At 62.9% G+C, this 56943-nt stretch carries 50 protein-coding genes; 22 read left to right on the top strand and 28 right to left on the bottom strand.

Annotation, left to right across the window (positions count from 1 at the left end):
- Window positions 1-57: 57 nt before the first annotated feature.
- The 3 genes from IF103_RS12735 to IF103_RS12725 all read right to left on the bottom strand — a co-directional run bounded on the left by IF103_RS12735 (window position 58) and on the right by IF103_RS12725 (window position 5283).
- On the bottom strand, window positions 58-1662 hold the full coding sequence (locus tag IF103_RS12735; protein WP_023380724.1) for a hypothetical protein: 1605 nt from the start codon (window positions 1660-1662) through the stop codon (window positions 58-60).
- Window positions 1663-1723: 61 nt separating this feature from the next.
- A complete protein-coding gene (locus IF103_RS12730) occupies window positions 1724-3460 on the bottom strand; it encodes a DUF8225 domain-containing protein (protein WP_023380723.1) in 1737 nt (578 codons plus the stop codon).
- Entirely contained in the window at window positions 3457-5283 is a 1827-nt protein-coding gene (locus IF103_RS12725) for a tyrosinase family protein (RefSeq protein ID WP_023380722.1), read from the bottom strand. Before IF103_RS12725 ends, IF103_RS12730 begins: the two co-directional genes overlap by 4 nt.
- Before the next feature lie 160 nt (window positions 5284-5443).
- On the opposite strand from IF103_RS12725, the gene IF103_RS12720 reads away from it, so the two are divergent.
- From IF103_RS12720 to IF103_RS12705, 4 genes are all read left to right on the top strand, one after another.
- Complete coding sequence (locus IF103_RS12720; RefSeq protein ID WP_027907360.1) at window positions 5444-5923, top strand: Lrp/AsnC family transcriptional regulator; 480 nt, start codon at window positions 5444-5446, stop codon at window positions 5921-5923.
- A 318-nt stretch (window positions 5924-6241) separates the two neighbouring features.
- The gene (locus tag IF103_RS12715; protein ID WP_202675372.1) at window positions 6242-6769 is read left to right on the top strand and encodes a DUF3455 domain-containing protein; all 528 of its coding nucleotides are present in this window, start codon (window positions 6242-6244) and stop codon (window positions 6767-6769) included.
- 130 nt (window positions 6770-6899) lie between these two features.
- Window positions 6900-7448: a sigma-70 family RNA polymerase sigma factor gene (locus IF103_RS12710; RefSeq protein WP_027907362.1), complete on the top strand. Its 549-nt coding sequence runs from the start codon at window positions 6900-6902 to the stop codon at window positions 7446-7448.
- The gene (locus tag IF103_RS12705; RefSeq protein WP_023380718.1) at window positions 7445-8152 is read left to right on the top strand and encodes an anti-sigma factor; all 708 of its coding nucleotides are present in this window, start codon (window positions 7445-7447) and stop codon (window positions 8150-8152) included. The genes IF103_RS12710 and IF103_RS12705 overlap by 4 nt, the downstream gene beginning before the upstream one ends.
- Window positions 8153-8254: 102 nt before the next feature.
- Here the strand turns inward: IF103_RS12705 and IF103_RS12700 are convergent, their stop codons facing one another.
- From IF103_RS12700 to IF103_RS12685, 4 genes are all read right to left on the bottom strand, one after another.
- Complete coding sequence (locus IF103_RS12700; RefSeq protein WP_202675371.1) at window positions 8255-8860, bottom strand: START domain-containing protein; 606 nt, start codon at window positions 8858-8860, stop codon at window positions 8255-8257.
- Between the two features lie 168 nt (window positions 8861-9028).
- The gene (locus tag IF103_RS12695; RefSeq protein WP_023380716.1) at window positions 9029-9865 is read right to left on the bottom strand and encodes a bifunctional allantoicase/(S)-ureidoglycine aminohydrolase; all 837 of its coding nucleotides are present in this window, start codon (window positions 9863-9865) and stop codon (window positions 9029-9031) included.
- Window positions 9866-9971: 106 nt separating this feature from the next.
- The gene (locus IF103_RS12690; protein WP_202675370.1) at window positions 9972-11363 is read right to left on the bottom strand and encodes an LLM class flavin-dependent oxidoreductase; all 1392 of its coding nucleotides are present in this window, start codon (window positions 11361-11363) and stop codon (window positions 9972-9974) included.
- A 16-nt stretch (window positions 11364-11379) separates the two neighbouring features.
- Window positions 11380-12360 carry an aliphatic sulfonate ABC transporter substrate-binding protein gene (locus IF103_RS12685; protein ID WP_202675369.1) on the bottom strand — a complete coding sequence of 327 codons (981 nt, stop codon included), beginning with the start codon at window positions 12358-12360 and terminating at the stop codon, window positions 11380-11382.
- Between the two features lie 205 nt (window positions 12361-12565).
- Here IF103_RS12685 and IF103_RS12680 point away from each other — a divergent pair, with 205 nt between their 5' ends.
- The gene (locus IF103_RS12680; RefSeq protein WP_023380713.1) at window positions 12566-13447 is read left to right on the top strand and encodes an NHL repeat-containing protein; all 882 of its coding nucleotides are present in this window, start codon (window positions 12566-12568) and stop codon (window positions 13445-13447) included.
- A gap of 66 nt (window positions 13448-13513) precedes the next feature.
- On the opposite strand, the gene IF103_RS12675 is transcribed toward IF103_RS12680, so the two are convergent.
- Entirely contained in the window at window positions 13514-14182 is a 669-nt protein-coding gene (locus IF103_RS12675) for a class I SAM-dependent methyltransferase (protein ID WP_023380712.1), read from the bottom strand.
- A 93-nt stretch (window positions 14183-14275) separates the two neighbouring features.
- Here IF103_RS12675 and IF103_RS12670 point away from each other — a divergent pair, with 93 nt between their 5' ends.
- Window positions 14276-14767: a GNAT family N-acetyltransferase gene (locus IF103_RS12670; protein ID WP_023380711.1), complete on the top strand. Its 492-nt coding sequence runs from the start codon at window positions 14276-14278 to the stop codon at window positions 14765-14767.
- A gap of 50 nt (window positions 14768-14817) precedes the next feature.
- On the opposite strand, the gene IF103_RS12665 is transcribed toward IF103_RS12670, so the two are convergent.
- The 6 genes from IF103_RS12665 to IF103_RS12640 form a co-directional block, all read right to left on the bottom strand.
- Entirely contained in the window at window positions 14818-19500 is a 4683-nt protein-coding gene (locus tag IF103_RS12665; RefSeq protein ID WP_202675368.1) for a putative Ig domain-containing protein, read from the bottom strand.
- 149 nt (window positions 19501-19649) lie between these two features.
- Entirely contained in the window at window positions 19650-20189 is a 540-nt protein-coding gene (locus IF103_RS12660; protein ID WP_202675367.1) for a GNAT family N-acetyltransferase, read from the bottom strand.
- Window positions 20156-20695 carry a phage tail protein gene (locus tag IF103_RS12655; RefSeq protein WP_023380708.1) on the bottom strand — a complete coding sequence of 180 codons (540 nt, stop codon included), beginning with the start codon at window positions 20693-20695 and terminating at the stop codon, window positions 20156-20158. Before IF103_RS12655 ends, IF103_RS12660 begins: the two co-directional genes overlap by 34 nt.
- 38 nt (window positions 20696-20733) lie before the next feature.
- On the bottom strand, window positions 20734-21291 hold the full coding sequence (locus IF103_RS12650) for a phage tail protein (RefSeq protein WP_202675366.1): 558 nt from the start codon (window positions 21289-21291) through the stop codon (window positions 20734-20736).
- 34 nt (window positions 21292-21325) lie between these two features.
- The gene (locus IF103_RS12645) at window positions 21326-21874 is read right to left on the bottom strand and encodes a phage tail protein (protein ID WP_023380706.1); all 549 of its coding nucleotides are present in this window, start codon (window positions 21872-21874) and stop codon (window positions 21326-21328) included.
- A gap of 302 nt (window positions 21875-22176) precedes the next feature.
- Window positions 22177-22608 (bottom strand): anti-virulence regulator CigR family protein, encoded by a 432-nt coding sequence (locus IF103_RS12640; RefSeq protein WP_027907367.1) that lies wholly within the window; start codon window positions 22606-22608, stop codon window positions 22177-22179.
- Between the two features lie 175 nt (window positions 22609-22783).
- Between IF103_RS12640 and IF103_RS12635 the strand changes: the two genes are divergently transcribed.
- Entirely contained in the window at window positions 22784-23230 is a 447-nt protein-coding gene (locus tag IF103_RS12635) for a hypothetical protein (RefSeq protein ID WP_023380704.1), read from the top strand.
- Between the two features lie 314 nt (window positions 23231-23544).
- Here IF103_RS12635 and IF103_RS12630 read toward each other — a convergent pair whose 3' ends face one another.
- Window positions 23545-24498, bottom strand: a complete 954-nt coding sequence (locus IF103_RS12630; RefSeq protein WP_027907368.1) for a LysR family transcriptional regulator — start codon at window positions 24496-24498, stop codon at window positions 23545-23547.
- A gap of 149 nt (window positions 24499-24647) precedes the next feature.
- Between IF103_RS12630 and IF103_RS12625 the strand changes: the two genes are divergently transcribed.
- Window positions 24648-25475, top strand: coding sequence for an amidohydrolase family protein (locus tag IF103_RS12625; protein ID WP_027907369.1), 828 nt, complete (start codon window positions 24648-24650; stop codon window positions 25473-25475).
- A gap of 89 nt (window positions 25476-25564) precedes the next feature.
- Here the strand turns inward: IF103_RS12625 and IF103_RS12620 are convergent, their stop codons facing one another.
- A complete protein-coding gene (locus IF103_RS12620) occupies window positions 25565-26239 on the bottom strand; it encodes a DUF3313 domain-containing protein (protein WP_027907370.1) in 675 nt (224 codons plus the stop codon).
- 331 nt (window positions 26240-26570) lie between these two features.
- Between IF103_RS12620 and IF103_RS12615 the strand changes: the two genes are divergently transcribed.
- The 4 genes from IF103_RS12615 to IF103_RS12600 are packed head-to-tail and all read left to right on the top strand — an operon-like array spanning window position 26571 to window position 29998.
- Entirely contained in the window at window positions 26571-27167 is a 597-nt protein-coding gene (locus IF103_RS12615) for a paraquat-inducible protein A (protein ID WP_202675365.1), read from the top strand.
- Window positions 27164-27808, top strand: coding sequence for a paraquat-inducible protein A (locus IF103_RS12610; RefSeq protein WP_202675364.1), 645 nt, complete (start codon window positions 27164-27166; stop codon window positions 27806-27808). The genes IF103_RS12615 and IF103_RS12610 overlap by 4 nt, the downstream gene beginning before the upstream one ends.
- Window positions 27792-29432 (top strand): PqiB family protein, encoded by a 1641-nt coding sequence (locus tag IF103_RS12605; RefSeq protein WP_023380697.1) that lies wholly within the window; start codon window positions 27792-27794, stop codon window positions 29430-29432. Before IF103_RS12610 ends, IF103_RS12605 begins: the two co-directional genes overlap by 17 nt.
- Window positions 29433-29461: 29 nt before the next feature.
- A complete protein-coding gene (locus IF103_RS12600) occupies window positions 29462-29998 on the top strand; it encodes a PqiC family protein (protein ID WP_027907371.1) in 537 nt (178 codons plus the stop codon).
- A gap of 152 nt (window positions 29999-30150) precedes the next feature.
- Here IF103_RS12600 and IF103_RS12595 read toward each other — a convergent pair whose 3' ends face one another.
- Window positions 30151-30621 carry a YMGG-like glycine zipper-containing protein gene (locus tag IF103_RS12595; protein WP_023380695.1) on the bottom strand — a complete coding sequence of 157 codons (471 nt, stop codon included), beginning with the start codon at window positions 30619-30621 and terminating at the stop codon, window positions 30151-30153.
- Window positions 30622-30908: 287 nt separating this feature from the next.
- Here IF103_RS12595 and IF103_RS24900 point away from each other — a divergent pair, with 287 nt between their 5' ends.
- The 4 genes from IF103_RS24900 to IF103_RS12575 all read left to right on the top strand — a co-directional run bounded on the left by IF103_RS24900 (window position 30909) and on the right by IF103_RS12575 (window position 35041).
- Entirely contained in the window at window positions 30909-31538 is a 630-nt protein-coding gene (locus IF103_RS24900) for a hypothetical protein (protein ID WP_252189401.1), read from the top strand.
- 198 nt (window positions 31539-31736) lie between these two features.
- Window positions 31737-32579, top strand: coding sequence for a DUF6502 family protein (locus IF103_RS12585; RefSeq protein ID WP_027907373.1), 843 nt, complete (start codon window positions 31737-31739; stop codon window positions 32577-32579).
- Window positions 32576-34216 carry a DUF5666 domain-containing protein gene (locus IF103_RS12580; protein ID WP_104881725.1) on the top strand — a complete coding sequence of 547 codons (1641 nt, stop codon included), beginning with the start codon at window positions 32576-32578 and terminating at the stop codon, window positions 34214-34216. Before IF103_RS12585 ends, IF103_RS12580 begins: the two co-directional genes overlap by 4 nt.
- 75 nt (window positions 34217-34291) lie before the next feature.
- The gene (locus tag IF103_RS12575; protein WP_202675362.1) at window positions 34292-35041 is read left to right on the top strand and encodes a hypothetical protein; all 750 of its coding nucleotides are present in this window, start codon (window positions 34292-34294) and stop codon (window positions 35039-35041) included.
- Window positions 35042-35074: 33 nt separating this feature from the next.
- On the opposite strand, the gene IF103_RS12570 is transcribed toward IF103_RS12575, so the two are convergent.
- Window positions 35075-36787 carry an FAD-dependent oxidoreductase gene (locus tag IF103_RS12570; RefSeq protein ID WP_027907376.1) on the bottom strand — a complete coding sequence of 571 codons (1713 nt, stop codon included), beginning with the start codon at window positions 36785-36787 and terminating at the stop codon, window positions 35075-35077.
- A 187-nt stretch (window positions 36788-36974) separates the two neighbouring features.
- On the opposite strand from IF103_RS12570, the gene IF103_RS12565 reads away from it, so the two are divergent.
- From IF103_RS12565 to IF103_RS12555, 3 genes are all read left to right on the top strand, one after another.
- Complete coding sequence (locus IF103_RS12565) at window positions 36975-37754, top strand: IclR family transcriptional regulator (protein WP_023380688.1); 780 nt, start codon at window positions 36975-36977, stop codon at window positions 37752-37754.
- Window positions 37755-37901: 147 nt separating this feature from the next.
- A complete protein-coding gene (locus IF103_RS12560) occupies window positions 37902-38951 on the top strand; it encodes a Gfo/Idh/MocA family protein (RefSeq protein ID WP_202675361.1) in 1050 nt (349 codons plus the stop codon).
- An 80-nt stretch (window positions 38952-39031) separates the two neighbouring features.
- A complete protein-coding gene (locus tag IF103_RS12555) occupies window positions 39032-39847 on the top strand; it encodes a sugar phosphate isomerase/epimerase family protein (RefSeq protein ID WP_027907378.1) in 816 nt (271 codons plus the stop codon).
- Between the two features lie 89 nt (window positions 39848-39936).
- Here the strand turns inward: IF103_RS12555 and IF103_RS12550 are convergent, their stop codons facing one another.
- From IF103_RS12550 to IF103_RS12530, 5 genes are all read right to left on the bottom strand, one after another.
- Window positions 39937-41262 carry an MFS transporter gene (locus tag IF103_RS12550; protein ID WP_202675360.1) on the bottom strand — a complete coding sequence of 442 codons (1326 nt, stop codon included), beginning with the start codon at window positions 41260-41262 and terminating at the stop codon, window positions 39937-39939.
- 130 nt (window positions 41263-41392) lie between these two features.
- The gene (locus tag IF103_RS12545) at window positions 41393-43105 is read right to left on the bottom strand and encodes an FAD-dependent oxidoreductase (RefSeq protein WP_202676167.1); all 1713 of its coding nucleotides are present in this window, start codon (window positions 43103-43105) and stop codon (window positions 41393-41395) included.
- Between the two features lie 119 nt (window positions 43106-43224).
- Window positions 43225-43545 carry an NIPSNAP family protein gene (locus tag IF103_RS12540; RefSeq protein ID WP_023380681.1) on the bottom strand — a complete coding sequence of 107 codons (321 nt, stop codon included), beginning with the start codon at window positions 43543-43545 and terminating at the stop codon, window positions 43225-43227.
- On the bottom strand, window positions 43530-45263 hold the full coding sequence (locus IF103_RS12535) for an FAD-dependent oxidoreductase (RefSeq protein WP_202675359.1): 1734 nt from the start codon (window positions 45261-45263) through the stop codon (window positions 43530-43532). Before IF103_RS12535 ends, IF103_RS12540 begins: the two co-directional genes overlap by 16 nt.
- Window positions 45264-45267: 4 nt before the next feature.
- Window positions 45268-46077, bottom strand: a complete 810-nt coding sequence (locus IF103_RS12530) for a shikimate dehydrogenase family protein (protein ID WP_104883872.1) — start codon at window positions 46075-46077, stop codon at window positions 45268-45270.
- A 221-nt stretch (window positions 46078-46298) separates the two neighbouring features.
- Here IF103_RS12530 and IF103_RS12525 point away from each other — a divergent pair, with 221 nt between their 5' ends.
- Entirely contained in the window at window positions 46299-47069 is a 771-nt protein-coding gene (locus tag IF103_RS12525) for an IclR family transcriptional regulator domain-containing protein (protein ID WP_202675358.1), read from the top strand.
- Window positions 47070-47072: 3 nt separating this feature from the next.
- Here IF103_RS12525 and IF103_RS12520 read toward each other — a convergent pair whose 3' ends face one another.
- The 5 genes from IF103_RS12520 to IF103_RS12500 all read right to left on the bottom strand — a co-directional run bounded on the left by IF103_RS12520 (window position 47073) and on the right by IF103_RS12500 (window position 51153).
- Window positions 47073-47726: a tetratricopeptide repeat protein gene (locus IF103_RS12520; RefSeq protein WP_023380677.1), complete on the bottom strand. Its 654-nt coding sequence runs from the start codon at window positions 47724-47726 to the stop codon at window positions 47073-47075.
- A gap of 165 nt (window positions 47727-47891) precedes the next feature.
- The gene (locus IF103_RS12515; protein ID WP_104881731.1) at window positions 47892-48512 is read right to left on the bottom strand and encodes a LysE family translocator; all 621 of its coding nucleotides are present in this window, start codon (window positions 48510-48512) and stop codon (window positions 47892-47894) included.
- 359 nt (window positions 48513-48871) lie between these two features.
- Window positions 48872-50113, bottom strand: coding sequence for an MFS transporter (locus tag IF103_RS12510; RefSeq protein WP_027907384.1), 1242 nt, complete (start codon window positions 50111-50113; stop codon window positions 48872-48874).
- A gap of 200 nt (window positions 50114-50313) precedes the next feature.
- On the bottom strand, window positions 50314-50652 hold the full coding sequence (locus tag IF103_RS12505; RefSeq protein WP_023380674.1) for a hypothetical protein: 339 nt from the start codon (window positions 50650-50652) through the stop codon (window positions 50314-50316).
- Window positions 50653-50754: 102 nt separating this feature from the next.
- Window positions 50755-51153: a hypothetical protein gene (locus IF103_RS12500; RefSeq protein WP_186598603.1), complete on the bottom strand. Its 399-nt coding sequence runs from the start codon at window positions 51151-51153 to the stop codon at window positions 50755-50757.
- Between the two features lie 197 nt (window positions 51154-51350).
- On the opposite strand from IF103_RS12500, the gene IF103_RS12495 reads away from it, so the two are divergent.
- Both IF103_RS12495 and IF103_RS12490 read left to right on the top strand, forming a co-directional pair.
- Window positions 51351-51827: an isochorismatase family protein gene (locus IF103_RS12495; RefSeq protein ID WP_252189400.1), complete on the top strand. Its 477-nt coding sequence runs from the start codon at window positions 51351-51353 to the stop codon at window positions 51825-51827.
- 229 nt (window positions 51828-52056) lie between these two features.
- Complete coding sequence (locus tag IF103_RS12490; protein WP_202675357.1) at window positions 52057-56808, top strand: RHS repeat-associated core domain-containing protein; 4752 nt, start codon at window positions 52057-52059, stop codon at window positions 56806-56808.
- Window positions 56809-56943 lie beyond the last annotated feature (135 nt).

Below are 56943 nucleotides of genomic sequence, written 5' to 3'. Positions count from 1 at the left end.
TGCGTCACCGGCTCCGGGGCCCAGTTCGGTGCGAACAGCGATCACCTCATTTGCGCGTCAGGGGCGGTCCTTGAGCGTTTCGAAGGCTTTGACGCGCTTGATCAGGCTTTTATGGCCGGCGGAACTCGCGCTGTTGAACAGGAAGGAGAAGTCCGAGGCCAAGGAGGGGCTGCCGGCAATCGTCGCGTACTGATGGCATTTGTTGCAGTCATCGCCCTGTACGTAAGTCTCCATGGTGGTGTTGGCCACCGGCACGTTGCCCTGACTGATGAACGGCCCGTATGACAGCGGCACCTGGGCATTGGCGCCCGGCTCCGGGCTGGGAGGATTGGGCGCGAGGGTCCACAGTACGTTGATCAGCTTGTAGTACTGGAACACCGACTGGCCGTGGGTCTGCTGTGCAAAGTTGGATTGCACCGCGCTGTTCAGGGCTTGCAGGTCGCTGGGGACGGGGTGCTCACGGGTGGTCTGTACCGGCTGGTCGCGTGGAAAGAGATCGGTGCAGTCCTTGTCGGGGTGGTATTGCTTGCACTGAATACGAGCCACATTGGGTTCACACGCAGGGCCGCTCCCACAGTCGGGGTTGTTGAAAGAGAAACCGTTCGGCGGGGTTCCTTGCGGCGGGGCCTGGTCCGGTTCGGGCACGTTGTCCACCTGCTCGAAGGTGGTCCAGATGAAATTGGGCGACGCCTGGGTCTTGTTGATGATATGCAGGCCCACCAGCCCCACCACTTCCTGGGTGCACTCCAGTGTGTCGGGGCGTTTGAGCCAGGCGACAGTGGTCAGGTAGCGCCCGAACAGCTCGGGTTTGCCGGTCAGCACACGCCACGCGGCCTTGAGCTCAAGCGCGCCCAGCTGCTCCTGTGGCACAGGGGTCGGCGGCAGCGAACGCATTGGCTCGCCGAGGGGCAGCGACAGGCCTTCCGGTGTATTGCCATCGAGGTTTTGCGCGACCTTCAACTGATTGGCGGCATCATAGAGCCCCTTCTCGACGATGTAGTCGAACTCGGCCTTGCCCACTTTGCGTTCAAAGAACACCAAGTTGCCAGACTGGTCCGTCAGCCAGCCGCCGGACGCTTCCATGACGGGGTCGGGAATAGAAGCGACCGTCCCGGTCGAGAGGTGGAAACCATGCAAGGCGTTGATCGCGCCTTCTGAGGTGGCATTCATGAACTTGCGTGCACCTACCTTCAGGGCCTTCAGACTGCCCTGGGTGCTGCAACCGGACGGTACCATGGTTTGCACGCCCCAACCGGTGGGCGTGGGCGCGCCGGGCAGGAAGATGTCGTTGGCATCTTTGTAGCTGGCCCACACGGGCGCCACGCTCATGGGTTGCCCCGGGGAAGAGGGCACTCCGAATTGCGCCAGGGTGCTGTTCATGTCGGGTTCACCCGCCAGGCTGGCGGTGGCAGGCCAGCCGGGATTGACCGGCCAGTTCAGGGCGATGAACAACTGCCAGGCAAAACAGTTCATGAACGCCTGGTTGGTGGCATTGAAGTTGTTGACCGGCAGGAACCCTCCACTGGCCGGATTGAACACCAATTGCTGCTGCACACAGCTGTCGGCATCCGACATCGTGGCTGCCGCAGCGGGAGGCAGGGCCGACAGATACAGCAACATGCCGCTCAACAGCGAGATGAGACTCAAGCGTGACCTGGACATCATTGCGCTCCTTGCAAGCTGTGAAGCCGCACCCGAAGGTGCGGCACGAGAGGGGCGTGGTTCAGGCGCCGGGCACCAGCGCCAGGCCGGCCTCCCAAGGGTGATCGGCCGCGCTCACGTTCGCGTCTTCGCCCGGATTGAGCGCGCGCACCATGACCAGACCGGGTGCTGCCGTCGGGCTCACCGTGATGGTGAGGATGTAGGCCTGGGTACCGCCGGAGTTGGTCTGTCCGGGAATGGCGGATGCGTCTGGCAGGTAGTGGGTGACCTGCGCCGTGATGCCGGGGTTGGAGAATTGCACCCGTGCATTCTGCGTCGTGGTGCTCGGGTCGGCGCCCTGCACCACCAGTACGAACGAGTTGCTGCTGCCCGGTGCAAGCCAGGCGGGCAGGTCGGTGGGTGATTGTCCGTAGAACAGGTCTACTGGCAGCAGTTGAACCGGCCAGGGTTGCAGCCCCTCAACCCGCGCCTGTACGCAAGGGAACGACGGGGGTGTGACGGTGATCGGCTTGGCGGTGACGCTCAGGCCCACCAGCAGTTGTTGGGCGATGACCCACACATAGTCGACCCGTTGGCCATTGATGGTGATGTCATTGATCGAGAAGCCTGCGCTTTGCGGAACCTCGAACACCGCCTGCAGGATCTGGTCGGAGCCGTTGGCCGCCGACTTGGCCGTGCCGCGCGTGATGCGCCAATACTGGCTCACGTCCTGGCCCTGCGGGCCTTTCCAGGCGCTGAAATCGGTGGGCTGTTGCAGGTACAGGCCAATGGGGTTGGTCAGCGACAGCCGATTGTTCACCGCCTTGGTATTGGCCATGAAGCCGATGTGCGGGTCGGAGTTGCGATAGTTCTGTCCGTACTGCGCGCAGCAGATCAGCGACTGGGCGTTCTGGCTGCTGCTCACCGGTCGCAGGAGGGTGGCGGCGGCAGCCAGGTACACCTCGGCACTGAGGGTGTTGGGGCCGGACGTCAAGTGCATCGCGCCGCCGTACTGGCCGGGTACACAGGCCGTACCGGCGTTCCATTTGTTGACCGTGTCATAGGCCGGCTGGCCGGTGGTGGGGTCGATCACTGGATCTCCGGCCTTGCCGGTCGGGCAATCGACGGCATAGCGCAGGTACAGGTCTTCGAGTTGCACGTTCGGGTCGATGTAGTCCCGGTACAGGCCCAGTACCGCGTTCGGATCGATGCGCCACATGGCCAGGAAATAGGCGGGGTTTTCGCAGGTGAATGTGATCTTGCGCATGTTGCCGTCGGTATCGCGCACGATGGACCACTCGCAGTACTCGTCGAGCCAGCCCCGTGGGCCGGAGGGCGAGAACGCCGTGTACTGGCCTTTCCAGTCGATGCTGGGGCAGCGCTTGGCCGGCAGTTGCAGCAAGGTCCCTTGGTTGTCGGGATCGTAGAGTTTGTAGAGGGTGTTGTTGAGGGTGATCTGGCCGTGATCGGCCAATTCCATCACCTGCTCCAGAGTCATGGCGTTGCCGCCCAGTTGGGGAACGATCGCCGCACCGTTGTTGTAGAAAAACGTCCAGAGCCGGTTGGGGAAGGGCGCCCAGGTGATCGCGGGGACAGTCACGTCACCGAAGCCTTCGACGAGCGGATTGTAGTAACCCGAGCGGGGGGCGTCGTTCAGGTTGGACCAGGGGTTGCCGATGATGGACGATTGGGTCCAGCCGGTGAGGTTGTTGTTCCAGTCGGTTTCAAACTGCGGCAACTGGTCTTCCAGGCCCAGCTTGTTGTAGTCCTTGGGGGCTTGGCCGGCGGGCGAGGTGAACTGTGTGAAGGACGTGCTCATGTCGGTTCTCCTGGTAGGCGTGAGGTGGAAGCAGAACAACAGCCGGTCACCGGGGGCGGACCGGCAGGGGTTTGGCGCGGGTCATCCCACACCAGTCGGGCGATGAATCCAGGCAGGGTCGTGTATTGGTCGGGTGTCAGCACGCGGCCGCTGTCCACATGTGTGACCACCAGCGATAACGGCGTCGTAGCGTCGGGCGAGAGACCCAGCGCGCTGGCATTGCGGGCCGCATTCAGTGCGCGGGACACGCCGTGGGTGATGCAGCGGCCCTTGTCGTCCACCAACCCCATGCCGATACGGCTGAAGCGCCCCACGTAATGAGGGTTGTCGGCGCTTACGTGTTGCGCACTGGCGTCGGGCTGGTCGAGGAATACGTCGATCAGGTAGGTGTCATGGGTGCAACGAACATGGTCGAACACCACCCACGGCCCGGGCCCTGCAGCGGTATCCGCAGTCGAGGCGGATGTTGCGCTGTGCTTGCAGCAGGCACTGTTGGCTGCCTTGGGTGCGCCAAACTGCGGGGCTACCGGCACGCCGTAGTCGTAACCGATGTGTCGGCTGTCCTGGGCCATGTCACCCAGGGTGGTGTAGCGCCAAGGGTCGGCAGTGGTGAAGTTGAGTTGCGTGGCGTCACGCCCAACGAACGGCTGGAGCAGGCACTGCGTGGTGAATTGCGCCCCGGGGTGGGCCCTGATCCAGACTTCGAGCATGCGGTCGATGTTGGCGTGGTAGGAGCAAAACACCGGATCGAACGCGGTGTAGGCGTTATCGGCCATGTCGCCGCCGATCCAACCGTGGTAGTTGTCATGAGGTTGCTCGTACAGGCCATCGAAGTTGAGGCTGCGATTGGGGTACAGGCGGTCTTCCTGGGGTGGATCGAACACTGGAATGTTGGCCCATGGATAGCCGGGCACGCCCTGTGGCTGGCTGAAGGTGGCGAACTTCAGGGCATCGACCACCTGCTGCTGGAAGATCCGGCTCATGCCGAACAAGCGCGTGCGAGCGAAGCGCGACTCGTCGCCATGGGTGTAGAACAATGGATCGCGCTGCACGTACCGGCAATCCACCCCGTCGCCCGCGCCGCTGGCGCAGACCTTGGAACAGCCATCCTTGGCAGCCGCATAGCGCAAGGGGTTGGGCCGGGTCTGGCCGGTGTGCGGGTGCACATAGGTTTCATCGAGGAAGGCCTGGGGCAGGCCGGCTTGCGCGCTGCCATCGACGCTGGCGTCTTCGGCCATCCAGTCCCAGTAAGGGATTGCGCAGTCGATCAGTTCTTCGAGGTACAACAGGTAGGCCCGATGCCAGAGCGCAAAGGCCTCCTGATAATGCAGGCACCAATTGGTGTGGATATAGGCGTAACGTTGCCAGGGCGAGCCGCTGTCAGGGTCGCCCACGTGCATCACGTCGTCCAAGCGCGCGCGGTACAGGTTCAGCTCCTCCAGGCTCAGGGCGCGGATGTCCTGCCTCACCCGCTTGACCGGCTGCGGCAGGTCCGGCGGTGGGATGCGCTCGGCCAGGTCGAAGGGAGAACTGTCGTCCAGGCGCCAGCCCTGGTTGACCCACAACCTGAAGGTTTCCAGCGCATCGATTGGCCAGAACTGCTGCTGGTCCAGCGTCAGCGGCATGTTGCGCGAGGCGAGGTGCTGGTAAATGGTTTCTGACCAGGCCTTTACCGACCCAGGGTCGTCCAGATACACGAAATAGGCATTCATGCACCCGATCCAAGAGGCGGCCACGTCCGCTCGCTGCGCGGCGGGAATCCAGTACGGGGCGGTGAAAAGGCCGTGGATGTCCGCGGCCCATGTGGGTTTGGCAATGATCATGAGGTCCCTCTCATGCGGCCCTGCGGGCCAGATTTGGCCGGGCTGCTAAGCTCAGTTGATGGTAAAGAGCCAGCCCGCAGGGAATCGTGCAAATTGGCGCGTCCTCGTGGCGGATTCATTGCAGTTTTTCAAGGAAGACACGGGAAAAATGACAGACGCCATGGATCTGAAGATTCTTGGAAAGCTGCAAAAGGATTGCAGCCAGAATCTGGAATTGCTCAGCGACAGCGTCGGGCTGTCTTCCACCAGTTGCTACCGGCGGATCAGGCGATTGGAGAGCGCGGGCATCATCAAGGCCAAGGTCGCCATACTGGACGAGCGCAAACTGGGAATTCAGGTGACCGCGTTCTTTCTGGTCAAGCTCGATCGCGACAGCAACGACATCGACCGCAAGATGCAGCACATCCTCGCCAGCCACCCGGAGATCCAGGATTGCTACCTGATGACCGGCGAGTTCGATTTCGTGATGGTTGCCAAGTTTCGCGACGCCACCGAGTACACCGACTACATCTACCGGTTTCTCGATACGTACCGGGATATTCCGATTCGCACTTACTCTTCCACCCTGGTGGTGCGTACGGTGAAGAAATCCTACGAGCTACCGCTGGAAGGTGGGTTACACCGGGCCGTCGATGTCTGACGTTGTGTCAGCTGAATGAAGGGCAACCATCGCAGATTCGCACGGTGGGTCTCTCTTTCCATTTCCCAGCCCCATCCACTGACGCGTGATGAGCTGCTCGACATCAGCGGGATGAGCAGTTGCAGGAACACACCCTGCTGCTTCCTCGCGTAAACCAAAAGACCTTTCTGCGCAGTCGCCATTGGCCCTTATCCATTCGAGGTCTTTTCCGGCCCCCTCTATTTTTTCGCGGCAGTGCATCCATATCGGCAGTTGGCGGGTAGTGATTATCAGGCAGTCGCTCATCGCGCTGCCGATACCCTCTTCAGGAGCTTCCTTATGAGCACCAAGCCCGTAACCGCAATGCTCGCGATTTGTCTTGCACTCGGGGTTACCCCCGTCCATGCCCAGTCTGGCATTCCGGCTGCCGTCAAGGTACCCGACGGCCACAAAGTCATGCTGGAAACCGTGGGGGTGGGGGAAATTACCTACGAGTGCAGAGACAAGGCCAATGCGCCAGGTCAAACAGAATGGTTCTTCATTGGCCCCAAAGCCGTTCTGAATGACCGCGCTGGTAAGCCAGTGGGTGACTATTTCGGTCCGCCCGCCACCTGGCAAGCCAAGGATGGCTCGAAAGTGACTGGCACCCAGCTCGCCATTGCGCCTGCGGCCAAAGGCGACCTGCCTTATCAACTGGTCAAAGCTAACCCGGCAGACGGTGCGGGCGCCATGCAAGGCGTCAGCTACATACAGCGCCTCGCCACCCGTGGCGGTGTGGCACCGGCGGTGAGTTGCACGGAGCAAAACAAAGGGGCGCAGCAGATCGTCAAGTACCAGGCGGACTACGTGTTCTGGTCAGCCAAGTGACGATCCACCCGACGGCCTGGGTAACCAGGGCTTGAAGCGCTGTCTCCATTGCTCAGCTACGCTGCTGGACGAGCCCCTGGCGGGTTGCCAGGGGCATCGTCGTGAGCATGATGAAAGGAGCGTCCCACCTTTGAACGCGCCCGCTGTTGCTTTTGACTACGAGGGCTGCCTCGCTGCCTGCGCCCAGGGAGACCGCCGCGCCTTACAGGCGCTGTACGAGCATGAGGGGGCCCGCTTGCTCGGGGTCGTTCAACGCATCGCGCGGGACCCGGCGGCAGCGCAAGACATCGTTCACGATGCCTTCTTGCGCATCTGGACGCGCGCCGCCAGTTACGATTCGACGCGAGGTTCAGCGCGCGGCTGGGTTTACAGCGTCACGCGTCACCTGGCCTTGAACTACGTGCGCGACAGTCGTTGCCAAACCGACCTGGACGAAACCTCCATGGTGGCCGCGCTGACGCTGCCGGCCGACGGTGGCGACATGCAGTTATGGTCAGGGTCGACGAAGATCTACCGCTGCCTTGAGCGACTGCAGCCCGCCGCGCAGCGCTGCATCTTGCACGCTTATGTCGATGGCTGTAGCAACGCTGAAATCGCGATTCTGCTCGGCGCCCCCTTGGGCACTGTGAAGGCATGGATCAAGCGCAGCCTGAAGGCCTTACGGGAGTGCATGACATGAAAGGTACCCCAGTGGATGCAGGTGATCAGGAGCTGGACGATCTGGCAGCCGAGTACGTCCTGGGAACCCTGGATGCAGAGCAGCGTGCCGCCTTGCACGCGCGGCTTTCAGCAGAGCCCGCCGCACGCGCCGCGGTCGAGTCTTGGGAGGCCCGACTGCTCGCATTGACCCAGCTGGCCGAGCCCCTCGAGCCCCCGCGTCGCCTATGGTGGCGGATTGAGCGCAGCCTTGACGAGTCCCAATCTCCAGGTCCGCGCTCTGCCAGTCGGTGGCGCCGCGTCGGCCTGTGGCAAGGCTTGAGTGCTGCCGGGCTGGCTGCAAGCTTGCTTCTGGCCCTGGCGCTGTGGACCCGCACACCACCGGAGACCACCTATGTAGTCGTGCTCGTGGCGCCGTCGGGCCAAGCCCCTGGCTGGGTAGTGCACGCCAATGATGCGCGGATGATCGAACTGATACCCCTTGGCCGCGATACTGTGCCCGATGGCATGACCTTGCAGTTCTGGACCAAAGGTGAACAGTGGCGCGCACCTGTTTCGCTGGGGTTGGTCAAGCCGGGCGAGCCCTACCGTGTGCCTGTGAAGCGCCTGCCGGCGCTCGAGCCGAACCAGTTGTTCGAGTTGACGCTTGAAAAAGCGGGAGGGTCTCCTACCGGTGCCCCCACGGGCCCGGTAAAGTTCATCGGCCGTGCAGTCAAGGTGATCTGATCCGGGCGGGCCGGGCGTGGGCTTGCCCGCGAAACCCAGGTGCAGGCCCTCGCTGGCGGCGCTTGCTGGCACCGCGTAGCAACCACATGCGCGGGCCTGGCCTCAACGCTGGCGCTCAGCCACGGCGCGTAACGTGCGCAGGGTGACCACTGGCGCATCCACCACGAAACGGTTGGCCAGCCAACCGGGTACATCCCCGGCGGGATCTGCCTGTAGGGCATAGGTCACTTCGGTATCGCGCTCACCCAACGGCTTCATGATCCATTGTCCACTGAGCCGTCGTACGCGAATGAGTCCCGGCGCCTCGGGCAGCTTGTCCGGGTCGGCGCTCAGATGACGGAACAGGGTGCCGTCTTCCAGGCGCTCGGTAGTCACCTTCACCACGATGTCACGCGGCATGGTGGGCCAGGGCAGGTTGGTAGTGAGGTAGACCCAGGTGCTGTCGCCTGCGACCTCCAGCAGACGCATTTGGGCGCAGGCGTAGAGCCATTTGCAGGCGACACGCAGGTTTTCCTGCAGGTCGGTGAGGGTGCGCACGCTGGCTTTCATCCGGCTGACGCCGCGAAACTGCTGGTAGGGTGAGTCGGTGACAGCGCTCAGGTACACCTTGATGCCTTCGCGGTCATAGGCCAGGTTCCAGTCTCCAGCGGCCAGCGGGCCGATGGGCGAGAGAGAAAGCAGGGCAGCGAACAGGCGGTAGCGGAGCATGATGGACACCGCGCAAGGGGGGAGTAGCAGTATGCGCGGCAAAGAAAAAGCGCGCCACAAGCGCCAGTGGCATGGGGCTGCGAGGTAGCGCTGCGCCGGCGAACCGACTGCTACAGGACCTGCTCGTTCCTGTGGCAGTCGGCGTGATCGATGGCCGTCAGCCTGGGCTCAACGCTGTGGGTTGAGGGTCAGGTGCACGTGGCGGTTGACGTCCTTGTACAGCAGGTAGCTGAACTTGCCTGGGCCACCGGCATAGCAGGCTTGCGGGCAGAAGGCGCGCAGCCACATGAAGTCGCCGGCTTCCACTTCGACCCAATCCTGGTTCAAGCGGTACACCGCCTTGCCTTCCAGCACGTACAGGCCATGCTCCATGACGTGGGTTTCAGCGAACGGGATCACGCCGCCCGGTTGGAAGGTCACGATGTTGACGTGCATGTCATGGCGCATGTCGGCCATGTCGACGAAGCGGGTGGTAACCCAACGGCCTTCGGTGCCCGGCATTTCAATGACGGTGGCGTTGTCGCGGTGGGTCACGAAGGATTCCGGCACGTCCAGGCCTTCGACTTTCTGGTAGTGCTTGCGCAGCCAGTGGAAGGTGCAGTTGGCCTTGCTGTTGTTGCGCAGGCTCCACTCGGCGCCAGGGGCGAGGAAGGCATAGCCACCTTGGCCCAGGGTGTGGTGCTTGCCCTCGACGGTGATGTCGATTTCGCCTTCGACGACGAATACCACGGCTTCGGCGTTAGGGTCCAGTTCCGGGCGCTCGCTGCCGCCTTCCGGGGCCACTTCGACGATGTACTGCGAGAAGGTCTCGGCAAAGCCAGTCAGCGGGCGGGCGATGACCCACATGCGCATCTTGTCCCAGAACGGCAGGTGGCTGGTGACGATGTCACGCATCACGCCTTTAGGGATGACGGCATAGGCTTCGGTGAACATGGCACGGTCAGTCAACAGCTCGGTCTGAGCCGGGTGCCCACCGTGGGGGGCGAAGTACGAATGATTCGACATGGACAATCTCGACTTGTTGTTCTCTCCCCGTGCCGTGAACCGCACCGGCCGGTGCGGCGCAGGGGATGCACGGACAGCATAGGGGCGAGCCTGTATCATCCACAAATTAAATGTTGGAATACCCGGTATTTGCCGGCTGAATGCGGACCTGACGCCCAGCGTGCGCCCCGGGCAGGTGCGCGCCTTGACCGAACAATTTGTGCCGCAAGGTGCCCTCCGTATAGGCCGTGGGGTAGCGGCCACGGTGTTGGAGCTCCGGCACCAGCAGCTCCACCACGTTGGTCAGGTCGTCCGGTTGCACCGCGTAGGTCAGGTTGAATCCGTCGATACCGGTTTGGTCGAGCCAGGTTTCCAGTTGGTCGGCAACTTCGCCGGGCGAGCCGATCAGCACCGGACCACGCCCGCCCAAGCCGATGAACTCGGCGGCTTCGCGTACGGTCCAGCGGCGGTTCGGGTCGGCGGCGGTGAACGCGGCCAGCGCGGCGCGGCCGGCGTCGTTCTCGACGTACTCGATGGGCGCGTCCGGGTCCAGGCCTGCGAAGTCGATACCGGTCCAGCCCGATAGCAGGGCCAGGGCGGCATCCAGGTCGACATAGCGTCTGTATTGGGCAAAACGTGCCTCGGCCTCTTGCCGCGTTGGCGCCACGATCAACAGTGCCTGGGCGTAGATCAACACCTCATCACGCCCGCGACCCTGTGCGTCACTGGCCTGACGGATGCCTTCGGCATAGCGGCGCAACACCGTGGGCGTCGGCCCACTGATGAACACACATTCGGCGTGGCGCGCGGCGAACAGCTGGCCGCGCGCCGAGGCGCCAGCCTGGAACAGTACCGGGGTGCGCTGCGGCGACGGTTGGCTCAGGTGCATGCCTGGGACCTGGAAGTGCTCGCCCAGATGGCCGATGGCGTGCACTTTGGACGGCTCGACGTAGCGGCCCGTCTCGCGCTCCAGCACCACGGCGTCCTCGTCCCAGCTTTTTTCCCAGAGCTTGTACAACACCTCCAGGTACTCCTCGGCCAGGTCGTAGCGCTGGTCATGACCCAATTGCCGGGCAAGGCCCAGGTTGCGCGCGGCACTGTCCAGATACCCGGTGACGATGTTCCAGCCCACCCGGCCGTTGCTCAGGTGGTCGAGCGTCGACATGCGCCGGGCGAACGGGTAGGGGTGCTCGTACGTCAGCGAGAAAGTCACGCCAAAACCCAGGTGCTCGGTCACCCCGGCCATGGCCGGCACCAGCAGCAACGGGTCGTTGACCGGCACCTGTACACCACCGCGCAGGGCTGCCTGTGGCCCGCCCTGGTACACGTCGTAGATCCCCAGTACATCGGCGATGAACAAGGCGTCGAACAGTCCGCGCTCCAGCAGGCGGGCCAGGTCGGTCCAGTAGTCGAGGCGATTGAACGCCACGCTGGTGTTGCGCGGGTGTCGCCACAGGCCGGGGGACTGATGGCTGGCAGCGTTCATGCTGAAGGCGTTGAAGCGGATCGGGCGTGGCATGGTAGGCAAGCTCCGCTCAGGGCAGCACGGAGGCTGGGTAGACCGCGTCGGCCACGTGCAGCTTGTGCGGAATCAGGCCCAGGCCCTGGAAGGTGTCGGCCAGTTTCTGCTGCTCGGCGACGATCTGCGCAGTGATGGCCACGGCGTTGTAGTTGCGCCGCTCGCTGGCCACTTCCAGCACCTTGGCGTCGATACCCAATTGCGGTGCCAGCAAGGCTGCAACTTCCCCCGGTTTGGCGTTGGCCCACTGGCTGACTTTGCCCAACTCGGTGAAGAAGGTCTTGAGCAGGTCACGGTGCTGGTCGGCGAATGCTGCGGTGGACAGGTAGAAGGTGCGGTTGTTGGAGAGGCCGCTGCCATCGCGCAGGTTCTTGAGGCCGGGCTGGCTTTCGGCTGCAGCGAGGAACGGGTCCCAAAGGGTGACGGCCTGGACGCTGCCCGACTGCAGGGCTGCCACCGCATCGGCGGCATTGTTGACATAGGCCGGGGTGATGTCCCTGTAACTCAGGCCAGCCTGCTCCAGGGCCACCGCCAGCAGGTACTGGGCGTTCCAGCCACGGCCAGTGGCCACGCGCTTGCCCTTGAGGTCTTGTACCGAGCCGAGGTTGTCCTGCTCGCGCACCACCACACCGATGCCCCGTGGGTAGGGTTGCTCAGCGGCCAGGTACACCACAGGCTTGCCAGCGGCCTGGGCGAACACCGACGGGGCATCGGCGGCGTGGCCGAGGTCGATGGCGCCGGTACTCAGGGCTTCGAGCAATTGCGGGCCAGCCGCGAACTCATGCCAGCTGACGTTCACCCCCTGTGGCGCGAGGGCTTTTTCCAGTGCGCCGCTGCCTTTGAGAATGTTGATGCTGTTGAATTTCTGATAACCGATGCGCAGTGTCCTGGCCTCTTCGGCCAGGGCGTTGGACCACGGCAGCAGGGCACTGGCGACACCGGCCAGCAGGCCTCCGAGCAGCAGGCGGCGCAGAGGGGAGAAAGTTCGTTTGGACATGGCTGACGCTCCTTCAGTTCTTATAGGGCAAACCGTGAACCCAGCCTAAGGAGGAGGCCTGTTGCTTTCAATTCCTTTATTCTATTTAGTTAGATTGTTTTATTATTTTTATATCCTTTTTGTTGATTACCTTCAGCGGTGTCAACGACATTTTTTTCACATTGCCTTGCTAGCATCGACGGGCCATTTCAAGGAGCCTGTGTCCATGCCCACCCTGCGCCAGCGCAGCACGCGTATTGCCCTGACCGCCACCGCCAGCCTGCTGGCTGCCACCTTGGGTTTCTTCGCCTGGCAGAGCTTCTATCCAGTGCAGGCTGCCAAGGGTTGGGACGTCGAAGTGTTGCATCGCCAGGTAGACAAAGCCGCTTCCTTGCTGCCCCAGGCCGACGGCAGCCTGCTGGTCAGCCGCGAACTGGACGATGGCAAAGGCAGCATCCTAAAGATCACTGCCCAAGGCGACCGGGTGGTGCTGGTCGATCATCTGTCCAAGCCAGATGGCATGGTGGCCGCCCAAGGGGGATGGGTGTTCAGCCAGGAAGGTGGCCGAGCGCCCGTAAGCCTTGCCCGTGATGGTCAGGTCACTGCGCTGTTCGAGGGCGACAGTGTGCAGGGCCTGTGGAACGACGGCGACACGCTCTACGCCATCGAAGACCGCAAAGGTAATGGCCGCTTGCTGCGTTACGACTGGCACAGTGGCCAGCTCGATGTCTTGCGCTCGGGCCTGACTGAAACTGAAGGCCTGACCCGCTGCAGCGATGGGCGCTTGCTGTATACCGAGAAAGCCACTGGCAAAGTGCGTGCGGTGTCCGACGATGGTCAGGACCCGGTGGTGGTCGAAGGCCTGCGCAACCCGACCTTCCTCTTCTGCGACCAGCGCGGCCTGTGGATCAGCGAAGACAACACCCATCGTGCACGGTTGCTGCGTATCGATGCCCAGGGCGACCAGCACACCGTGCTGTCCTACCTCAAAGCGCCCCAGGCGATCGTGCCGGACGGCAAGGGCGGATACTTGCTGGCTGAAGGTGGGCGAGACCGCGTGTTGCACCTGCGTCCGCCTGTGGCGCCCGTCACCGCGACACTGCAGTGAATGACCCACGGCCTCCTTAGGAGTGACACAGCAGGCACCGGCTTGCAGGCGATAGGACCGATGACGTCAACGGCGCTGCGCAATCATCAACAACGACTGGGGCACACTGCTTTGCGGGTGCTGGGGCTCTTGTAGGCAGACCAACTGCAACCCAGCCATCTCCAGCGCATTCAGCCAACTGGACAAGGTCCTGAAGTACCAGGGCATCGGCTGCCACTGCCCGGCCATTCCGGCGAATGATTCCTCTCGCCAGCCATCCTGATAGTCTCCGGCAGCCACGCTCCAGGGGTGCAGCGTCTGGACCACCAGCGCACCGCCTGGGGTGAGCAATGCGTTCATGGCCGCCAGCAGCGGGATGATGTTCTGATGCAGCAGCGCGAAGTTGGCACAGATCAGGTCATAACCTGAACCCACGTCTATTTCGGCATCGACCAACTGCCCATAATTGGCCTGGTAGACCTGTGTCGACCCAGCCGATCGCGCTGCTTGCACCAATCCGTCGTCTCCATCGACCCCCACGGCCTCGATGCCGCGTTCTGCCAGTGCCCTCAGCAACCAGCCCTCGCCACAGCCCAGGTCCAGCACCCGTTTGGGTTGACGACCGAGAATGGCCAGTAAGATCGCCTGGTCCGTCACCTGCCGCCTGCTGTCTATGGCACCGCTGCGCACGGCGTCGATCCAGGATTGGGCGTTGCGCTGCCAGCTCGCTTGCAGATCGCTCTCGGGTGATGACATGGCAAGGTCCAATGAGGGGGAGGCGGTTCAAGCATAGGCAATAAAAAGCGGTAAGCTATCGCTTTTTGCCGCCTGCTATTTGCGAGGAACCCGATGAGCGCTGCAACCTTCCGAACTGCCGTACCCACCGACGCCGAGCGTTGTTTCCAGATCGAGTCGACGGCCTACGAAGGCGACGAGGCAGCGACCCTGGAAAAGATCCGCAAGCGGATCGACCAGTACCCTGAAGGGTTTTTGATTCTCGAGGACGCTGGTGAGGTGATCGGCTTCATCAACAGTGGCTGTGCCTGGGAAGTGGTGATGTCGGACGAAGCGTTCAAATCGCTGGTAGGCCATGACGCCGCTGCGCCGAACGTGGTGATCATGTCGGTAGTGGTCGATCCGGCCCACCAGGGCAAAGGCCATGCGGGTCGTTTGATGAGCGAATTCGTCAAACGCATGCGGGATATGGGCAAGCGCCGCATTCACTTGATGTGCAAGGACAGGCACGTGGCGCTGTACGAGAAGATGGGATACCGCTACGTGCAGCCCTCGGCATCCGACCATGGTGGCATGGCCTGGCACGAGATGGAAATGACGCTGTGAGCGATGCCGCTTCACAGGCTGATGGGGCAGCCCCTGAAGCGGCGCGCGGGTCAGAAGCGTCCGTCCAGCCCGATTCGGAACATCTCGTTGCGCTCGTCGCTACCTAGGGCCGTCTTGTAGGACAGGCCCAGACGCCAACTGCGCCCAAGGCTCAACTCAAGCCCAGTGTCCAGGTCGATGAAGTTGCTGTCCATCGGGTCGGGTGACAGCCGATACAGCACACCGTCGTCGCCCTGGTCGGTGTAGCGCATGCGGTAGTCGTCGCTATGGCTGAAGTTGTGGCCCCAGGCCAGCCCCACTCGCGGCGTGAGCACGCCAGCGCGGGTCTGGATGTCGTAGGCACCGCGCAGGCCGAGGAACGAGGTGAAGGTGCGTTGATGCTGCTCGTCGTAGCTCAGGCCATAGATGCCACCGCCACGCTCGCGGTAGTCGTCCAGCGTGGTGACGCTGCCGTTGACCCGTGCATACGGGGCCAGTGAAAGCGCGCCGGCACGGTACTCGTAGCTGGCGGTCAGCGACGCGTACCACTGGTCGGCATCCCGCGAGCCGTGGGCGTAGCCGTTCGACGGGTCGGACGTGACGTAGCGGCGCGAGTCGAAGCGGATGCGGTTGTAGCCAAGCAGCGCGTCCACATACACCTCCGACAGCGGATGGGTGCTCAGGTAGGCCGCCAGGCCCAGCGCATCACCTTCACTGTGGGTGTCATGGTCGCCGACATCGGTGCGGTCGGTGCCGTAACCGACCCCCATGCCCACCACGGTCCGTGGCGAAAGGCGATAGTCCACGCCGGCGCTCAAGCCATAGGTGGTGTAGCTATTGTCTTTGGCGCCACGGGCGCGATTGGAGCCGGTGTTGATGAATCCATCGGTCCAGAAGGCCAGCGGCGCCTCACGGCATTCACCATCGATTGTCCGCGCGCTGTCCCGTTCCTTGCGTCGTTGCTCATCCGACTCCGCGTCGTTGCCTTGCAGTTCATCGCGCAGCGCCTTGCCCAGATCGCCAAGGCGCACATCTTCGCGCCCATGCTTGACGCTGGCGTTAAACGCGTTGCGGTCACAGGTTGGCCGGTGCAGTTGTTCCAGGCGGCGGTTGAAGTTGTCCATCTGGGTGCTGGCGAAACGTTCAGCGGCGCGTGATTGGGCGTTGAGCACGCCGATCACTTCGGCATCCTGGCCGGGGTCTGGGCGGGCCTGCACGGTGAAGGTCACGGTGCCGGTTGCACTGCCGCCGTTGCCATTTTCCAGGCTGAAGGTGGCTACGGCAGTGCCGGCAAACACCGTGGTCGGTGCGAAGCGCAGGGTGAACGGGCCGCTCAGGCTTGCGCTACCGGCTGATGCCGGACTGAGCGATAACAGCCGCGCGCGCAGGAACGGGCCACCGGTGGCACCCTGGGTCAGGTCGACGCTCGCCACCTGGCCAGGTACCAGGGCTTCGTTGGACGACACCACGGTGACCGTCTGGGCCGCGATGCTCAGGGCGAAGCTGAAGGTACCGACCGCGCCGTTGACGTCGGTGACAGTCACCTCAAGGGTGTGGGTGCCTGTGCTCTGGGGCGTGCCGCTGATCACCCCACTGCCGCTGTCCAGGACCAAGCCTGTCGGCAGGCTGCCCGCACTCAGGGTGAAGCGGTACGGCGCCATGCCACCGAGGGCGCGCAAGCTCATGCGATAGGCACTGCCCAAGGTGCCGCCTTCGACACTGCCAGCGCTGGGCTCGACATCCAGGGTCGGTGCGCTGACGGACACTGTCACCGTCGCCGGTGCCGAAGTACCGCCAGGGCCGTTGGCCGTATAGGCAAAGCTGTCGCTGCCGGAGTACCCGGCGCTGGGGGTGTAGCGAATACCCAGGCCACTGGCGATGGCGCTGCCATGTGCGGGAGCGCTGGTCACGGTCACGCTGGTCGCGGCGCCGCCGCTGAGGGCGAGGCTGATGGCGTTGGCTGAACTGTTGGCAGCAACCGTGGCGCTGCTGTTGCCAGCTATGGGGGCGCGGTCGGCGATCACCAGCGTATGAGCCTGGCTACCGACCGCGCCATAGGCGTCGCTTACTGTGAAGGTGAGGCCGAAGCTGCCATTGCTGGTCGGCGTGCCGCTGAGCACGCCGGCCGGTGACAGGCTCAGACCGGCTGGCAGGCTGCCTGTGCTGATCGCATAGGTGTAAGGCGCGGTGCCCCCTGAAGCACCCAGGCTGGCGCTGTACGCAGTGCCCAGGGTGCCATCGACCAGGTTGGCGAGATTCAGCGCCAGGGTCGGTGCGGTCACGCTCAGGCTGACCGTGGCGGGCGCCGAAGTGCCGCCGGGGCCGGTGGCGGTATAGGCAAAGCTGTCGCTGCCTGAGAAACCTGCCGTGGGGGTATAGCTGATCGCCGTGCCGCTGACCACTGCGGTGCCGTGGCTGGGGGCGGTGCTGATCGCCACGCTGCTGACCGGACCGCCGCTCAAAGCGAGGGGGATGGCATGGGTCGAACTGTTGGCAGCGACCGTAGTGCTGACAGCACCGGCCACCGGCGCCTGGTCAGCGATTACCAAGGTGTACGCCTGGCTGCCGGTGGCACCGTAGGCGTCGGTGGCGGTGATGGTCAGGTTGAAGCTGCCGCTGTTGGTCGGTGTGCCGCCGAGTACGCCGGCCGGGGACAGGACGAGGCCGGTGGGCAGGCTGCCGGCAGTGACGCTGTAACTGTAGGGTGCGGTGCCGCCCACGCTGCTGAGTGGGGTGCTGTACGCCGAGCCGACGATGCCACCGCCGAAGGTACCAGGGGTGATGACCAGGGTTGGGGCGCCCACGCTGATATTGACGGAGCCCGGTGCCGAGGTACCGCCCGGGCCGGTGGCGGTGTAGGTGAAGCTGTCGGCCCCGGAGTAACCGGCATTCGGGGTGTAGGTGATGCTGGTGCCGCTGGCGGTTGCCGTGCCATGGCTGGCCGCGCTGACCACGGCAACACTGCTGACAGGGCCCCCACCGAGGTTGAGTGTGACCGCGTTGGTGGTGCTATTGGCCGCCACCGACAGGTTGACGGTGCCCGCCACGGGGGGCTGCTGGACAATGGTCAGGCTGTAGGCCCGCGAACCAGTGAAGTTATTGCCGTCGGTTGCGGTGACGGTGAAATTGAAGGTGCCATCGGCGGTAGGCGTACCGCTCAGGGTGTCGCCACTGAGGGTCATGCCACTTGGCAGAGCACCCGCCGTCACGGCAAAGGTGTAGGGCGCAGTCCCGCCGCTGGCACCGAGGGTAGCGCTGTAGGCCGCGCCAGCGATGCCACCGCTCAGGGAGACCGGTGAGACGGTGATGGTCGGTGACGCCACGGTCAAGGTGTAGCTGCGCGAGGTGGTGAAGCTGTTGGCGTCGGTTGCCGTGACGGTGAAGGTGAAGGTGCCGCTGACGGTGGCCGTACCGCTCAGCGCATTCCCGATCAGGGCCAATCCAGCCGGAAGGCTGCCCGCGATGATGGCATAACTGTAGGGTGCCGTACCGCCCGTGGTGTTGAAGGTGCTGGTGTAAGGAACTCCTGCGCTAGCATCGCTCAGGGAGGTCGGCGTGAGGCTGAGCGTCGGCGCTGCGATGGACAGGGCGTAAGGTTGCGACCCTGTGGCACCGAAACTGTCGGTTGCGGCGACGGTGAAGTTGAAGGTACCGCTGGCGGACGGCGTTCCACCCAGCGTGTTGCCGCTGAGGTTCAGTCCGGGGGGAAGCGCGCCGCTGGTAAGGCTGAAGCTATAAGGCGCCGAGCCGTTGCTGGCGCTCAACGTGCTGCTATAGGCGGTGCCAGCGGTTCCGCTGGGCAAGGTCGCAGGGCTTAGTGCCAAGGTGGGCGGCGAAACCGTGAAACTGATGGTTGCCGGTGCAGAGGTGCCAACGGCGTTGCTAGCGGTATAGGTGATGCTGTCTGGGCCTGAGTAGCCTGCTGTGGGCGTATAGGTGATGCTGGTACCGCTGGCGGTCGCCGTACCATGGCTGGCCTGACTGGCCACCGCCACGCTGGTGGCCGCGCCGCCGCTAAGGTTCAGGGGGATGGGGTTGCTACTGCTGTTGGCTGCCACAGTTGCGCTCACCGCACCGGCAATGGGCGGTGCGACATAGGTGTACTGGCTATTGCCATTGATCACGGAGGAGCCCGCTGCCGTGGTGACCACCACCGGCACGGTACCCGCTGACCCACTGGGGGTGGTCGCGGTGATCGAGGTGTCGCTGTTGACCGAGAATGTCGCTGCGTTGCCGCCAAATGCCACCCCTGTGGCGCCGGTGAAACCAGTGCCGCTGATGGTCACGCTGGTGCCCCCGCTGGTGCTGCCCGAGGTGGGGCTCAAGCTGGTCACCGTGGGGCCGCCGGTGATGGTGATCGAGTAGTTCACGGTCGCGGGAGTGAAGCTGTCGAACACCGTCAGGGTGAAGCTGTAAACGCCGGGCGCGACGTTTGGGGTGCCATTGATGGTAGTCGACTCACTGTTCGTGGACTCGGCGATGGTCAGGCCTGTTGGCAAGCACTTCAATGAGGGGTCGTAGGTCACGCTGACATCGCACTCGTACCAGCCGGTCATCGGCAGGACGCCGCCTGAGACGCTCAGCGGGATACTCAGGCTCTGACCTGCGGGGAAACTGCCCAGGTTGCTGCCTGGGGCAGGGCTGAACGTCATCGCCATGGCCTGGGCTGGCATCATCAGGGCGAGCGCCGACAGCCACAGCAGAAGGAACGACCTGGTCAGCCAGGCACGGTGGTACGCGAGTGAGTGCATCATGGGGCTTCCTGCCATGTTTCCGATCAGTGATCGCCTACGGACTCAGAGTGGGGGAGAACTGGGGCTGAGCGATGGGCCGGCCCTCTTCATGACTTCAGGCAAAATGGCTAACTGTCCATGTGCGCATTCCATTGCGTTGGGTGTTCGTGTCAGGCCGTTACAGGGAAACGGTGCATAGGCAGGTAAAGGCCATCGCCGGGCTGTACCTCGAAGCCCAGGCGCTGGTAAAGCGCCTGGGCCGGGTTGCAGGCGTCGACGCTGAGCGCACAAGCCTTGCCGTGCAGGTCCGCCACCGCCAGTACCGCCCGCAGCAGTGCGGTGCCGATGCCTTGGCGCTGCCAGGCCGGCATAAGGGCGATGTCCACCACCCGCAGCTCGGCCTGTTTCTCGTCTACGCACAAGCGACCGATGGCCTGTCCGGCCCGTTCGACGATCAGGAATGCGGCCTGTGGATAGTGCTCGGCATAGTGACGTGACTGCAGGTCGGCCTGGCCGTCGAGAAACGCCAGACGCTGTGCATCGCTCAAGGGCAAGCCCTCGAACTCGATGCCTCGTCGGGCCACGAACAGCGCCCGCAGCAGACTGACATCACCTTCGCCCTGCCGCCGAAGACCAAACCCGATGCCTACTGGCAGCGCCAGCGCAAGACGCTCGCTCAGGGGCGCGCAGGGAAGTTGCCGTCGTAGCATATGCAGTAGGCCAGGGTCAGATAAGGTTGCTGGGCGTTGCGGGTCGTCCTGTTGAACGGGGTACCCGCCTTGCTCACGGTGACAGGGGCCAAGGTGTAGTCGGTGTTGCCGGCTACACCGTTGTACAGGCGCAGGTTGCGCGGCTGGCTGAGAAAACTTTGGCTGGTGGGCGTATCGACGGCCGCCGCGAAGTTCGTCCCAGGTTGGGCCCGGAGCGCATGGGTATGAGGCGCGAAGTTGGCTGGTGTCAGCGTGGCCTCATCCGCTCCGGCGCTGGCATCGAGCGCACGCGCGGTCAATCCGGGGCCGGCACCCACGCCCATGGCGACCTGACCGTTGAGATTGGGCAGGTTGAATTGGTTGGTGTTACCGCCAAACCCGTACCCCAAAACGGCAAAGAGGCTCTGGAACTGCTGGATCGGCCTTGCCGAACCGTCGCAGAGCAGCCAACCATCGGGAATGTAGGTATACGGAAACAGTCGAATTTCTCCAGTGAAAGCGTCCATGAGTCATATCCCTGAAAAGTGAAGAGCAGGCCTGGGTCTCAGAATTGGCTCGGGTAGATGCCGGTCAGGGCGATGATGTAGTTGATGGCGCGCGACCCCATCATGTTGTCGTGTGGTGAACCGATGCCGCCCGAGCGCACCAAGGCGCCGTTGTTCAGCGTGACGGCGGTATCCGTGTTTGCCGTGCTGTACAGCCCCTTGACCGGACCGGCTGGGGTGAAGGCGGCGAAGGTGCAGGTGTTGTGGGCGGAAGGGCCTGCCGGCTCCGCCGTGGTGGCGGGGGCGTTGGTGACACTGAAACCATGGCTGTGGGCCGGGGTATTGGCAGCCGTCATCGCCACTTGTTCGGTGCCGACGATCTGCCCCAGGGTACGGGGTGTCAGCTTGTTGCCTGCGCCGGTGCCAACAGCCACCCGGCCGCGCAGGTCGGGCAGGGCGAAGGTGGTTATGCCATCGCCACCGTAGGTGGTGCCGATCAGCGAGAACAGCGCTTCGTTCTGGCTGATCGGTAGCACGGATGCGTCGCAAAAAGCCCAGCCAACGGGTGCGTATGAACCTGCGAACAGCCGAATTTCCCCGAGGTAGTTATCTGACATGACTTGCCCCTTGAGATGATAGGTGTGGTAGCCGTTACTGGCGTGGCGGGAAGACGCCCTGGGTGGCGATGCAGTAGCTCAGGCAGATCGAGGGCTGCATGTTGGGTATCGGCGTCTGCCCGGTGGCTGCGATGGTGTCAGCGTGGAGGGTCACCAGCTTGTTCGTGTCGGCGGTGATGTAGGTCGGCTGCGCGGCAACACCGTTGGCATTGGCGCTGGTCGCGGGGTAGTTGCCGGCCGGGCCGCCATTGCCGAGAGTGGCGTTGCTGACTTGTACGCTGTGGGTGTGTTCGGGCAGTGCGCTGAGCGGCAGCATCACAGACTCGACGCCACCCGCTTGTCCGGTGCTGTGAGAGGCGAATGCCGGGTTCACGGGTGGCCAGTCGTTGCGCCCCATCGCCACCCGACCACGCAGGTCGGGCAGTGCGAAGGTGGCCTTGCCGTCTCCTCCGAACTGCACACCCAGCAATGCGAAAAGTGCCTGGTTCTGAACGATCGGCAGCAGCCGGCCGTCGCAGGGCAACCAGCCTTTTGGTATCACCGGCCAGCTGAACAGGCGGATTTCACCTAGAAAATTCTCCATGCTTCAACGTCTCCATTACCCAAACTGCATGCACTGTAAATGCCCATCTCCGCAGGGAGCTGAGCGCCGCGTACGACGAAACAGGTGATAGACAGAACCGCTTTGGCCGGGGGCCGACTACTACTTCCGTGCTAGTAGCTTGGGCATGATCCTTTCCTTGGGGCCCGAACAGAGGAGGCTGGATGCCTCGGAGATAGCTGGAGTCTAGTTAGCTGATGGGTAAATGCCATCATTTTTGCAGGGATATTTGAAGATTATTTGCAACGATCAGATGCGGCTGTCGAAGGCCGCGCGTAAGTGCATCAGTCCAGCACGTCGTGCAGCACTTCGTAGATCAAGCCTGAAGCGAGGGCCACTAATATGAGGTCGGTACCAGCCTGCCGCCATTCATAGCCGTCGTAGTGCGGCAGGCGCCCCAGCAGGCGGCCATCGAGCTTCTTGGCTATGCCGGGTGGCAAGGGCTTGCCGCGTGCCAGGTTTTTCTGGATGCCGGGTGGCAGCGCAGTGCCGGCGTTCCAATAGTCCCGGTTATCGTTGAGAATGATCCGCACGCCGCCCACATCGATCGATGGGCCACCATGCCAGTCGTTGCCGTTTCCCTGATGCCCCGAATTTCCGTGTTGCCCGCCCTTGTCGTGGCCTTTGCCCTTGCCTGGGTCGGCGAGCAGGCCAGGGCTTGTACCCATCAGCAGCAGGCTGAGGGCGGTCGACAGCAGCGTCTTGAGCTTGAGCATGTGGGCTGTTCCTTGAGCACATGAAGGTCAACTACAGCTTAGCCAAGCCGGCAGCGTGTGTTGAAAGCCCGTGTGGCTTTGTGTAGCGCACTGCATTTCGTCGCCTGGTACAAAACTTAAAGGCGGTTCACCGGTCTTACGGCGATCCCACCTCGCCCATGGAGGCGTATAGAAAATGAAAAAGACCTTGGTAGCCGTGTTTGCCTGTGCCTTTGCGTTGGGGAGTGCGGCGTTGTTACCGGCTGATGTTTCGCCGATTGGCGCGGCTTATGCCAAGGGCGGTGGTAACGGGGGTGGCCACGGCGGCGGCAATGGCGGCGGTCATGGCGGTGGCAACGGAAATGGCGGCGGCCAGGGTGGTATGGGCGGCAATGGCAACGGTAAAGGCTCGACGGGTGAGCATGCGGGCAAAGCCACCCGTGATCATGGCGTAAGCGGAAATCACTACGGCAGTACCCGTAACGACGACCGTGGGCATGGCACCGCCACCTCCGGTGTTGCGCATTCCAAGGATACCCGTGGCCTGGCCAAGTCGACCGCCGTGTCGCGCACCACGCCGGGCGATCACAACACCAAGGGCTTGAGCAATGCCGTTCGCTCGTCCTCCAAGAACGACCGCTGAAGGCTGAATGAGCAACGCCCAGTCTATGCTCGCCATAGGCTGGGTCGTTCTCCGCGACTTCACCCGCGACAAGTAGGCGAGCGCTGCAGCTCTGCCAGTATCTGCTCGACAACCGGCAGGCGACGATTACCACCAGGCACCATCACTGGCATCCGCGCAATCGGCGCAATGTCGTGAGCGAACCCCAGGCACTAGGCCTCCTGCGCCAGCGTCCGAGCGTCCCGGACATCGCCCTGCATGGCCAGGGCTTGGTGGCTGCCCCAGGCAACTCCACGCGGTCCACCGGCAGCGCGGTGAGCCACAGCAACAGACGTTCAGCCTTGGGGCAGTTCGAACCCGGTGATGGCCCTGTCAAGTTTCAGTGCCTGGGCATGCAGCACCCGCATCAGGTGCAATGAAGCTTGGGATGGGGGCTCGAAGCGTGAGTAGACGAAACTGATATCGAAGTGAATGTCCTCCGCCAGCGGCACCACTTCAAGGCCACTGTCCTGTGCCACGAACTCGTCGATCAGGGTCATGCCCATGCCTTGCTTTACCAAGGCCACAGCTTCGTTGGCGTTGGTGAACGACAGCAACGACTCAAGGTGCAGGCCTCGGCGCTGGATTTCATGCGCCAACAACCGGCCAAACGGCATGTCGGGCCGGAACAGCAGCAGCGCGTGCCCCACCAACTGCTGCAGCGTCAGCGCCGGCTCCTGGGCCAAGGGGTGATCGGCAGGCATTACCGCAACCATGCGCCCCCGCATGAACGGTTGGGACACCAGATGGTCATGCACCACTGGAAGGGCAGCAATCGACAGGTCGACCTTCTTCGACAGGATCTGGTTGGGCATCTCGTTCATCAGCGAGGTCTGCCACTCGATGGTCAGCGATGGCGACTCGCGCTTGAGCTGCGCCAGGGCGATGGGGATCACCACTGTCGACAACGATGCACTGCACGAAATGCGTAGGTTGCGGTGGCTGCCCGAGGCCAATGACAACGCGCACTCGTTGACCTGCAGGGCGGCCTGGTACACCCGCTCTACTTCACGGAACAGGACATGTGCCTCCTCGGTGGGGACCAGGCGATTGTTGATGCGCTCGAACAAGCGATATGCCAAACGCCCTTCGACGTAATGGATCAGCTTGCTCACGGCTGGTTGGGACACATACAGCATCTTGGCCGCGGCACTGATCGAGCCGGTCAGCATCACCGCGCGAAACACCTCCATGTGCCGCAGTTTGAACACCATCGCGCTGGATGCTGGGCTGTCCGGGTCTTGGGGCATGTGTATTACCTTTGGTTATGATGTCTGCCATCTGGGTATGAGCGCCAAACGTCGGCGCGCAGTATCGTCGCTCCAGCCTCGCCGCCACGATGGCGGACGATAACAGGATCTACGTTCAGGCGCAGAAAGCGTCAACCCGGGAGCTGTCCATGAACATCTTTGATGAACCGAAGATCGATTGCCATAACCATTTGTTTGATCCCGATCGCTTTCCCTACCATCCGGATGCGCCTTATGCCCCCTCGGGCCAGGAAGTTGCCACGCTAGAGCAGTTCACCCAAGTGATGGAGGCCTATGGCGTGCAACACGCGTTGCTGGTCGGCCCCAACAGCGGCTATCACACCGACAACCGCTGCCTGCTCGATGCGCTGGCGCGCGGGCAGGGCCGTTTCAGGGGCATCGCGGTGGTCGAGCCGGGCATGAAACTTGGCCAGCTGGCGGCATTGAAGGAGCAAGGCGTGGTCGGGGTTGCCTTCAATCCAGCGCTTTATGGGGTAGGCTGCCTCGACGGCTGCGAAAGCCTGTTCGGCAAGCTGGCCGAGCTTGATCTGTTCGCCCAGGTCCAGGTGTGCGAAGACCAGCTACTGGACGTACAAGCGCGGTTGTTGCGCCTGCCAACGCGGTTGCTGATCGACCACTGCGGCCGCCCTGACGTTGCTGCCGGCTTGCAACAACCGGGCTTCCAGGCGTTACTGCGCCTGGCAGGTTCTGGCCGGGCGACCGTCAAGCTGTCAGGCATGCAGAAGTTCGCCGCGCCGCAGGCACTGTTCGAGCAAAGTGCTGCCTATGTCCAGGCATTGATCGAGGCGTTCGGCCCCCACGCCTGCATCTGGGGCTCGGATTGGCCCTTTATCCGCCAACGCTCACGTGTCGATTACGGCCCGTTGCTCAAACTCGCCGAGCGCCTGGTGCCCGACCCCACGCAGCGCCGTCAGATCATGTGGGACACCCCAAGGCGCTTGTTTGGTTTTGCCTGAGCACTGCGATACCCGTACAGGATGAGTGAACTGCAGGAGTCCGCTGGGCTGCCCCGCTGCAAGCATGCGCGGCAACGGGGCAGGGTGATTCACTTCCTGCCTTTGGCGGCCTGGAAGGAGGCCACCATGTCTTTGGCCCAACCATCGAGCACAGCCTTGGCGTCCTTGGTTTGCATCACCTGGTCGGCGTTTTCAAGCTCGCTACCTGCACCCTTGCGGACCACCTGGGCGACCACCTGCTGGTTGCCGCCGTCGATGAACGCCGCCTCGGTGGCGATGGTGGTGTCCTGGTCGCGAATACCGGTGGCCGTGCTTACACCTGCTGCGATCAGGGCGATCGGGATGACTTCATACGGGCGCAGGCCTTTGGTCTTGGCACTGACTGCAGTGATTGCCGGACGCACTATCAGGACGCGTGGACCCGGTCCTTTGGCCAAAGGTAACACCTCAGAGAAGTGGCTTTTGAGGGTCTGGTCGTAGTAGTGGGTAATGCCAGTCAAAGTCGACTGTGGGACTTTTTCGGTGGGTTGGGGTTTCGGATAAAGCTGGCTCGGTTCGATGTAGACGCTGGTATAACGATTGGCGTCGACATCCGGTTTGATCCAGCGCATGACTGGCGCGCCGGAAGGCGACTTGTCTTCCTTCAGTAAGCTGTAGTCCTTCAGGAAGCCCGAGTACTGATCGGACTCCACGTACTTGCTCGCGCAGCCATATAGCATGACTGTAGCAAGACACAAGGTTGCAACCAATGGCCGGGTTTTCATGCAGCACTCCTTCCTACGTTGAGTGATATCCCGCAGGCATGCGGGCGACTCTTGGTGGCGCAAGATTTAAGTTTGAACTCTGCGATCGTGGAACAAGGCACTCTTCTCGCGGTTTGCGAGGCGATGGTGAGAGACCCGCGAACGTCGGCTTCGGGCATTTAAACTTTAGACGAGGCCTTATTACTCGCAAGTGCCCACGGGTGAGGTGAACATACTGTTTCCCGGTGTTGTTCGACTGTACATCGAGGCCAATACGCACTGGCCATTTCTTGACTAATCTTGCCTGCGACATGGGCTGTGCAGGGCATTCGGACCTGCCGCGAGAGAAGCCATGAGCAAGGGCAATGACCTGATCATCTGCGAGTACTGTGACGCGGTCTATCACCGTGCTCCGCTGCGGCGCCACCAGAGTGCTGTGTGCACGCGCTGTGGCGGCGTGCTGTATCGGCACAATGGGCTGACTCCCCAACAGCGCCTGGCGCTCAGCATCACGGGTGGCGTGCTGCTGGTGTTCGCCAATGCCTACCCGGTGATGACCATCAGCATGAGCGGGCTGTCCAACTCGGCGACGCTGTGGGACGCGGTGATGGTCCTGAGTAGCGGTAGCATTACGTTCATGGCATTGGTACTGGCGCTGTCGATCATTTTCGCGCCGGTGCTGCAGATCGCCGTGCTGTGCTGGGTATTGAGCTTTGCCATGTCCGACCGCCGTTCACCCGCGTTTGGCGCTTGCATGCAGGCCCTGGAAAGGCTGAGGCCCTGGAGCATGCTGGAAGTCTGCCTGCTCGGCGCGATGGTGGCGGTGATCAAGCTTGCCGGCTTGCTCGATGTGATCCCTGGTATCGGCCTGATTGCCCTGGCGGCGCTGAGTGTATTGCTGATCTACATCGCCGGGCGCGATATCCGCGACCTGTGGGAGCAGGTATGACAGTCCCGGTGTTGGCCGACGACCTGCAGGTGTGCCTGTGCCACGGCTGCGGTCAGGCCTGCGACCTGCGCGAAGATGCCTGTCACTGCCAACGCTGCGGTGCGCCGCTGCACCGACGCAAGGTCAATCCCATTGCCCGTGGCTGGGCGTTTCTGTGCGCAGCACTGATCTTCTATGTGCCGGCCAATGCCTTGCCGGTGATGAACACCGAAATGCTTGGCCAGGGTACCGACAGCACCATCGTTGGTGGGGTGTTGGAGTTCTGGGAGGCGGGGGCGTGGGACATTGCCTTGATCATCTTCATCGCCAGCATCGGTGTGCCCGCGATCAAGTTTTTTTCCCTCGGCCTGCTGTTGGGAACCGCCCAGCGACGCAGCACCTGGGCGAGGCGTCAGCGCTCGCAACTGTTTCGCTGTGTCGAGTTGATCGGTTATTGGTCGATGCTCGATGTGATGGTGGTGGCCTTGGTGGCTGCGCTGGTGCAACTGCGTGGCCTGGGAACCATCGAACCGCGTCCAGGCATTCTGTTCTTCGGTTTGGTGGTGGTGCTGACGATGTTTTCTGCGATGAGCTTCGACCCACGACTGATCTGGGATGGCGAGCCACAAGACGGAGAGCGCAGCGATGGCGCAGCAGACTGACAAACCCGTGGCAGCAGGTCAGCCTCAGGTGCGGACCCGGCGGGTGAATGTGTCGCTGGTGTGGATCGTACCTATCCTGGCCTTGCTGGTGGGCGCCTCGCTGGTGGTGCGCAACTGGATGCAGCAGGGGCCGGTCATTACCATCTCGTTTCGCAGCGGGGAGGGGTTGGTGGCGCACAAGACCCAGGTACGTTACCGCAGCGTGGTGATCGGCGAGGTCACCACGGTAGAACTGGCCAAGGACCGCGAAAGCGTGGTGGTGCAGGTGGAACTGGCCAAGGAAGCCGAATCGTTCGCCACCGAAGGTGCGCGCTATTGGGTAGTGCGACCTCGCATCGGGGCCGGGGGCGTTTCAGGGGTGGACACCTTGCTCTCGGGCAGTTTCATCGGCGCCGATGCCGGTGAGTCGACGGCGCCGCGCAAGCGCTTCACCGGGCTCGAACTACCACCTCCGATCACCTATGGCGAGAAGGGCAAGCACTTCACCCTGAGTGCGGACGACCTCGGTTCGCTGGATGTCGGCTCGTCGATCTACTACCGGCGGATCCCGGTCGGCGAGGTGGTTTCCTACGCCCTGCAGCAGGATGGCAAAGGGGTGGACATCGGCGTGTTCGTACAGTCGCCCTACGATGCCTTCGTTACCGCCGATACCCGCTTCTGGAATGCCAGCGGGGTCGACATGCAGATCGGTGCCAATGGACTGAAAGTCGAAACCCAGTCGCTGTCATCCATCCTCATGGGTGGCCTGGCGTTCGGCGCGCCTGACTTCGCAGCACCTGCCGACCCCGCGCCCGATCAACAGCAGTTTCGTCTGTTCGTCGACCGCGACGCGGCTTTGGCGCCACCCACGGGCAAGCAGCAGCACCTGCGCATGCGCTTCGAGCAGTCGATGCGCGGCTTGTCTCCAGGCGCGCCGGTGGAATTCAAGGGGGTCGAGTTCGGCAAGGTGGTGGCAGTGACGCTCGACTACGACGAACAGAAGCAGACTTTCCCAGTGGTGGTGGATGCGGTGATCTATCCGCAACGCTTGGGCCCGGTGCACCAGAAAATGCTCAAGGCGTTCAACCATACCCCCGGTGACGATGCCGGTGCCCGCCGGCTGATTGGCACTTTCGTCGAGCACGGACTGCGAGCCCAGGCGCGTAGCGGCAACCTCATCACCGGGCAAATGTATGTGTCGCTGGATTTCTACCCCGCAGCGCCGAAGGTGGCCTTCGACATGAACGCCAGCCCGATCACGGTGCCCACGGTGCCTGGCAGCCTGGAGAAGCTGCAGGAGCAGTTGCAGCACATGGTAGAACGTCTCGGCAAGCTGCCGCTGGAGAGCATCGCCGGCAACCTGGACGGTACCCTGCGGGAGCTCAGGGCAACCCTCAAGCGCTTTGACGGCCAGACACTGCCGGGCGTGAAGGCGACGCTGGAAGATGTCCAGAAAACCTTGCGGACGGCCAACTCGGCCATCGCCGAAGATTCGCCGCAGCGGGAGAAACTGGGCGATGCGCTGCAGGAACTGGAGCGCATGTCGCGTTCGCTGCGTGACCTTGCCGACTTCCTGGGGCGGCACCCCGAATCGCTGATTCGTGGGCGGCCCAAGGCGGCGGGTGCCGATGACGTGCAGCCTTGACCCCGCACCCGATCGAGGAGTGATACCTGATGCCTCAGATTCACGCTGTGATACTGGTCGCGTTGGCGGTGCTGGCTGCAGGCTGCAGCAGTTCGCCCACCCACTACCATACTCTGGTGCCGCCACAGCCGACCCGCGAAGAGGGTACTAACGTGCTGGTGGAGCGGGTCAGTGTTCCGCCGCAGGTGGATCGACCGCAATTGGTGGTGCGCCAGGGCCAGAGCGGCCTGGCAATACTTGATACCGAATGGTGGGGCGCCAACCTTGTGGATGAGTTCCGCAGCGCCCTGCAGGACCAGCTTGGCGGACCTGTGGGCAGCAGTGTCCGCTCAGTGCTGCGGGTTGACGTGCAGCGCTTCGATTCAGTGCCAGGCCAGCACGCTTTGCTGGAGGCGGTATGGCGGTTGAAGCGGCCTGGCCAGGACGAGCTGACTTGTCGCACCACGGTACAGACACCGGCGCAAGCCAGTGTCAGCAGCTTGGTCAGCGCCCAGCAAAGCAACCTGCGCCAACTGGCCGGTGCGGTGCGTAGCGCGGCAGTGCAGGGTCGTTGCCCTGCCGCTTAGGCTCTGTGTGAATAGTCTTGAGATGAAGCTCAAGCAAGGCGAAAACAGCCGAGGAAGCGGAGTTTACGGGTTGTAAATGAGCACTCCGAGGCTGTTTTCAGCACAGCATCACCGAGTACCAAGGCTTTTCGTACAGAGCCTCGTACTGCTGATCATGGATTGACCTGATACCCACGTCCCTGAAGGCATCCGCTGTAGGCGCTGGCATAGGCCGAGCTTTGTGCCTGGTCCTGAGTGCGGCGGTCCTGGCGGCGGTCCTGGCGCTGGCGCATACCGCCCACGGCGGCCCCGGCCGCAGCCCCTTCACCGGCGCGGTTCTGCCGGTACTGCTGCTTGGCCTCGTCGCTGGCCCGGTCATAGATCTCTTCGTGCTGGTTGCCCCGTACCTGGGCCCCTACCGCACCTGCCGCGGCCCCGGCGGCCGCGCCGCGAACCCTGCCGCCGACGTGAGGCTCGGAGTGGGTTGCAGTGCTGGTCGCATTGTTGGCGACCGTGTTGCAATCATTGATATCCAGTTGCATCTGCTGGCTGCTTTGGCCCTTGAGCGGCACGACTGACTGCGCTTGGGCTGTGGAGGCGGTAAGCAGCAGTACCAGCAAGTATCCCCATGGGAATGTACGCATGGCTCTTCTCCACTGGAAGCTAACCCCATCGAAGAGAATAGTTCCAAGCGCGGGGCGCTGATGCCCGCTGGTCTGTGTTCTGAGCCCGCCAAGCCGCCCCTCGTCGCGATTGTCTCCACTTGCCATCACTCACCACCGGTCGGCTTTTCCCGACGCGGCTTGAACCGCGCGGCGAAAGGGACTAATTAATATGTGTGGGAAAAATTCCCACGCTAAGAAAAGTAAAAGCTTCCAACGATTCCCGACTTGATTTGGCGTTTCTCGCGGTGATGACCAGGAGACGGAAAATGCAAATCCAGAGGTTGTTCAAGAGGGCATTACTGGCGGCGGCCATAGGCGCCGTGCTGTCAGCGTCCATCGTTTTGGTTCCGGACACGATTTCCCAAAGCGCCAGCGCGTACGCCAAGGAGGGTGGGGGGGGCGGTCATGGAGGTGGCGGCGGTGGCCACGGTGGCGGCGGAGGCCATGGCGGTGGTGGTGGCCACGGTGGTGGCGGCGGTGGCCATGGCGGTGGCGGTGGTCATGGTGGTGGCCACGGCGGTAGTGGTGGTCATGGCGGCGACGGTGGCGGTCATGGAGGCCACAGCGGCGGCCACAGCGGCAGCGGTCATGGCGATGCAGGCCGTGGTCACGACGGCAACTCCAATGCCGGGCGCAGCGGCAACCACGCCGAAGCAGGCGATGATCATGGCAATCATGTCGGCGGCGAACCCGGCGACGATCACGGTAACCATGTTGGCGGCGAGCCGGGTGACGATCATGGCAATCATGTTGGCGGTGAGCCTGGCGATGACCATGGCAATCACGTCGGTGGCGAGCCTGGCGATGATCGCGGCAACCCTGTGGGTGGCGAACCGGGTGATGACCGCGGCACTCACGCTGGCGGCGAAGCGGGGGATGACAACAGCAGGAGCTGAGCCACGCTGACAGGCCATAAGCAAAACCTTGGGGGGCGGGTTTTGCCTGGGCTTGCCCAGTCCACGACTGCCCCTCTCAACGCATGTGCAATGAGCGCTGACAGTTAATTTGGTGTTTCGGGAAGGAAATGGTTACGGGACGTATGGGATTATTTCCCGCGTCGTATACGGCTTCCACCTGTCAAGGAAATGCGCTCAATGCAATCGCCGACATTACCGCCCTCCATGCTCAATGCCTTGCGCCGGGTGATGTACCCGCTGGTGCGGTTGATGCTGCGCAAGGGGGTCACCTATACGGTGTTCGCCGACCTGCTCAAGCAGGTGTTCGTCGATGTTGCCCATCGGGAGTTTCGACTGGACGAAAAGGCGCCCAGCGATAGCCGCATCAGTCTGTTGACGGGGGTGCATCGCAAGGACGTCAGGCGCCTACGCGGCGAGAGTGAAGCGTCGCAAGCGCTGCCGGAAAACATCACGCTTGGTGCGCAACTGGTCAATCTCTGGACCAACAGCCCGCCGTTCTGCGCCAATGTTGGGCAGGCGCTGCCGTTGCCGCGGCTGGCCAGCGTCGGAGGGGCGTGCTCGTTCGATGCTCTGGTGGCGAAGGTCAGCACCGACATCCGTGCCCGGGTGGTGCTCGATGAGTGGTTGCGACTGGGCATCGTCCGATTGGACGAGCAAGACCGTGTGCACCTGGAAGCCGAGGCATTCGTGCCGCAGAAGGGGTTCGACGAAAAAGCCGCGTACTTTGGTCATAACCTGCATGACCACGCCAGCGCGGCGGTGCACAACTTGAGCGGCCAGGGTCTGCCCTTTTTCGAGCGAAGTGTGCACTACGATGCCCTTAGCCTGGCCAGCGTGGAAAGTCTGCGTGAGTTGGTGGCCAAGGACGGCATGCAAACACTGCTAGGCTTCAGTCGGATGGCCGCCGACCTTGAAAGCGCCGACTCGCCCAGTCCTGAACAACGTCAGCGCATCACCATCGGGCTTTATTTCTACACTGAGCCTACCCAACCCGATTCGCACAAGACGCCTGACACATGAATGCCTTCTCGCGCTGCCTCAGTGTGGTCATGCTGGCCTTGGGTCTCGGGCTGGCGACCTGTGCCGGCGTGCAAGCCGCCCCCGTGTGTGTTAGCCGTGACGAAGTGGGCATGGCGGGCGCTGCGGGCCTGCAGTCTCCGGGGGGCATGGGTGGTACTGGTGTACGGAGCGCAAGCGGTGGTGTAGGCGGCACGGGTGCACCTGCGCAGCAGCGTCCAGGTGGCACGGGCGGTACCGGGGCAGTGGCAGACGGCGTGGACGGCATTCTGTTCGATCGCGATAACGGTGGTGTTGGCGGAACGGGGGCTCCGGTGCTGCGCCCTGGAGGAACCGGTGGCACAGGCATCGTCGGCACCATAACCGGGTTTGCGTCGATTTGCGTCAATGGCCTTGAAGTTCACTTTGGCAAAGACGTGCCAGTCAGCGAGAACGGCATGCCCGCCAGTAGTGCCCACCTTGCCATCGGCCAGGTCGTTGCCATAGAAGCCTTCGTCACCCAGCGTGGTCTGAATGCTGGGCGCATCTCGATTCTCAATGTCTACGAAGGCCCGTTGACCGCGCTGCCCAATGCTGCTGGGCCACTGCGGGTAATGGGCCAGCCAGTGCGGCTGGCCGCAGGGGCGAGGGTGGCAGAGGGGTTACGCCCTGGCGAGCCGGTCAAAGTCAGCGGCCTGCGCGATGCCAATGGCGCAGTGGTGGCCAGCCGTATCGAGCGTGCGCCGGGCCTGAAGGCGTCCAGCGCGATTGGCACGATAGACCGTGCTGGCTCCCTCCAGGGGCTGAAGCTCGGGACCCGCATGGCGCCCGCGCAGGAAGTGCTGGTGCGGGGACAATGGACCGGGCGCCAGCTGGAAGTCGTACAGAGCAGGCCCGACCCAAGCCTGCCGTTCGCCGGTCGGGTGCAGACGGCTGTGATCGAGGGGCTTGTGCAGCGTCGGCAGAACCAACGACTGGTCGTTGGCGGCATTCAGGTTACCTTGGGGCGTGACACGGTGATCGTAGGCGAGCAGGCGCAGACCCTGGCAGTGGATCAGCGCGTTCGGGTCAGTGGGGTGTTCACTGGCCATCGTGAGCTACGGGCAGCACGTGTCGAAAGCCCTGGCGAACGCCTCGACCATTCGGGCAAGGGGAATCGGGAGCGCAGCACCGACCAGAACTCGAACAGTACGACAGGCTCGCGCAACAGTGGGCATGGCGGGGGCGATACCCGCGCTTTCAAGGACGACCACAGCGGGAAAAGCGTACGAGTCGAGGTCGGGGCAGATGACCACGGAGCGACCGAGTCGGTTGACCACGCTGGATCAGAGCGGGTCGAGGCGGCGCAAAAGCAGGAGAGCCACGGCAACAGTGGACGGCCCGAAAGGGTAGAGAGGGCCGAGGCAGTAGAGAAGGCCGAGAAAGTGGAGAAGATCGAGAAAGGCGAGAAGGTCGAAAAGCCCGATAAGGTCGAGAAAGTCGAAAAGGTCGAGAAAGTCGAAAAGGTAGAAAAGATCGACAAGGTGGACAAAGTCGAAAAAGTAGAGCGGGTTGAAAAGATTGAGAAAGTCGAGAAGGTAGAAAAAATCGAAAAAGTGGAGAAGGTCGAGAAAGTAGAAAAAACCGAGAAGGTCGAGCGCCCCGAACGTTCCGGGCATTAGAGGTAAGCAGTTCGGCATGGAACAACTAGGCTGGGAGAAACGGATCACACGTTCCAACGGGAAGTTGAGGTGCGGATGAGACCCATGCTCCCTCTGTTCACCAGCTTGCTGGCGAGCATCAGCGCATCGGCGATGGCTGACACGTTCACCCTGGCCTCAGGCCTGGACTATTCCAGTGGCGACTACGGCACCGGCACCACATCGGAGATCTGGTACGTCCCTGTGGTGGCGAAATACGAGACCGGCCCGATGACGTACAAGGTCACCGTACCCTGGTTACGCATCACCAACCCTGAGGTGGGCCCCGATGGCGACCCGCTGCCCGGCGGTTGCAGGGATGTGGAAAGCGGTCTGGGCGACACGGTCACCAGCGCGGCTTACGCCTTGCTTGACGGCAGTGCAGGTGGCGTCTTGCTCGACCTGATCGGCAAGGTCAAATTCCCTACTGCCGATGAAGACCAGTGCCTGGGTACCGGTGAGTACGACTACACCGGTCAGGTCGACATCGCCAAGGCATTTGGCCCGGTGACCGGCTTCGCCACTCTGGGCTGGAAGAAGTACGGCGACCCGCCAGGCAGCGATTTCGATGACCCGGTATTCGCCAGCCTGGGGTTCGCCCTGCCAGTGGCGAGGGGTACCACGGCAGGTGCTTCCTATGACTGGCGGCAGAAAGTCGTGTCCACTGGGTCGCAAATCAAGGAACTCACCCTGTTCGTCACCCATAAGCTGAGCGTGCAATGGAAGGTTCAGTTGTACGCGGTCAAAGGTTTCTCCGACGCCAGTCCCGATGCGGAAGGCGGCCTGATGCTATTTCATGCGTTCTGATGATGTGCCCCTGGCGCCAGCAGTGCCAGCGGTTCATTCGTAGGCGGTCGCCCCGGCAATGTGCCTCCCAGCCACATAGCCGAAAGTCAGTGCCGGACCCAGGTTGATTCCGCCAGAGGGGTACCAACCGCCAAACACACTGGCCATGTCGGTACCGACAGCGTACAAGCCGGCTATCGGCTGGCCCGCTTCGTCCAGCACTCGTGCATGGCCGTCGGTGCGAAGGCCGGCGAAGGTGCCGAAGCAACCGGGTTGAACCTTAACGGCGTAGAACGGGCCCTGCTCGATGGGCGCCACGCAGGGGTTGGGGCCTTTGTGCAGAGGGTCGCCTTGCTTTCGGTTGAATGGCGTGGAGCCGCGTCCGAATGCGGGGTCCTGGCCGGTTCGTGCATGGCGGTTGAAATCGACGACGGTGTTGATCAATCCAGCAGCGTCGATACCACAGGCAAGCGCCAACTGTTCCAGTGTCGCGCCGCGCTTGAGGTAGCCGCTGCGAAGGTGAGGCCATACCGGTAGCGGTGCCGGACGCGCGTGACCAAGGCCATAGCGGCGCAGGAAGCGGTGATCGCAGATCAGCCATGAGCAGACTTCTTTTCCTGGTGGTACCGCATCGACCATGGCCGAAACGTAGTCGTAGTAGCCGTGCGCTTCGTTGACGAAACGCTCGCCGCTGGCCAGCACGCCAATGATCCCTGGCTTGCCACGCTCGATGATGTGCGGAAAGTGGCCCATGCTGCCGTCACGGTGCGGCACCTTCGACACCGGCGCCCAGGCCACCGGTGACTTCAGGTCGGTCGCGACCACGCCGCCCGCCGACTCGCCCAAGCGCAGCCCATCACCCGAACAGGAGAGCGGGGGCAGGGCAAGGTTGTCTTGGCCAGTGGCGTCGCGCGGGAACAGTTGCTGACGCCGTTTGGTGTCATTGGGAAAGCCTCCGGCGGCCAGCACCACTGCCTTGGCCCGAATGCGCATCTCACCCTGGGGCGTCGTGACGACTGCCCCTTTCACCTGGCCATCTTCCATTAGCAAGTGCCTGGCCGGTGCGGACTCCAGCAGACGCACACCCAGGTCCTGCGCCGATTTCGCCAGCCGCGCCACCAGCGCCACGCCATTGACCAGGTGCATGGCACGTCCGTATCGGGCAAGGTGGTAGAGGTGACGGCCAAAGCGCTTGCACACGTGAAGGAAGGCCCGCGGTGAGCGGGTCATGTTGAGGAACGCGCCAAGGTCGGTACCGGCCATGATCGGCATGCCCATGAACGAGGTTTCGCGCAGGGTCTTGCGCAGGCGCGGCAGCAGGGCGCCGACTTCGCGGGCATCGTATGGCGCCGCGATCACTTGGTGGCCGCCGGTGGCCGCCCCAGGGGTATCGCCGTGCATGTCCGGGATACCATTGCCGTCGGCGAACTGCAGCGCGGTGTGCTTCTCGAAAAACGCCACCATGTGCGGGCAGGCTTCGAGGAAAGCATCGACACGCTCGGCGTCGAAGTGCTCGCCAAGTTCATTGCGCAAGTAGGTGCGTGGCTGTTCGATGCTTTCTTCGATACCCGCACGCTGGGCCAATGGGTTGCGCGGCACCCAAGCCCAGCCGCCGGACCAGGCCGTGGCACCGCCGAACACCGGCTCCTTCTCGACCAAGATGACGCTCTGCCCGTGCCAGGCGGCCGTGACGGCAGCAGCCAGCCCGGCTGCGCCGGAGCCGATGACCAGAACGTCACAGTCGGCTTGGAAGGTATCGGTGGGCATCGGGGGTCTCCTGCATTATTATTGGAACTCGGTTCCACAATGTTCTTGGCAGGCCGGGCGTGATGCAAGCGATTCGCGCAGGCTAGAGGCAATTAGTGGTCGATAACCGGACACTTGGCTGTCAAGACGTCTGTGGATGCGGCATTTTCTTCTAGAATTCGCCCAATTTTTAAGGGATCTCGTAGTCATGGCTGGTAGTCAGATCGAACGCGCCTTCAGTCTTGTTGAATGCCTTACCGGCGAACCGCACGGGTTGGCATTGCAAACCCTGGCCGAGCGCCTGGACATCCCCAAAAGTGCCACCCACCGCATGCTCGCCGAGCTGGTTCGCCTGGGCTACGTGCGTCAGAATCGCGACAACAGCCGCTACCAACTGTCAGCCAAGCTGGTGGCGCTGGGCTTTCGCTACCTTTCCAACAGCGGCGCCGACATCATTCAGCCGATTCTCGACCGTCTGGCCCAGGACAGCGGCGAACTGGTTCGCCTCGGTGTAATCGACGGCAGCCGCCAGACATGGATCGCCAAGTCCCAGGGGGCTCGGTCCGGGCTGCGCTACGACCCCGACATGGGCCGGGATGCGCCGCTGTTCTACACCGCCTCCGGGCATGCCTGGCTGGCCAGCTTGAGCGATGAAGCGGCGCTGCAGATGGTCTTGCGTCAAGGCATTGCCGACCCTGCGCAGTTCGGCCCGAATGCACCGCGTTCCACGGAGGAACTGCTCGGTTACCTGCACCGCGCCCGCGAACGTGGTTACGCCTGGGTCGAGGAAACCTCCGCGGTCGGCACCTCGGCGCTGGCTGCCGTGGTGCGTCGTCCGCAAAGTGATGAGGTCATCGGCGTGCTGAGCATCGCCGGCCCCAGCGCTCGTATGGCCCAGGCGCGCTTGCCAGACTTGGCGCCACAGTTGCTGGCGGCGGTGGAGGAGCTGTCGGCGGCCAGTCAGGCCAGCGAATTGTTCGCGTCGTAAAGGTATCCGGGCATTTTGCGGTCGATTACCGCACAGTCTGTGTCGAGGGCGCTTCTGGTATCTGGAACTTGGTTCTAAATTATTGTTGGTTGATTCTGGAACCTGGTTCTGGAATTGCCATGACAATAATGACAAGAGGACAGACTGTTGAACGCACCCCTTCGTATCGCACTCATCGGTGCCGGGATCATGGGCCGCCAGCATTACCAGCACCTGCGCAATGTTCCTCAAGCGCAGTTGTGCGCGGTGGCCGACCCAGGCCCGCAGGCCGAGGCTTTCGCCACCGAGTGTGGCGTGGCTTGGTTCGCTGATCACCGCAAGATGCTGGAGCAGACCAAGCCTGAAGCGGTGATCATCGCCAACCCGAACAACCAGCATGTCGCTACGGCCCTGGCTTGTGTCGAGGCCGGGGTGCCGGTACTGGTAGAAAAGCCAGTGGGCGTACACCTGGACGAGGTCCGCGCACTGGTAGCGGCGTCGCAACGCCATGGAGTACCGGTCCTGGTCGGCCATCACCGGCGGCATAACCCCTTGATCGCCCGTGCCCGCCAAGTGATTCAGGACGGGCGACTGGGCCGGCTGATCAACGTCACCGCGCTGTGGCAGTTGCAGAAGCCCGACAGCTACTTCGAGACGCCTTGGCGCCGAGAGCCGGGCGCAGGTTTTCTGCTGACCAACCTGATTCACGACCTTGACCTGTTGCGCTACCTCTGTGGCGAGGTGGTCCAGGTGCAGGCCTTCACCCGCAATGACGTGCGGGGCTTCGCCAACGAGGACAGCGCTGCTGTGCTGTTGCAGTTCGCCAACGGCGCACTGGGCAGCCTGACCGGATCCGACGCGGTGGCCGCGCCCTGGAGCTGGGAGCTGGGCTCCGGCGAAAGCCCAGTCTACCCACGCCAGGCCGACCAGCCTTGCTACTTGCTGGCCGGGACCGAAGGTGCGCTGAGCATTCCGCAGCTCAAGCGTTGGCACTACGCCGAGACGGGTTCGGGCTGGCACACACCGCTGCTGCAAAGCGAGGAAGCCATTCACCCTGGTGAGGCGTTGACCTTGCAGTTGCAGCACTTCATCCGCGTTGCCCGTGGTCAGGAAGCACCACTGATCGATGCCGCCGATGGTGGCCGCACCCTGGCGCTGATCGAAGCCATCCGCCAGGCAGCCGAAAGCGGTCGAGCCTGCGCTCCAGCCCCCATCTGACGTCTACACCTCGCCGCTGGGATTGCCACTGTGGCAGGTCAGCGGCGAGACCTTTCTTTTTCATGCTTTTGGTGAAACACATGACCGATCGAATCTTTTCCCTTGCCGCCCTGACGGTGCTTGAACTTCCCCCACCGCAGATGGTGGAAGTCGCCGCTCGCGCCGGTTACAGCCACGTGGGCCTGCGTCTGGTGCCCGCTACCAGGGAAGAGCGACATTTCCCGCTGGTGGCGGATACCGAGCTGCGCCGACAAACGCAAGCGCGACTGCGTGATACGGGCATCAAGGTGCTGGACCTGGAAATCCTGCGGTTGCAACCGCAGACCTGTGTCGCCGATTTCGAGCCTATCCTGGCGGTGGGGGCTGAGTTGGGGGGGAGCGAGCTGCTGGTGGCGGGGAACGACCCTGACCATGGGCGATTGACCGAACGCTTTGCCGCGTTGTGCGATCTGGCGGTGAGCTATGGCATTCGCCCGCACCTTGAATTCATGCCCTGGACTGACGTGCGCAACCTGAGCCAGGCGGTGGACATCGTTGCAGCGGCTGACCGAGTCAACGGCTGCGTACTGGTTGACGCCTTCCATTTCAACCGTTCCGGATCTTGCCTCCAGGCGCTCGCGAGTCTGGCGCCCGAGCGCATGCATTATGCGCAGCTTTGCGACGTTGCCGGGCCGGTGCCGGACGATATGGACGAGATCCTGCGCCAGGCCCGCAACGAGCGGCGCTTCCCCGGTGAGGGCGACGCTGACCTGGTCGGCTTGCTACGTACCTTGCCGGCCACGGTGCCGCTGAGCCTGGAAATTCCGACACGGCACTTGATGGAGCAGGGCGTGAGTGCCGAGCAACGGGCGCGGATGGCCTTGGAAAAAGCACGCGGGGTATTGGCGCAAGTCTGATCGTTGCCTGTAGGAGCCGGTAAGCCGGCTCCTACGGCTTGGCCAAAAAAGAGGCCCCGAAGGGCCCCGTAGAGGAAAGGGATTCGCGCTTAGGCCGATTCGATCGTGCGCGGTGCCATGAAGTACATCCAGACCAGCGCAATGAAGTACATCGCCGGGATCATGGTGAACAACACCGCGTAGTTGTTGTGGGTGGCAGTCAGGACGCTGCCGACGATCTGGGTCATGAACATGCCGCCGATCGCTGCGCACATGCTGCCGAAGCCGAACACGGTGCTCACCAGGTGCTTGGGCGTGTAGTCCATCACCAGGCTCCAGATGTTCGCCGTCCAGGCCTGGTGGGCACCCACCGCCACGGCAATGGCCAGGACCGCGATCCACAGACCGCTGGCATTGGCGGCGAAGACGACGCTGATGATGGTGCAGGCGAAGACCAGCATCGAAATCAATCGGGCGCGGGTGGCGCGCACTCCACGGCCTATCAGCCAGGATGAAAGGATGCCGCCGCCAATACTGCCGAAGTCCGCAGTCAGCCAGATCAGCATTAGCGGGATGCCCATCTGGGTCACGCTGATGCCCAGGGAATATTGCTGGTTGAGAAACGGTGGCAGCCAGTACAGGTAGAACCAGAACACCGGTGCTGTGATCGAGTACGCTACGGCAAAGGCCCAGGTACCACGCAAGCGCAGGATACGGCTGAACGGCAGGCGTGGCACGTCAGGCTCTGCGTCCTGCTGGATGTATTCCAGCTCGCTCTGGCGCAGGCGTGGATGATCTTCAGGATTGAAGTATTTGAGGCCCCAGAACACTACCCAGACCAGGCCCAGGCAACCCATGGCGATGAATGCAGCCTGCCAGCCCCACACGGCCAGAACCAACGGCAGCAGGGCCGGGGTGACCATGGCGCCAACGTTGGTGCCGGCGTTGAACAGCCCTGTGGCGATGGCACGTTCGCTTGCGGGGAACCACAGGCGCGTGGTTTTCACGCAGGCCGGGTAGTTGGCCGCCTCGGTCAGGCCGAGAATGAACCGGCACACCATGAAGCCGGCTGCCGAAGTGGCCAGTCCGTGGGCGCCGGTGGCCAGGCTCCAGAGCAGCACCGCGCAGAAGAACGCACGCTTGACGCCAATGTTGTCGATCAGCCTGCCTTGCAGCAAAAAACCGATGGCGTAGCCAACCTGGAACCAGAAGTTGATGTTGGCGTAATCCATCGCCGTCCAGCCCATTTCCTTGGACAAGACCGGCTGCATGATGCCGAGCGCCGCTCGGTCTATGTAGTTCAGGGTGGTGGCGAAGAACACCAGAGCAAGCATGCCCCAGCGGGTTTTGCCGACGGCGAAGGCGCCGCGGAGCTTGTCGCCGATGGAGCCGTGGCCAAGCCGTGGCAAGGCGGTGTCGAACTTGGATTGGGTCATGTCGAGGCTATTTCTTGAAATTGTAATGACTGCGGTACGTCTCGGTCGTGGCTGTTTCCCAGGCAGGGGGCACACGCAAGGCCAGGCAATGGTGAGTAGTGAATGGAGAGGCGTCAATTCATGGGAGGGGCTATTGTTCGGTAACCGAACAATAGCGAGAGGTTGCCTGAGTCTGGCTCAGCGCCAGGCCGGCCAGGTAGCCGAACGTCATGCCCGGACCAAGGGTGATGCCACCGCTTGGATAATGCCCACCCATTATGCTCTGCATGTCATTGCCGACCGCAAACAAGCCGGGGATCGCTCGTCCATGGCTGTCCACTACCCGCGCACAGGCGTCCGTACGCAGCCCGGCAAAGGTCCCAAGGCTGCCCGGCAACAGCCTGACGGCGTGGAACGGTCCTTGCCGCAACGGTCGCAGTGATGGGTTGGGCGATTGCAGTGGGTCGCCTTGCGCCCGGTTGTAGACGGTGGCGCCGCGCTGAAACTCAGGGTCCTCGCCTTGGGCTGCGTGATGATTGAAAGCGTCCACTGTCGTTTTCAGTTGACGGGCATCGATCCCGCAGTGCTCGGCCAACGCGTCCAGCGTCTGGCCGCTGAACAAATAGCCGCGCCGCTCGTAGAAGCCTGTGGGGAAGGGGAAGGGCTTGGCCCAGCCGATGCCATATCGACGTTGGGCGGGGTGATCGCAGATCAGCCAGGCTTCATGGGGCTCACCTTCAGGCGTTGCGGCGAACAGTGCATTCATGAAGTCGTGGTAGTTGTCGGCCTCGTTGACGAAGCGCCGGCCGTCGCGGCGTACCACGATGAAGCCAGGCTTGGCGCGGTCGATCAGGTGGGGAAAATGCCCCAGGCTGCCATCCCCTCGCGGCACCAGGGAGACCGGGGCCCACGCGCCGGCATGGGCCAGCGTAGGGCTGACCTGGCCGCCGACCTGTTCGCCCAGGCGCAGGCCGTCGCCGCTGTTTTCCCTTGGCGCGGCGCTATGATGAGCATTACCGTCGGGTGCATGGCCGACCAACTGGGCGATGCGCTGGCGGTCATGGGGAAAACCACCGCAAGCCAGTATCACGCCACGCCGGGCCCGCACCCGTTGGCCGTTGGCGAACCGTGCCCCGGTGATTCGGTCGTCGTCGCCCAGCAAGCCTGTCGCGGCAAGGTCGGTGAGCAAACACACGTCAAGGTCCAGAGCGCTGCGCAGCAGGCGCGCTACCAGGGCATTGCCGTTGACCAGTTGCAGGCCGCGTCGATGCAACAGAAGGTCGCGTCCATGGCGCAGGAGGCGCTTGCTGACGTGCATGGCGGCTTTTGCCGAGCTTGTGGCATTGAAGAACGCGGCCATGTCCGCGCCACCGGCGATGCCCATGCCTGCCAGGCTGACGATGTCCAGTGGTGGCCGCAGCTTGTGTATCCATGGCCCGAGTTGGCGTCCATCGAACGGTAGCGCACACAGTGACCGTCCGCCCCGTGCGCTGCCTTCCCCTTCGTGCATGTCGGGCATTGTCGAGCCGCAGAAGAACTGCACGGCGGTATGTTGCTGGAAGAACGCCACCATGTCCGGACCATGGCGCAAGAAGGCGCGCTGGCGGGAGTCCAGTTCGGTTACCTGGGTTTGTGCGCGCAAGTACCGTTCAGGCCCGTCGTCGGCCTCGATGAAACCCTCTGCGACGGCCAGGGGGTTACGGGGTATCCACAACCAGCCACCCGACCAGGCGCTGGTGCCGCCCAGTTGGCTGGCCTTTTCCGCGACGATCACGTTCAAGCCGTGATGCGCGGCAGTGACTGCGGCGGCAAGGCCAGAGGCACCTGAGCCGATGACAAGGACATCGCATTCCAGAGTGGGCAGGGTTGACATCGAGGGATTCCAGTCAGGTTGTCAATTGCCAAGGCCCATCACCTCGGCACCTTCGGTGCTTTGCGGCCCCTTCCTGGAGGGGAGAGGCCCGGTGAGCGGATCTAACTCCCTCACTGCAACGGCGAGAAGCCCGTTGGCCGCAGCACACGCGATTGCAGCTTGAGCACCGCACCCAACTCGCGGTTGCGCCGCGAGAATTCCGCCCAGCGTGGGTCGGCGGCCATTGCTTTGCGTCGCTCCATCCGCTCGTCAAGGCTGGTGTAGCCCCACAGGTGCACCACCTGGTTGGCCTCGCCGAACTCGGTGGTGAAAAAGCCGATCAGCTTGCCCAGGTGTTCGGTTTGCACCTCCAGCGCATGGCTTTGGTACAGGGCCAGCCAGTCAGCGAGTTTCAGTGGGTCGAGGGTGTAGGTTCTCAGTTCGTAGTACATGGGTTTTTCTCCGCGTGAGTGGCCGGCGCCCGCAGGCGTTCGGCGATATGGCTGGCAGCGATCCAGCCGAAGGTGAGGGCGGGGCCAAGGGTGATGCCTGGGCCTGGGTAGGTGCCCTCCATGATCGAGTTCATGTCGTTGCCAACGGCGTACAGGCCGGTGATCGGCGCGCCGGCTTCGCTCAGTACGTTGGCGTTGGCGTCGGTCGCCAGGCCGCGTGCCGAGCCGAGGTCGCCGGTGTGGATTCGGATCGCATAGAACGGCGCCTTGGCCAAGGGCGCCAGGCACGGGTTGGGTTGGTGCTGTGGGTCGCCCATGTAGCGGTTGTAGCTGTTGGCTCCCTTCCCGAATGCACGGTCGATGCCGATACGAGCATCGGCGTTGAAGTGCTCAAGTGTTTGCGCAAGTGTTTGCGGGTCGATGCCGATGGCTTGGGCGAGGGCATGCAGGGTGTCGGCCCGATGCAGGTAGCCGGCCTCGATCAGTGCGTTGTTGTCTACCGGCCTTGGTCGCGCCAGCCCGAGGCCATAGCGGTTCATGGCATCAGCATCGCAGATCAACCAGCAGCTGCTGATGCCCTGGGCGAACATGGTCTGCACAAAATGATGATAGGAGTTGGACTCGTTGACGAAACGCCGACCGGTCGGATCGACTGCAATCACACCCGGTTTGGCGCGGTCGGTGACCAGGTGCGGGAAGCGTTCGCGCTCGCCATTGGAATGGCGCAGCTCGGACACCGGAGCCCAGAAGAAGTTGGCGGCCAGGTCCTCGCCCTTGGCTGCCTGCACGGCTTCGCCCAGGCGCAGGGCGGCCCCGTCATTGGTGGGAGGAGACATGGTCAGGTGCGGTGCGCTTGCGTCGGGCCGGTTAGCGGCGGCTAGCGCGCCTGCTGCGAAACCGCCCATGGCGCAGACAACGCCGCCGTGGGCGAGAACCCGTTCGCGACGGCCCTCGCGCAGTACCACCACACCACGGACCACCCCCTGCTCGACGATCAGCGCCTGCGCCTCGCTGCGCAGCCACAATTGAGCACCGTCGGCCAAAGCGCTGCAAGCCAGCCGGGCGATCAGCGCGTTGCCGGTCGTCAGCCGGGTGCCACGGTGGTGGCGCAGCCGATCCACCCCGTAGCGAGCCATCAGCTTTATGCAGTGCCAGAGCGATGCAGCCGAGCGGCGCATGCTCAGGAAGTGCTGGATGTCCACGCGGTTGACCATCATCCCGCCGAACAGCAGCATGCCGGGCGGGGGCATCTTCAGGTCCTTGAAGCGCAGGCCGAGGTGGCGCCCGTCGTACTCGACCATTTCCAGTGCGCGTCCGAACTCGGTGGCGCCGGGTGCATCCGGGTAGTAGTCCGGTGAGTGCGGGCGCAGGCTGTACCGCAGCTCGGTGTTGGCCTCCAGCCAACGCAACGCTTGGTGGCCGCGTTCGACGAAGGCGTCCACGAGCTCAGGTTTATAACCGGCGCCGATGATCGCCTTGAGGTAAGTGCGGATGGCTTCGGGCGAGTCCTCGGCGCCGGCGGCGTTCGCTTGATCACTGCCATGGATCCACACCGCGCCACCGGAAATGGCTGAGGTGCCGCCAAAGGTGTCGGCCTTTTCCACGATCAATACCTTCAGGCCAAGGCGGGCAGCGGTGGCGGCGGTGGCGAATCCCCCGGCACCGCTGCCAAGGACGACCAGGTCAAACACTTGTTGCGATTGTTCGATAGCGGACATGGCCTCAGATCTCCAGCGGCGTGACGCCCATGAAGGCGCCGAGGTGGCCAAGCTGTGCGAATGCCATCTGCGCTCCGGTCTGGATCGCGCAGCCGCGCTGGCGCGCAAGAGCCAGCAACGGGGTGATTTCCGGGGAGGTGACGACGTCGGCCACCAGGGTCCGGGGTTGCAGGGTTTCCAGCAGACTCGCCGGCAGCGGTAGCTCGCCGGTATCGCCCATGCCGACGGGTGAGGCGTTGACTAGCAGGTCGAAGCGCTCCAGCGATTCGTAGTGTGTGGCGACCTCAAGGTTGGCGAAGGTATTGCCGAGCAGTTCGCAAAGTGCGGCGGCGCGCGGAGTGCTGGGGTCGCTGAGGGTCACCTGGGCGACGCCTGCCTCACCCAATGCATAGGCAATGGCGCTGCCGACCCCGCCGCAACCGATCACCAGCACACGTTTGCCGGCTGGTTGGAATCCATGCTTGCGCGCAGCACCGAGAAAGCCTGCGCCGTCGACGTTGTCACCCAGCAGGCGGCCATCGGGTTCACGGCGAATCACGTTGACCGAACCCAGCGCGGTGGCACGATCGCTGAGTCCATCCAGATGCGCGGCCAACACCTGTTTGTAGGGAACGGTGACCACGCAACCGCGCAGGTTGCGCCAGCCCTTGAGGCTACCGACGAATGCTTGAAGCGATGCTTCCTGCATATCGATGGGCAGCATCGCCAGGTTACGGTTGTTGTTGGCGAACCAGGTGTTGAAGTTGTCGGGCGATTTCACCTGGGCGATGGGTGAACCGACGATGGCGACCAGTTCTGTCGAACCCCGAATCATGCTGACCTCCGTTTTTGGCGTTGTTGTGGAGGCAAGCGTGGCGCGCGGCGTGGGGGTACGGCAATGCGCTTAGCGATCCATTAGTGCGATAATCGCAGTCATGTATCGGTATTCGCATTGAATTGGTGTATGAGTGGGTGAACACCCTTAGGAGCGGGCTTGCCGGCGATTGGCCCCAGAGCCGCCCGACAACCGTCCAGCCCACCCCACGAGCCGAACACATGGACAAACACGAAACTCATCCCCGCGACCTCATCGCCGGTCTGCAGAAAGGCTTGGCATTGATGCAACTGTTCAGCGCCGACCAGCCACGCTTGAGCGTGCCACACGCGGCCAGGCTCTCAGGGCTGACGCCCAGTGCCACTCGACGTTTTCTGTTGACGTTGGTGCACGAAGGCTTTGCCGACACCGACAACCGCCATTACTGGCTGACACCCAAGGTGCTGCGTATTGGCCAGGCCTATGTGGATTCGGCGCAGTTGCCGCGCATGTTGAGGCCTATCGTCGAGCAGGTCGCGCGCCAGACCCAGGAGCATGTGTCGGTGGGCACCCGCGACGGTGACGAAATCATCCACCTGGTGCGCAGCCGGTATAGCCACGTCGCCTCGCTGTCGATTCGCCCCGGCTCGCGGGTACCGATGTACTGCACCGTTGGCGGGCGGATCTGGCTGGCGTCGCTGGATGCAACGGCGCGGGACGACTACTTCTCGCGAAACCCGCTTCGCCCGCTCACGCCCTACACGCAAACTGACAGGGCGCGCCTGGAGGCGGTGCTGCAGCAGGTGAGAGCGCAGGGTTTTTGTATCGTCGATCAGGAGTACGAAATCGGTATGCGCGTGCTTGGCGTGCCGCTGGTGGATCGTGCTGGGCAACTGAAGGCGACACTGACCATCACTACCCATGCGTCGCGGCTGAGCGTCGATGAGATTCGCCTGCGCTACCTGCCTGCGTTGTACGAGGCGCAGGCCCTGTTGAAGCCGGTGCTGGACTGACGGTCAGTGACGGATCAGGTAGGCGCCTTGCGGAATACGCCCTTTGAGCTTCTTGCACTTGACCGGCGCGGGCTGGTGCCCGGGCGGAACACCTGGGAACCAGATTCGGCACTTGCCCGGGGGGGGCCGGTGACCCTGGGGTATGTCCATGTCCTCGGCCTGTGTTACCGGGTTGCTCAAGCGCTGTGGTGCCGCAGGCTGCGGTGGCGGCGTGAAGGGATCGGTGGGCGTTAGGTTCACCGCTTGAGCGGAGGCAGGGGGCTGGTCGGCCGCTGGCAGTGCGCCGTAAACCTGGCCATTGCGAGCCGCCTGGATCAACTGGAAATTGCGGTTGCGCAGCGCGTTGTTGCTGCCGACCCGCATATTCGAGCGCACGGCGAGGGTTTCGGCCTGTTGGTACTGGCCTTGTTGCAGGCGCAGCACGCCAAGGTAATGCAAGGTTGCAGGGTTGTTCGGCTGAATCTGCAGTGCTCGTTCCAGTGTTGCCGCCGCTTGGTCCAGATGGCCGGCGGCGTACTGCTGCGAGGCGCTTTCGATCAGCATGGTGGAGGCATTGTTGCTATGGGCTGGCATCGAGCGGTCGCCTGCGAACGCGCCACAGGCTGCGACGGCGCTGAACAACAGGAGAACGGCCGGCAGCATGCGTTGGCTGGGCATCGGGTACTGACTCGACAGTGTCTGGTCTGGCGGAAAGGGACATGGCCCTTGCCCGTGGATGCAAGGGGATGCTATCGACCCAGTCCGTGCAATGAAGTTCCCAGGCTGCGCAACCTTTGAGGGTTGGCGATGGCATCCGACTCACCTTTTTCGAGATCGGATCAATCAACGCCTGCTCAGGGCCAGACGCACCGCGAAAATCACGAACAGTAGCCCGGTAGCGCGGTCGAGCGCAGCGATGACCTTTTCGCGGCGCAACACCCCCGCCAGCGAATGCGTCGCGCTGACCAGTACCATCGCCCAGAGCAGGCCGAGTGCCACGTGGATGCCGACCAGAATGAAGGTCCAGGCTATCAGCGGCTGGCCGTGGGGGATGAATTGCGGCAGGAACGAGACGTAGAAAATACCGACCTTAGGGTTCAGCAGGTTACCCATCATGCCCTTGAGGAACCAGTTGGACTGCGTCCGCGGCTGCGTTGCGATCGGCGCCAGTGAATGCCGTGGCCGCATCAGCATGTTCACCCCAAGCCAGGCCAGGTACGCCGCGCCGCAATACTTCAGAATGCTGTAGGCGAGTTCGGACACGGCCAATAGCGCGCCCAGGCCGAACGCAACCGCCGCGCCCCATAGCAAGCAACCGACGTTGATGCCCAGCGCCGCACGCAGCCCTTGCCGACGGCCCTCGACGGTTGCTGTCCTGAGGATGAGCGCAGTGTCCAGGCCTGGTGTCACGGTCAGCAGCGTGGCGGCGAGGGTGAAGGCAATCAGGTTGTCTGCAATGGACATTAGCTTCGGCGCCTGCGGGAGGAGGTGAGCGCAGGTTAGCATGGGCGTGCTCGGGGTGGTCATTGCGCGGCGGCAAGTCGTGGTATGGCGAGGGGCATGCAGCGGTCTTGAGATCGAGCGCCGCCCGCGCGGCGCATCGCGAGCAAGGCTCGCTCCTACGTCTGTTTCGGGCCAGTAACGCCAGTGACAGACGCGCGCGAACGCCTGGTGTGTACGACTCGATAGTGCGCCATGCGCCAAAGCGTTCGCGCGCAAATCCCACAGGCGTAATTGGCCCGAGACAGATGTAGGAGCGAGCCTTGCTCGCGATGCGCCGCGCGGGCGGCGCTCGATCTCAAACGCGCTGCACTTCTCACCACTTACGACGCATCCACAACACCCTCCGGCTGAGCCACCATGCGATTACTGACGCTACGCCCCAGCACCAGCACCGTCGCCAAACCGCAACCCACCAGCGCCGTGGCCAGGCTCAGCAGCACCGAACTGCCCAGTTGGTCGACGATCCGCCCACCGAAGAACGAGCCCAGCGCGATGATCACCTGGAACATGGCCACGAACAAAGGCATGCCGCGCTCGACGTCCTTGGGCGCCACGACAAACATCCAGATGCTGGCGCAGGCCGGGAACGCACCAAAGGCGAAGCCCCAGAGGGCGATGAGCATCGCGGCGCCGGTCATGCCGGTGGCGAAGTAAGGGAACAGCGCAGTGCTGGTACCGATCATCAGCGCAACCAGCAACAGGGTGTGACGCACGCTTCGGTTGGCGGCGAAACCGGCGAAGATGTTGCCCAGCACCCCGGCCACGCCATAAAGCAGAAGCAGCGAGCCAATGGTAGGTCCATCGAAGCCAGCCCTTTGTTTGAAGAAAGGCGCGACATAGGTGTATGCGGCAAAGTGCGCAAGGCCAATCAACAATACCGCGATCAATCCGACCCGAGCCTGTGGATTGATGAACAAGGCCGGCAGGTCGCTGATGCGAATGGCCTTGTCCGGCGCCAGTCGCGGAAGCAGCAACACCTGCGCCAGAAGTACCGGCACGCCCACCAGCGCGGTTATCAGGAAGGTCATGCGCCAGCCCATCAGGCCGCTGAGCCAGGTACCAACCGGAACACCCAGGACGGTCGCCAAGGTGACACCGACCATGATGATCGAAGTGGCCTGCGCTACGCCCACCCCCTTGGGCGCGAGGCGTCCGCTAAGGGCGATGGCTGTCGCCCAGAAACCGCCGATGCTGATACCCAGGAGTACGCGGCCGAACAGCAGCAGGCTGAAGTCGCTCGCATAAGCCACCACCGCGTTGGCGATGATCATGATCAGCGTCAGGCCGATCAGTAGATAGCGCCGGTCAAGGGCGCCGATGCCCACGGACAGCAAAGGCGCGGCGAGGGCAGCCATGATGCCGGGCAGGGTGACCATCAGGCCGGCCTGGCCAGCACTGATGCCCAGGTCGCTGGCGACATCGTTGAGAACGCCCACCGGCAGAAACTCGCTGGTGACCAGGGAGAAGGCACCGACGGCGACCGAGAGAATTGCAAGCCACTGCTGCTTGACGCTGTATTGGGTGTGTTCGGGGACGTGCGCGGACGGGTTGGGTGTCGGCATGGTATTAAATTCCAGGAACGGACGTCGCCTGTAGCAGGCGAGAGGAGCGGGGAGAAACAGAGGGGCGATTATAGGGGGCGGTTTTGCCGACCCGACAGGCGGGTGTCTCGATAGTAATCATCAACGCATTCGATGGATCCGCAGCATGTAGGAGCCGGCTTGCCGGCGATCACCGGCCCCTGCAGGTTCGTTCACCAGGCTCAACTCAGTTGAGCAATCAACACTGCATTGCTGTAGATAAGGCTGCCATCACTGGCACGATGGCCAACGAGATGAAACTGCCCGCGCTGCTCTTCACTCAAGTAGACACGCAGACGGCAGTCAGCCAGGGGGCCGCACCCTGGCGGCAATACAAGGTTCATGCTCGCCAGGTCGACATCGACCATGGTTTCGGTTTCATGGCTCTGTTGCAGGTATTCTTCGGCCTGCTCCAATCGCCTGTGGTTAGCGCCTTGGATGTCGAAGTGTATTTCGCCCAGTGGCGTGGACTTCTGCGTGGGATCGCGTTTGCACCAGCCTTCGATCGTCAGGGTACTCATGGCCAATCCTCGTGCTGTAACCGATTTTGGTCACCTTCGAGGATGTTGACCGCGACGCCGGATCAGTCGTTCCTGTTCCCTGGGGTCGCGGTCTTGGCGGTATCAGCGACGATAGTAGCGGTGATCGTCTTCGTAGCGGTGGTGCATCGCCCGATCATGGTGGCGCTCCCAGTAGCGGCGGCGCTCTGCTTCGCGGCGGGCTTGCTCCCTGCGCCATTGGTCGCGACGCCACTGTTCCCGGCGCCAGTCATCGCGGCGGTAATGGTCACGGTGATCGTGGTAGTAACGATCGTCGTGGGCCAGCAGCGTCCCTGATCGCTGATCGGCCAGGCTGGCCAGGCTCGGCCAGGGGTTACCACCACCCTGGGTGGGCGCCTGAAGGACCTCGACCTGGGACGTGGCAACAGGGGGCGTGGTCTTCATGGTTGTTGCAGATGCCGAGCCCACTGCCGCGAAGGCGAACAGGCCAAACAGCACCATCCGTGGGACGTGGAATTTCATGATCGAAGACAACCTCTGATGTTGGGACGTGTAGGCATTTGGCGGCTGGCAACCTTCCAGTTGGGCCATTCACATAGACCGACAAATAAAGAAAAGTTCTAAGTGCACAGCGCACAAATAGCCAACGACTCCGGCGCTTGGCACACTCCACGCTCAAACTGATGGCAATGTCCGCCGTCGGTCTTCAGGAGCGTTTCATGCAGCAGGTCTTGCTTATTGTCGATGTGCAGTCGACGTTCAATCCTCCGGAATGGCTGGTCGACCGGTTGCGAGCGTTTTCGGCGAAGATCTTCACCATTGCCATGGTGGTGACTCATGACGAGCAGGTCACACCGTTTCAACGCCAGCTTGGCTGGCACCCTGCGGCGCAGGACGAGCATTTGGTCGAAGCCGACACCGTGTTCGTCAAGCATGGTTACGGGCTACCGGTCGAAACCGTCGAATACATCAGGCAACTGGGCGTCGAACGGGTGCTGGTGTGTGGCATGCAGACCGAAACCTGCGTGCTCGCGGCCGGCTTTGCGTTGTTCGACGCAGGGTTGACGCCGACCTTGGTCACCGACCTCACCGTCGGCTCGTCCCTGGACCGGTCAGGGCAACTGGGCATCGAATTGTGGAAGCATCATTTCGGCCAGGTCTCCACGCGGGCGGAGGTGGATGCCTTGCTGGACTGACTTGATAGGTTGGCGGGGCGGAAACGTTGGCCGCAGGGGGCCAACACGGCATGGATGCTGGGAGAACGACGATCCAACAAAGATTGATAGACATGCTTTGATGGGGGCGTGTCGAACTTTCCTACAGTGCGGATCGAATTTGCCTGGCATCTAGTCAGGTAACCCCACTCATACCCTTTGGCCTTCTCGGATTTCCCGGGGTAATCCCCCGGCTAGGAAGGCCTGCCAAATGCCCCAAGGTTCCCCCGGATCCGCGCTGTCCGAGCGCGAGGTCCAGATCGCCATCGCCCCGCTGGAAACCCTGCTGCGCGAAGACCTCGGTGCCGCTGCCGCCGCCGTCGACCAGTGGCTGCAGGACATCAGCTGCGGTCTGCTCGACCTGCAATCGGTGCGTTATCACCTCGAAGCCTCGGTGCCGGTTGTGGCCAACGCCTTCGCCCTGGTGGATGCGCTGCTCGATATCGCCGAGCTGGTACGAAATCCCAGCAACGATCCGCTGCAATGGGTCAGCCTGGGCATCAACCTGATTGGCGTGGTGCCGGTTCCGCTCGGCCTGGCACGGGCGCGCATGGTGCTGCGGCCGGTGCTGCACCTGACCCGACAGAAGCTGCGGCGCAACCCCCGGGCCAACTTGGGCGCGGTGTTCCTGGAAATCCTCGAAGGCCACCTGCACGCCAACCTTCGCGGTGAGCTGGAGCACTACGTCGACGGCGCCCTCGAGCAATTGCCTGCCATGCTCGAAGCCGCCGGCCAGACCGCCAGCCAACTGTTCGGTGGGCTGGCCGGGCTGCTCAAGGACGCCGCTAGCGGCAACCTCGACGCCGAGGTCAATCATGCCCGGGCCCGCCAGCAACTGGCCCAGGTGGCGCTGTACGACTCCCTGTTCGAAGTCGACGCCTGGACCCTGGCCGCCGCGGCCCTCGCCAATGCTGGAGAAGGCCTGCTCAAGAGCGCCTACAACGGCGTTGCGCGACAGTTCGACGAAGCCTTGCCGAAACTGTTGCAGCCCCTGATCGATACCCTTGAGCGCCTGGCCGCCCGTGTTCCGCGCTTCCTCGACACGCTGGGCCAGGCCGAGCGCGAACAGAGCATCGCCTGGTTGCTGCAACGCCTGCTGCAGACCGTGCGCGCCCACCCGCCCCAGCGAGGGATGGCGGCGGCGGTCAAGGCCGACACCACCCGGCAGGCCCGTCACGTGCTCAGCGAGGGGCACAACGAGTCGCTGTCCCGGCAGGCCCCGGTGCGCCAGGCGCCCAATCCCCGCAAGAACGGCCCATGCCCGTGCACGGCGCACAGCATTGGCTATGCACTGGGTAACGAGCTGCTGTCGCACACCGACTTCAGCCTGTCCGGCCCGTTCCCGGTCACGTGGACTCGCACCTACAACTCGCGCCTCGACAAGCTGGACAACGGCATCCTCGGCGCCCGCTGGATCACCGAGTTCACCACCTGCATCGACGTGGTCGACAAAGGCCTGCTGTTCCACGACATGGACGGGCGCAGCCATGCCTTCGCGCTGCCGAAAAAGGGCAAGCCGCAGTATGACGCAGTCGAGTACTTCACCTGGGTGCGCACCGGTGAACAGCAACTGGTGCTGCTGCGCGGCCTGGGCCGCCGGGAAACCTATGCCCGTCACGGTGACCGCTTCTACCTGACCCATATCCAGCTGCGCAGTGGCGCGGGGGCGATGCTGCATTACGAGCATCGTCACCACGACCAGCCGGTGCTGTCGGACATCAACACCTATTTCGACAACGACCCAAACAAGGTCCACCTGCAACTGGGCACCCTGCTCGACGATCACGGCCACATTCAAGGCTTGTGGCAGGTGGTCGACGGCAAGCCGCTGCGTCAGCTGTGCGGGTATCACTACGATGGCCAGGGCGACCTGATCGGCGCCCAGGATGAAAACGGCGCCGCCTGGCACTACCGCTACCGCCATCACCTGATCACCCGTTACACCGATCGCACCGCGCGCGGCTTCAACCTGGAGTGGGACGGCAGCGGCCCCCATGCCAAGGCCATTCGCGAGTGGGCCGACGATGGCAGCTTCGAAACCCGCCTGGCATGGGACACGCGCATCCGCCTGACCTACGTCACCGACGCCCAGGGTCAGGAAACCTGGCATTACTACGATGCCCAAGGCTACACCTACCGGATCAAGCACCCGGACGGCAACTCCGAATGGCTGTTCCGCGACGCACGCAAGAACGTCATCCGCCACGTCCATGCCGACGGCAGCCAGGACCGTTACGCCTACGATGAGCGCAGCAATCTGCTGCAGCACATCCGCCCCGATCACAGCGTCGAGCACTATGCCTACGACGACCACGACCAACTGATCAAGATTCGCGATGCCGAGGGCGGGCTGTGGCTGCGCGATTACGACGCGCGCGGCAATCTGGTCGAGACCACCGATCCGCTGGGCAACAAGACCGAGTTTGCCTATACCCCGGCGGGCTTGGTCAAGGCGATCAAGGACGCCAACGGCAACGAAAAGACACTCGCCTACAACGACGCCGGGCAATTGCTGGCGTACACCGACTGCTCAGGCAAGACCAGTGTTTGGGCCTACAACGCCTTCGGCCAGTTGATCGAGTTCGCCGATGCACTAGGCAACAAAACCGCCTATGAGTACAAGACCGGTCAGTTGGCCAAGGTCTCCCACCCTGACAAGACCGAAGAGCGTTTCGACTACGACGCCGAAGGTCGCTTGCTGGCTCACTCCGATGGCCTTGATCGTTGCACCACCTGGTCCTACACCGCCGCCGGCCTGCTGGCTGAGCGCATCGACGCCAACGAGCACACCCTGCGCTACCGCTGGGACAAGCTCGGACGCCTGATCGGCCTGGAGAACGAAAACGAAAGCAAGGCGACGTTCTTCTACGATCCAGTAGGTCGTTTGCTCCAGGAAACTGGATTCGATGGTCTGGTGACCCGCTACCAATACGACCCGTATTCCGGTCACCTGGCCTCCACCCAGGTCGGCCAACGCCGCCTCGACCTGCGCTTCGACCGCATGAACCGGCTGGTCGAACGCACCGCACGCCTGGGCGATCAGAGCCAGACCGAAACCTTCGCCTACGACGGCAACGGCAAGCTGATCCAGGCCATCAACGCCGTCAGCAAACTGCAGTGGTTCCATGACGCAGCCGGCAACCTGACCCGCGAGCACCAGCACTACCTGATGACGGGTGCGCCGATGGTTGCGGTCTGGCAGCACACCTACGACGCCCTCAACCAGCGCATCTCGACCCTCCGCCCGGACGGCCACAAAGTCAGCTGGCTCACCTACGGCAGCGGCCACCTGCTGGGCATGACCCTCGACCACCACGAAATGCTCGCCTACGAGCGCGACGACCTGCACCGTGAAGTCGTACGGCACCAGGGCAACAAGCTCATGCAAACCCAGGCCTGGGACCCGGCCGGGCGCCTGCAAGAGCAGTGGTTGGGCAGCCACGATGGCCCATCCACGCTGCTCAAGCGTCAGTACCGTTACGACGCTGCGGGCCAATTGACCAACATCCACGACACTCGTCGTGGCCAGTTGGAGTATCAATACGATCCGGTTGGCCGCCTGCTCCAGGCCACCAGCCGCCTGGGCGTCGAGACCTTCGCCTTCGACCCGGCTGGCAACCTGCTGGATCAGAAAACCCAAGAGCTGAACCGCCCGCTGGAAGCGGACCCACGTCGCAACAAGCTGATGGACAACCTGCTGCGCGAGTACGCCGGCACCCACTACAAGTACGACGAACGCGGCAACTTGGTGCACCGCTTACAAAACGGCGCGCACGCCCACTTCACCTGGGACCTGTTCGACCGGTTGGCCAGCTACAGCGACGACAAGCTCAAGGTCGACTTCGCCTACGACGCCTTGGGTCGACGTCTGTACAAGAACTCGGTCGCACATTACTGGGATAGGCCGGAAGCGGGTACCGGCTGGAACCAGATGCAGCGGGCCAAGCGCCAACGTGAACTGGGTTGCGGATTCACCCTGTTCGGCTGGGACGGCGACACCCTGGCCTGGGAAAGCTCACCGCCAAGGGACGATGGCGATACCGGGCGTACCGTGCATTATCTGTATGAACCGGGCAGTTTCGTGCCGGTGGCCCAGGCCCTGCGCAAGCGCCCGATCGTGCTGCACAGGCAGCCGGATTGGCGCCAGCGGGAGTACGACTTCGATCAGGATCCGTTGTGGCAGACGACGATGCCGCCGCAGGCGTTCGATGCGATTGCCTGGTACCACTGCGATCATCTCGGCACGCCAATGGAACTCACCGACGAGCAGGGTAATATTGCGTGGGCAGGGCAGTACAAGGCTTGGGGCGAAGTCCGAGAGGCACGATCGGAGTTGGCCAAGCGGCATGGCTTGAGCAATCCGATTCGCTTCCAAGGACACTACCAAGATCACGAAACAAGTCTGCATTACAATAGATATAGATACTATGATCCAAAAACAGCCCGTTATGTGTCACAGGACCCAGTTCGCTTAGAGGGTGGGCTCAATTTCTTCAGCTACGTGACGAACCCTACCGGCTGGGTTGACCCATTAGGGTTGTGGGGTGAGGATCCTCGAAACAAATATCGATACAATGTAAACGGCAGCTTGAAGAGTGTGACTGCAAAGATCCGGCCCTCAGATATCGGGACTGGTTCGGCCACAAACGCCAGTTCGCGTGGACACGCTAGAGGAATGGGGTGTGCAGGTGATGATGCAGGTCATGCAATTAGTAAATTACTCGGCGGTAGCGGCGGTAAAGATAACGTATTCCCTCAAGACCCCACTACTAATCGAGGTGCTTTCAGGATGTTTGAAGGCGACATCGCAGCTGCAGTTAAAAATGGAGATAATGTAATTGTTAGAGTGGTGCCTAACTACGATGCGGGAGGAACTAGGCCAACGTCTATCCTCTATCAGGCGCGAGCTAACGGTGTTACTCATAGTCAAGTATTCAATAATCCCTGTTCATGCGATTGTTAAGTAGAGGTTTTAGAAATGGATGCGCGTGAGTTTTTAGAGCAATTCTTAGAACAGATGCTTGCATGGGAGACGGAGTTTCATAAGCGTCGTCGTTCGGACGAGTACAAGTCGAACAACGATGAACGTCTAAAAGCT

The organism is Pseudomonas sp. SK2 (assembly GCF_016772395.1).
In the GTDB taxonomy this organism is placed as follows: Bacteria; Pseudomonadota; Gammaproteobacteria; order Pseudomonadales; family Pseudomonadaceae; genus Aquipseudomonas; species Aquipseudomonas taiwanensis.
This window is presented reverse-complemented; position numbering and strand designations above follow the sequence as displayed.

Bases quoted from the DNA above. Each gene is read 5' to 3' on its own strand.
- IF103_RS12585 (WP_027907373.1), top strand. From the start codon at position 31,737: ATGCAATCGCCGACATTACCGCCCTCCATGCTCAATGCCTTGCGCCGG.
- IF103_RS12630 (WP_027907368.1), bottom strand. From the start codon at position 24,498: ATGCCCCAAGACCCGGACAGCCCAGCATCCAGCGCGATGGTGTTCAAA.
- IF103_RS12660 (WP_202675367.1), bottom strand. From the start codon at position 20,189: ATGCTACGACGGCAACTTCCCTGCGCGCCCCTGAGCGAGCGTCTTGCG.
- IF103_RS12690 (WP_202675370.1), bottom strand. From the start codon at position 11,363: ATGCCACGCCCGATCCGCTTCAACGCCTTCAGCATGAACGCTGCCAGC.
- IF103_RS12675 (WP_023380712.1), bottom strand. From the start codon at position 14,182: ATGTCATCACCCGAGAGCGATCTGCAAGCGAGCTGGCAGCGCAACGCC.
- IF103_RS12730 (WP_023380723.1), bottom strand. From the start codon at position 3,460: ATGAGCACGTCCTTCACACAGTTCACCTCGCCCGCCGGCCAAGCCCCC.
- IF103_RS12680 (WP_023380713.1), top strand. From the start codon at position 12,566: ATGCCCACCCTGCGCCAGCGCAGCACGCGTATTGCCCTGACCGCCACC.
- IF103_RS12505 (WP_023380674.1), bottom strand. From the start codon at position 50,652: ATGAGTACCCTGACGATCGAAGGCTGGTGCAAACGCGATCCCACGCAG.
- IF103_RS12735 (WP_023380724.1), bottom strand. From the start codon at position 1,662: ATGTCCAGGTCACGCTTGAGTCTCATCTCGCTGTTGAGCGGCATGTTG.
- IF103_RS12495 (WP_252189400.1), top strand. From the start codon at position 51,351: ATGCAGCAGGTCTTGCTTATTGTCGATGTGCAGTCGACGTTCAATCCT.
- IF103_RS12540 (WP_023380681.1), bottom strand. From the start codon at position 43,545: ATGTACTACGAACTGAGAACCTACACCCTCGACCCACTGAAACTCGCT.
- IF103_RS12620 (WP_027907370.1), bottom strand. From the start codon at position 26,239: ATGAAAACCCGGCCATTGGTTGCAACCTTGTGTCTTGCTACAGTCATG.
- IF103_RS24900 (WP_252189401.1), top strand. From the start codon at position 30,909: ATGCAAATCCAGAGGTTGTTCAAGAGGGCATTACTGGCGGCGGCCATA.
- IF103_RS12625 (WP_027907369.1), top strand. From the start codon at position 24,648: ATGAACATCTTTGATGAACCGAAGATCGATTGCCATAACCATTTGTTT.
- IF103_RS12645 (WP_023380706.1), bottom strand. From the start codon at position 21,874: ATGGAGAATTTTCTAGGTGAAATCCGCCTGTTCAGCTGGCCGGTGATA.
- IF103_RS12725 (WP_023380722.1), bottom strand. From the start codon at position 5,283: ATGATCATTGCCAAACCCACATGGGCCGCGGACATCCACGGCCTTTTC.
- IF103_RS12655 (WP_023380708.1), bottom strand. From the start codon at position 20,695: ATGGACGCTTTCACTGGAGAAATTCGACTGTTTCCGTATACCTACATT.
- IF103_RS12685 (WP_202675369.1), bottom strand. From the start codon at position 12,360: ATGTCCAAACGAACTTTCTCCCCTCTGCGCCGCCTGCTGCTCGGAGGC.
- IF103_RS12695 (WP_023380716.1), bottom strand. From the start codon at position 9,865: ATGTCGAATCATTCGTACTTCGCCCCCCACGGTGGGCACCCGGCTCAG.
- IF103_RS12570 (WP_027907376.1), bottom strand. From the start codon at position 36,787: ATGCCCACCGATACCTTCCAAGCCGACTGTGACGTTCTGGTCATCGGC.
- IF103_RS12490 (WP_202675357.1), top strand. From the start codon at position 52,057: ATGCCCCAAGGTTCCCCCGGATCCGCGCTGTCCGAGCGCGAGGTCCAG.
- IF103_RS12575 (WP_202675362.1), top strand. From the start codon at position 34,292: ATGAGACCCATGCTCCCTCTGTTCACCAGCTTGCTGGCGAGCATCAGC.
- IF103_RS12595 (WP_023380695.1), bottom strand. From the start codon at position 30,621: ATGCGTACATTCCCATGGGGATACTTGCTGGTACTGCTGCTTACCGCC.
- IF103_RS12600 (WP_027907371.1), top strand. From the start codon at position 29,462: ATGCCTCAGATTCACGCTGTGATACTGGTCGCGTTGGCGGTGCTGGCT.
- IF103_RS12720 (WP_027907360.1), top strand. From the start codon at position 5,444: ATGGATCTGAAGATTCTTGGAAAGCTGCAAAAGGATTGCAGCCAGAAT.
- IF103_RS12715 (WP_202675372.1), top strand. From the start codon at position 6,242: ATGAGCACCAAGCCCGTAACCGCAATGCTCGCGATTTGTCTTGCACTC.
- IF103_RS12525 (WP_202675358.1), top strand. From the start codon at position 46,299: ATGGACAAACACGAAACTCATCCCCGCGACCTCATCGCCGGTCTGCAG.
- IF103_RS12650 (WP_202675366.1), bottom strand. From the start codon at position 21,291: ATGTCAGATAACTACCTCGGGGAAATTCGGCTGTTCGCAGGTTCATAC.
- IF103_RS12670 (WP_023380711.1), top strand. From the start codon at position 14,276: ATGAGCGCTGCAACCTTCCGAACTGCCGTACCCACCGACGCCGAGCGT.
- IF103_RS12555 (WP_027907378.1), top strand. From the start codon at position 39,032: ATGACCGATCGAATCTTTTCCCTTGCCGCCCTGACGGTGCTTGAACTT.
- IF103_RS12520 (WP_023380677.1), bottom strand. From the start codon at position 47,726: ATGCCCAGCCAACGCATGCTGCCGGCCGTTCTCCTGTTGTTCAGCGCC.
- IF103_RS12665 (WP_202675368.1), bottom strand. From the start codon at position 19,500: ATGATGCACTCACTCGCGTACCACCGTGCCTGGCTGACCAGGTCGTTC.
- IF103_RS12640 (WP_027907367.1), bottom strand. From the start codon at position 22,608: ATGCTCAAGCTCAAGACGCTGCTGTCGACCGCCCTCAGCCTGCTGCTG.
- IF103_RS12705 (WP_023380718.1), top strand. From the start codon at position 7,445: ATGAAAGGTACCCCAGTGGATGCAGGTGATCAGGAGCTGGACGATCTG.
- IF103_RS12635 (WP_023380704.1), top strand. From the start codon at position 22,784: ATGAAAAAGACCTTGGTAGCCGTGTTTGCCTGTGCCTTTGCGTTGGGG.
- IF103_RS12610 (WP_202675364.1), top strand. From the start codon at position 27,164: ATGACAGTCCCGGTGTTGGCCGACGACCTGCAGGTGTGCCTGTGCCAC.
- IF103_RS12535 (WP_202675359.1), bottom strand. From the start codon at position 45,263: ATGTCCGCTATCGAACAATCGCAACAAGTGTTTGACCTGGTCGTCCTT.
- IF103_RS12605 (WP_023380697.1), top strand. From the start codon at position 27,792: ATGGCGCAGCAGACTGACAAACCCGTGGCAGCAGGTCAGCCTCAGGTG.
- IF103_RS12510 (WP_027907384.1), bottom strand. From the start codon at position 50,113: ATGCCGACACCCAACCCGTCCGCGCACGTCCCCGAACACACCCAATAC.
- IF103_RS12615 (WP_202675365.1), top strand. From the start codon at position 26,571: ATGAGCAAGGGCAATGACCTGATCATCTGCGAGTACTGTGACGCGGTC.
- IF103_RS12700 (WP_202675371.1), bottom strand. From the start codon at position 8,860: ATGCTCCGCTACCGCCTGTTCGCTGCCCTGCTTTCTCTCTCGCCCATC.
- IF103_RS12565 (WP_023380688.1), top strand. From the start codon at position 36,975: ATGGCTGGTAGTCAGATCGAACGCGCCTTCAGTCTTGTTGAATGCCTT.
- IF103_RS12500 (WP_186598603.1), bottom strand. From the start codon at position 51,153: ATGAAATTCCACGTCCCACGGATGGTGCTGTTTGGCCTGTTCGCCTTC.
- IF103_RS12580 (WP_104881725.1), top strand. From the start codon at position 32,576: ATGAATGCCTTCTCGCGCTGCCTCAGTGTGGTCATGCTGGCCTTGGGT.
- IF103_RS12515 (WP_104881731.1), bottom strand. From the start codon at position 48,512: ATGTCCATTGCAGACAACCTGATTGCCTTCACCCTCGCCGCCACGCTG.
- IF103_RS12530 (WP_104883872.1), bottom strand. From the start codon at position 46,077: ATGATTCGGGGTTCGACAGAACTGGTCGCCATCGTCGGTTCACCCATC.
- IF103_RS12550 (WP_202675360.1), bottom strand. From the start codon at position 41,262: ATGACCCAATCCAAGTTCGACACCGCCTTGCCACGGCTTGGCCACGGC.